42 protein-coding genes, 2 tRNA genes and 1 pseudogene are annotated in these 47844 nt (G+C 46.0%); 24 read left to right on the top strand and 21 right to left on the bottom strand.

What is annotated here, in order from left to right; all coding sequences use genetic code 11:
* Nucleotides 1–404: 404 nt before the first annotated feature.
* Nucleotides 405–1466, bottom strand: coding sequence for an asparaginase (locus tag HMPREF3179_RS00790; RefSeq protein ID WP_070469288.1), 1062 nt, complete (start codon nucleotides 1464–1466; stop codon nucleotides 405–407).
* A gap of 168 nt (nucleotides 1467–1634) precedes the next feature.
* On the bottom strand, nucleotides 1635–1814 hold the full coding sequence (locus HMPREF3179_RS12620; RefSeq protein WP_070469289.1) for a toxin-antitoxin system HicB family antitoxin: 180 nt from the start codon (nucleotides 1812–1814) through the stop codon (nucleotides 1635–1637).
* A gap of 124 nt (nucleotides 1815–1938) precedes the next feature.
* Here HMPREF3179_RS12620 and HMPREF3179_RS00800 point away from each other — a divergent pair, with 124 nt between their 5' ends.
* From HMPREF3179_RS00800 to HMPREF3179_RS00830, 8 genes and pseudogenes are all read left to right on the top strand, one after another.
* On the top strand, nucleotides 1939–2517 hold the full coding sequence (locus HMPREF3179_RS00800) for a uracil-DNA glycosylase family protein (protein ID WP_070469290.1): 579 nt from the start codon (nucleotides 1939–1941) through the stop codon (nucleotides 2515–2517).
* Between the two features lie 123 nt (nucleotides 2518–2640).
* Entirely contained in the window at nucleotides 2641–2940 is a 300-nt protein-coding gene (locus HMPREF3179_RS00805; protein WP_070469291.1) for a type II toxin-antitoxin system RelE/ParE family toxin, read from the top strand.
* Nucleotide 2941: 1 nt separating this feature from the next.
* Nucleotides 2942–3226 (top strand): addiction module antidote protein, encoded by a 285-nt coding sequence (locus HMPREF3179_RS00810; RefSeq protein WP_070469292.1) that lies wholly within the window; start codon nucleotides 2942–2944, stop codon nucleotides 3224–3226.
* Nucleotides 3227–3477: 251 nt separating this feature from the next.
* On the top strand, nucleotides 3478–3612 hold the full coding sequence (locus HMPREF3179_RS12570) for a hypothetical protein (RefSeq protein WP_256388368.1): 135 nt from the start codon (nucleotides 3478–3480) through the stop codon (nucleotides 3610–3612).
* Nucleotides 3613–3847: 235 nt separating this feature from the next.
* Complete coding sequence (locus HMPREF3179_RS00815) at nucleotides 3848–4861, top strand: DctP family TRAP transporter solute-binding subunit (RefSeq protein WP_070469293.1); 1014 nt, start codon at nucleotides 3848–3850, stop codon at nucleotides 4859–4861.
* Between the two features lie 72 nt (nucleotides 4862–4933).
* Nucleotides 4934–5416, top strand: coding sequence for a TRAP transporter small permease (locus tag HMPREF3179_RS00820; RefSeq protein WP_083290452.1), 483 nt, complete (start codon nucleotides 4934–4936; stop codon nucleotides 5414–5416).
* A pseudogene (locus HMPREF3179_RS00825) lies at nucleotides 5413–6713 on the top strand (TRAP transporter large permease). Before HMPREF3179_RS00820 ends, HMPREF3179_RS00825 begins: the two are co-directional and overlap by 4 nt.
* 507 nt (nucleotides 6714–7220) lie before the next feature.
* Nucleotides 7221–7463, top strand: coding sequence for an EamA family transporter (locus HMPREF3179_RS00830; RefSeq protein ID WP_246823972.1), 243 nt, complete (start codon nucleotides 7221–7223; stop codon nucleotides 7461–7463).
* Nucleotides 7464–7639: 176 nt separating this feature from the next.
* Here HMPREF3179_RS00830 and HMPREF3179_RS00835 read toward each other — a convergent pair whose 3' ends face one another.
* Nucleotides 7640–8104, bottom strand: coding sequence for an Lrp/AsnC family transcriptional regulator (locus tag HMPREF3179_RS00835; protein ID WP_018025754.1), 465 nt, complete (start codon nucleotides 8102–8104; stop codon nucleotides 7640–7642).
* Nucleotides 8105–8304: 200 nt separating this feature from the next.
* Here HMPREF3179_RS00835 and glmS point away from each other — a divergent pair, with 200 nt between their 5' ends.
* Nucleotides 8305–10137, top strand: a complete 1833-nt coding sequence (gene glmS, locus HMPREF3179_RS00840; protein WP_036558583.1) for a glutamine--fructose-6-phosphate transaminase (isomerizing) — start codon at nucleotides 8305–8307, stop codon at nucleotides 10135–10137.
* Nucleotides 10138–10256: 119 nt separating this feature from the next.
* Here the strand turns inward: glmS and HMPREF3179_RS00845 are convergent, their stop codons facing one another.
* From HMPREF3179_RS00845 to HMPREF3179_RS00855, 3 genes are all read right to left on the bottom strand, one after another.
* Complete coding sequence (locus HMPREF3179_RS00845; RefSeq protein ID WP_048768972.1) at nucleotides 10257–10847, bottom strand: hypothetical protein; 591 nt, start codon at nucleotides 10845–10847, stop codon at nucleotides 10257–10259.
* A 125-nt stretch (nucleotides 10848–10972) separates the two neighbouring features.
* The gene (locus HMPREF3179_RS00850) at nucleotides 10973–11563 is read right to left on the bottom strand and encodes a hypothetical protein (RefSeq protein WP_036558589.1); all 591 of its coding nucleotides are present in this window, start codon (nucleotides 11561–11563) and stop codon (nucleotides 10973–10975) included.
* Nucleotides 11564–11832: 269 nt separating this feature from the next.
* Nucleotides 11833–12423 (bottom strand): hypothetical protein, encoded by a 591-nt coding sequence (locus HMPREF3179_RS00855; RefSeq protein ID WP_141743409.1) that lies wholly within the window; start codon nucleotides 12421–12423, stop codon nucleotides 11833–11835.
* Nucleotides 12424–12666: 243 nt separating this feature from the next.
* Here HMPREF3179_RS00855 and rng point away from each other — a divergent pair, with 243 nt between their 5' ends.
* Nucleotides 12667–14130 (top strand): ribonuclease G, encoded by a 1464-nt coding sequence (rng, locus tag HMPREF3179_RS00860; protein WP_018025751.1) that lies wholly within the window; start codon nucleotides 12667–12669, stop codon nucleotides 14128–14130.
* A gap of 61 nt (nucleotides 14131–14191) precedes the next feature.
* Here rng and HMPREF3179_RS00865 read toward each other — a convergent pair whose 3' ends face one another.
* The gene (locus tag HMPREF3179_RS00865) at nucleotides 14192–14554 is read right to left on the bottom strand and encodes a hypothetical protein (RefSeq protein WP_018025750.1); all 363 of its coding nucleotides are present in this window, start codon (nucleotides 14552–14554) and stop codon (nucleotides 14192–14194) included.
* 85 nt (nucleotides 14555–14639) lie between these two features.
* Nucleotides 14640–16412, bottom strand: coding sequence for a lipid A export permease/ATP-binding protein MsbA (msbA, locus tag HMPREF3179_RS00870; RefSeq protein WP_048768978.1), 1773 nt, complete (start codon nucleotides 16410–16412; stop codon nucleotides 14640–14642).
* A 98-nt stretch (nucleotides 16413–16510) separates the two neighbouring features.
* On the opposite strand from msbA, the gene HMPREF3179_RS00875 reads away from it, so the two are divergent.
* Nucleotides 16511–17482 carry a glycosyltransferase family 9 protein gene (locus tag HMPREF3179_RS00875; RefSeq protein ID WP_168160338.1) on the top strand — a complete coding sequence of 324 codons (972 nt, stop codon included), beginning with the start codon at nucleotides 16511–16513 and terminating at the stop codon, nucleotides 17480–17482.
* Between the two features lie 23 nt (nucleotides 17483–17505).
* Here HMPREF3179_RS00875 and HMPREF3179_RS00880 read toward each other — a convergent pair whose 3' ends face one another.
* The 3 genes from HMPREF3179_RS00880 to hrpA all read right to left on the bottom strand — a co-directional run bounded on the left by HMPREF3179_RS00880 (nucleotide 17506) and on the right by hrpA (nucleotide 25743).
* Nucleotides 17506–18291: a YdcF family protein gene (locus HMPREF3179_RS00880; RefSeq protein WP_070469298.1), complete on the bottom strand. Its 786-nt coding sequence runs from the start codon at nucleotides 18289–18291 to the stop codon at nucleotides 17506–17508.
* A 63-nt stretch (nucleotides 18292–18354) separates the two neighbouring features.
* A complete protein-coding gene (dnaE, locus tag HMPREF3179_RS00885; RefSeq protein WP_070469301.1) occupies nucleotides 18355–21897 on the bottom strand; it encodes a DNA polymerase III subunit alpha in 3543 nt (1180 codons plus the stop codon).
* A 24-nt stretch (nucleotides 21898–21921) separates the two neighbouring features.
* Entirely contained in the window at nucleotides 21922–25743 is a 3822-nt protein-coding gene (gene hrpA / locus HMPREF3179_RS00890; protein ID WP_018025745.1) for an ATP-dependent RNA helicase HrpA, read from the bottom strand.
* A gap of 139 nt (nucleotides 25744–25882) precedes the next feature.
* On the opposite strand from hrpA, the gene argA reads away from it, so the two are divergent.
* Both argA and HMPREF3179_RS00900 read left to right on the top strand, forming a co-directional pair.
* Nucleotides 25883–27256: an amino-acid N-acetyltransferase gene (gene argA / locus HMPREF3179_RS00895; RefSeq protein WP_018025744.1), complete on the top strand. Its 1374-nt coding sequence runs from the start codon at nucleotides 25883–25885 to the stop codon at nucleotides 27254–27256.
* Nucleotide 27257: 1 nt separating this feature from the next.
* Entirely contained in the window at nucleotides 27258–27530 is a 273-nt protein-coding gene (locus HMPREF3179_RS00900; protein ID WP_018025743.1) for an oxidative damage protection protein, read from the top strand.
* Between the two features lie 132 nt (nucleotides 27531–27662).
* On the opposite strand, the gene HMPREF3179_RS00905 is transcribed toward HMPREF3179_RS00900, so the two are convergent.
* From HMPREF3179_RS00905 to purN, 4 genes are all read right to left on the bottom strand, one after another.
* Complete coding sequence (locus HMPREF3179_RS00905) at nucleotides 27663–27971, bottom strand: hypothetical protein (RefSeq protein WP_018025742.1); 309 nt, start codon at nucleotides 27969–27971, stop codon at nucleotides 27663–27665.
* A gap of 23 nt (nucleotides 27972–27994) precedes the next feature.
* The gene (locus HMPREF3179_RS00910; RefSeq protein ID WP_018025741.1) at nucleotides 27995–30283 is read right to left on the bottom strand and encodes a UvrD-helicase domain-containing protein; all 2289 of its coding nucleotides are present in this window, start codon (nucleotides 30281–30283) and stop codon (nucleotides 27995–27997) included.
* Between the two features lie 61 nt (nucleotides 30284–30344).
* Nucleotides 30345–31709, bottom strand: a complete 1365-nt coding sequence (locus tag HMPREF3179_RS00915; protein ID WP_018025740.1) for an RsmB/NOP family class I SAM-dependent RNA methyltransferase — start codon at nucleotides 31707–31709, stop codon at nucleotides 30345–30347.
* 1 nt (nucleotide 31710) lies between these two features.
* Entirely contained in the window at nucleotides 31711–32424 is a 714-nt protein-coding gene (gene purN, locus HMPREF3179_RS00920; protein WP_070469303.1) for a phosphoribosylglycinamide formyltransferase, read from the bottom strand.
* Between the two features lie 73 nt (nucleotides 32425–32497).
* Here purN and ribF point away from each other — a divergent pair, with 73 nt between their 5' ends.
* The 7 genes from ribF to HMPREF3179_RS00955 are packed head-to-tail and all read left to right on the top strand — an operon-like array spanning nucleotide 32498 to nucleotide 40201.
* Nucleotides 32498–33541 carry a riboflavin biosynthesis protein RibF gene (gene ribF / locus HMPREF3179_RS00925; protein WP_018025738.1) on the top strand — a complete coding sequence of 348 codons (1044 nt, stop codon included), beginning with the start codon at nucleotides 32498–32500 and terminating at the stop codon, nucleotides 33539–33541.
* Nucleotides 33531–36401, top strand: a complete 2871-nt coding sequence (gene ileS / locus HMPREF3179_RS00930) for an isoleucine--tRNA ligase (RefSeq protein ID WP_070469323.1) — start codon at nucleotides 33531–33533, stop codon at nucleotides 36399–36401. The genes ribF and ileS overlap by 11 nt, the downstream gene beginning before the upstream one ends.
* Nucleotides 36394–36948 carry a signal peptidase II gene (gene lspA / locus HMPREF3179_RS00935; RefSeq protein WP_018025736.1) on the top strand — a complete coding sequence of 185 codons (555 nt, stop codon included), beginning with the start codon at nucleotides 36394–36396 and terminating at the stop codon, nucleotides 36946–36948. The genes ileS and lspA overlap by 8 nt, the downstream gene beginning before the upstream one ends.
* Before the next feature lie 20 nt (nucleotides 36949–36968).
* Nucleotides 36969–38171: a bifunctional phosphopantothenoylcysteine decarboxylase/phosphopantothenate--cysteine ligase CoaBC gene (gene coaBC / locus HMPREF3179_RS00940; protein WP_070469305.1), complete on the top strand. Its 1203-nt coding sequence runs from the start codon at nucleotides 36969–36971 to the stop codon at nucleotides 38169–38171.
* A 3-nt stretch (nucleotides 38172–38174) separates the two neighbouring features.
* A complete protein-coding gene (locus tag HMPREF3179_RS00945) occupies nucleotides 38175–38675 on the top strand; it encodes a DedA family protein (RefSeq protein WP_018025734.1) in 501 nt (166 codons plus the stop codon).
* Between the two features lie 40 nt (nucleotides 38676–38715).
* Nucleotides 38716–39162 (top strand): dUTP diphosphatase, encoded by a 447-nt coding sequence (gene dut, locus HMPREF3179_RS00950; RefSeq protein WP_018025733.1) that lies wholly within the window; start codon nucleotides 38716–38718, stop codon nucleotides 39160–39162.
* Nucleotides 39163–39187: 25 nt separating this feature from the next.
* Nucleotides 39188–40201: a Bug family tripartite tricarboxylate transporter substrate binding protein gene (locus HMPREF3179_RS00955; protein WP_070469307.1), complete on the top strand. Its 1014-nt coding sequence runs from the start codon at nucleotides 39188–39190 to the stop codon at nucleotides 40199–40201.
* Nucleotides 40202–40338: 137 nt separating this feature from the next.
* Here HMPREF3179_RS00955 and HMPREF3179_RS00960 read toward each other — a convergent pair.
* Nucleotides 40339–40416, bottom strand: a tRNA-Arg gene (locus HMPREF3179_RS00960).
* 12 nt (nucleotides 40417–40428) lie between these two features.
* Nucleotides 40429–40505, bottom strand: a tRNA-Met gene (locus HMPREF3179_RS00965).
* 350 nt (nucleotides 40506–40855) lie between these two features.
* On the opposite strand from HMPREF3179_RS00965, the gene HMPREF3179_RS00970 reads away from it, so the two are divergent.
* The 3 genes from HMPREF3179_RS00970 (at nucleotide 40856) to dctM (ending at nucleotide 43957) form a co-directional block, all read left to right on the top strand.
* The gene (locus HMPREF3179_RS00970; protein WP_141743410.1) at nucleotides 40856–41854 is read left to right on the top strand and encodes a TRAP transporter substrate-binding protein; all 999 of its coding nucleotides are present in this window, start codon (nucleotides 40856–40858) and stop codon (nucleotides 41852–41854) included.
* A gap of 139 nt (nucleotides 41855–41993) precedes the next feature.
* Complete coding sequence (locus tag HMPREF3179_RS00975) at nucleotides 41994–42674, top strand: TRAP transporter small permease (RefSeq protein ID WP_070469310.1); 681 nt, start codon at nucleotides 41994–41996, stop codon at nucleotides 42672–42674.
* Nucleotides 42674–43957 carry a C4-dicarboxylate TRAP transporter large permease protein DctM gene (dctM, locus tag HMPREF3179_RS00980; RefSeq protein WP_018025729.1) on the top strand — a complete coding sequence of 428 codons (1284 nt, stop codon included), beginning with the start codon at nucleotides 42674–42676 and terminating at the stop codon, nucleotides 43955–43957. Before HMPREF3179_RS00975 ends, dctM begins: the two co-directional genes overlap by 1 nt.
* A 98-nt stretch (nucleotides 43958–44055) precedes the next feature.
* Here the strand turns inward: dctM and HMPREF3179_RS00985 are convergent, their stop codons facing one another.
* The 3 genes from HMPREF3179_RS00985 to HMPREF3179_RS00995 all read right to left on the bottom strand — a co-directional run bounded on the left by HMPREF3179_RS00985 (nucleotide 44056) and on the right by HMPREF3179_RS00995 (nucleotide 46799).
* Entirely contained in the window at nucleotides 44056–44394 is a 339-nt protein-coding gene (locus HMPREF3179_RS00985; protein ID WP_070469313.1) for a carboxymuconolactone decarboxylase family protein, read from the bottom strand.
* Between the two features lie 148 nt (nucleotides 44395–44542).
* Entirely contained in the window at nucleotides 44543–44803 is a 261-nt protein-coding gene (locus HMPREF3179_RS12055; RefSeq protein WP_141742780.1) for a hypothetical protein, read from the bottom strand.
* Nucleotides 44804–44948: 145 nt separating this feature from the next.
* On the bottom strand, nucleotides 44949–46799 hold the full coding sequence (locus HMPREF3179_RS00995) for a Na/Pi cotransporter family protein (RefSeq protein ID WP_070469317.1): 1851 nt from the start codon (nucleotides 46797–46799) through the stop codon (nucleotides 44949–44951).
* 224 nt (nucleotides 46800–47023) lie between these two features.
* Between HMPREF3179_RS00995 and HMPREF3179_RS01000 the strand changes: the two genes are divergently transcribed.
* Nucleotides 47024–47302 (top strand): DUF2798 domain-containing protein, encoded by a 279-nt coding sequence (locus tag HMPREF3179_RS01000; protein WP_070469319.1) that lies wholly within the window; start codon nucleotides 47024–47026, stop codon nucleotides 47300–47302.
* 89 nt (nucleotides 47303–47391) lie between these two features.
* Here HMPREF3179_RS01000 and HMPREF3179_RS01005 read toward each other — a convergent pair.
* A partial coding sequence (locus HMPREF3179_RS01005) for a GNAT family N-acetyltransferase (RefSeq protein WP_070469321.1) occupies nucleotides 47392–47844 on the bottom strand: 453 nt, incomplete at its 5' end.

Consider the following 47844-nt stretch of genomic DNA (forward strand, 5'->3'; position numbering starts at 1 on the left):
GGTTTGCCAACCTCGCTGGGCAAACACAAAAACCCCGCTAAAACAAAGACTTAGCGGGGTTTTTGTATTTAAGACTAATATGGTATGGATATTTTGGGCACGTTGAAGTGTCAATATGGCCATATCTACCTCAATTGAAGAAGTTGCCTGCGAAAGGCTTTTATATTTTCATCCGGTCAAGACACAGAAGCCGAAGTTATTCGCAACAGTTTGACTAAGACTCTCAAAGAGCTAAAATCTGACAATTATGCACATACTCGTAAAACTGAAGTTGTTCTTCCTACTTTCCTACCAACAGTCGAATGACTGTTATCATCACCCACATAATTAAGGGCACAGCATCACTCTATACCTAGAGAATACTGTGCCCTTCCTTTTAAATATATAAACTCAGCTACTTAAAACTAGAGGTCAAAAGCTGGCTGCAATTCGTCCTTGGTCTTTTTACCCTGTTGCAATAAGAGCATCAATAAAATACGGGCTTTTTGTGGACTGAGATCACCCCCCATAATAGCTCCAGCTGCATCGGTTGTCTGGCCACCACCTTCAAAACCGTAGTTAGCCATGACACGACCATTATGCACGCGCGTAGAGATGACGACAGGAACATCTTTTGATAAGGCATACTGTACAGCCTCAAACATCGGTAGATTCATATTACCCATACCGAGTGCCTGAACCACGATCCCCTTAGCGCCGCTATCAACCGCATGACGTAAAAGCTGCCCATCTGCGCCACCGTACATCGCCACAATATCAACTCGTGGCATCTCATCAGTAACTAGCGGAATATGTTGGCGGCGAGTTGGAGTGCGGTCAATTACTACACGGTCAGGATAGACCTCACCTAAAACACCATAATCACCCGACTTAAATGACTCAACGTTTGCAGTATGTGTTTTAGTCACATAGCGTGCTGCATTAATTTGATTGTTCATCGCTAACATAGCACCTTTGTTTTGGGCGACTTCATCGGTCGCAATACGCACGGCATTTAACAAATTACGTGGACCATCAAAGTCAGATGACGATGCATTACGCTGCGCCCCAATCAACACGATTGGCTTTTCTGAGTCTACGGTGGTATCTAGCCAAAAAGCAGTCTCTTCAAGTGTGTCCGTACCATGAGAAACGATTACACCTGATACCTCTGGACGTGATAGCGCCTCCTCAACTGCTTTAGTCAGACCTACCCAACGTGGTGGGTCCATGTAGTCTGAAGGGACATTAGATAAATTATTAACTTCAATCGTGGCATAGTCGCCAACCTCTGGTACGATGGCTAATAAGTCCTCACCTGAGATGGCAGGTACGGGTGCATTTTTTTCAGGGTCGATTTTCATGGCAATGGTTCCACCCGTTGCCAGCAACTGTACCGTGGGTTTATCTTGAGCAAAAGCAGCATGAGATACTAGGAAGCTTGTGCATAAAACAAAAGCAGATAACTTTTTCAATTGAGTCTCCATTTTGTAGATTATTAAATTTAAATTGAAAATAAAGTCTAGTCTAAAGCATAGTTAAAAGCCATCCTAAAATTGTAATAATCGACTAACAACTTAAAGCTTAAAATATTATCTAACGATAACAAAAAGGCATCAATAAACACCTCTTAGCCAAGCCAATTTGCCCGAAGTTCAAGCGATGACTTTATCTTGTTCACGCTCTAACTTTTCTTTGATTGCTTCGCCAACAAATGCATTTAAGGAAAAATTAGAGACTATGGCAGCCTGCCGATGAAGCGCTGGACTAATTCGAACAATAAAAGTATCTTTAAATGGTATATAAGGCTTTTTCCCTAACTCACCACACAACAACTTAAGGTTAAGCTCTTAGTATATGTAGTCACGATATAACTAAACATCACACCAAACACCTACAAAAAGTCCTCATTTCTTTACAATGACATTTGCTTCAATCAAATGTAATGATTTACCCCCTATGCAACCCATAGAAACTCATCCCCTACCACCTTTTGCACCACCACATGCCGCCTTATTGATGTTGGGTTCCTTTCCACCACCACGTCATCGCCGGAAAATGGATTTTTATTATCCGAATTTGCAAAATGAAATGTGGCGAATTTTTGGGTTGATATTTTTTGAGGATAAGAACTATTTTCTTGAAGCGGATGGCAAGTCTTTTAATGAAGAGCTACTCCGAGACTTTCTATATAATAAAGGCATTGCCATCAGTGATACCGCCCATCAAGTCATCCGATTGGCTGGCAATGCTGCTGATAAGTCATTACAGATTGTTGAACCGCTTAATCTAAGTAAATTACTAGCGCAACTGCCTCAATGCCACACCATCATGACAACCGGTGACTTGGCCACGACGACGCTAATGTCATTACTGCCACCAAGCACGGACAAACCGAAAATTGGTGAACCGAGCAGAACATTATTTGAGAACAGAGAACTAAATTTATACCGCTTACCCTCCTCCTCCCGTGCCTATCCATTGGCTTTGGAGAAAAAAGCGGATGCTTATCGGGTGCTTTTTGAAGGGCTGCGTTAAGAATGGGGTAGGTTCAATATATTAGATTTAAATTTAGTTAAATGTACTTTTATTCACAAAAATTGTGGATAAATGGATTAAATTTTGTTTTCTTTATGTAGCCTATAGGCTACAATGTGCGTAATGAAATATCAAATTAAAAGAACTGATGTTTTTGACAAATGGCTAAGCACCTTGAAAGATAAACAAGCAGTCAAAGCAATTAATATACGTATTATTCGTTTTATTAATGGGAATTTTGGAGACTCAAAACAACTGTCTGAACGTCTATATGAAATGCGAATATTTATTGGTAAAGGCTATAGGGTCTATTACACGATACATCAGCAACAAGTAATTATTTTACTTTGTGGTGGTCATAAAGGAACACAAAGAAAAGATATTGAAAATGCTAAACAAATTTTAAAATCTTTGGAAAATTGAAATGAGCGAAAAATTAAAAGATTTCAACCCCTTTGATTACATGGAAACCCAAGAAGACATTCAACTGTTTTTAGAAGAATGCTTGTCTGATGACGATCCAAATACATTTATCGAAGCCCTTGGCTTTCTCATTAAAAAACATGGAGTTAGCGAAATAGCAAGAGAATCTGGCTTAAATCGAGAGAGTTTATATAAAGTAATCAATGGAAAGAGTAAGCCTCAATGGGAAACTGTTTTTAAGGTTTTCAGGGCGTTACATTTTAAATTTCATCCACAATCTTTATAAGCCTCGGTATTTGTTAAATTTAAAAGAATTTGTCATGCGCAGAAAACAATTAACCGAACGGTATAAATCACGGTATATTTCGCATTAAAGCTTTTATTGTTAATTTATACCGTAATAAATACGCTTACTGCTAACAAAAAAAACAGCAATGCAGTTTCACGCTCCAAGCAATCTGCTTCTCGAAATGAAGATACTAAAGATAGTGTGATATTGACATTTTGATCTAAGCAGAGAGAGGAGTCACTCTCTTCATGATGTCACGATTAAAAAACGAGCTATCAGAATTATTAGGCACTGACGTCCATGCATACTACAATATCGATCAAGCGATTGTTTGGGAGTCTGTGAACAAAGACATTCGACTGGTCTTAGCGTCAATGCCCTAACTTAAAGAAGGCATAAGTCATTTCACTCCATAAAAAGAAGACGATTTAGAATATTACCCCCTTGTTGAGATGGTTCGACAAGGAGTTTTGCTTTTGGAAAGTTGTTTTAATATATAACGCATTCCTAATCAAGCAATTTTATAAATTAATTCTAAATGGGCACTTTTATCACATCTTCATTTACTTTTAGGTCAAAATAAAAAGTAAATTTAAATTCTTATTTTTGGAGGAGCTCATGAATTTTAAACAACGTCTATCAATCAGTCTCGCATCGCTTGCCATGTCCTCGATGCTCTGTGCAAGCGCCTTTGCGCAAGAAGTAAAGGAATACTCAGTATCAACCGTGCTGGGCAATGCCTATCCATGGGGTCAAACAGCTGAGAAATGGGCGGAGCTAGTCGAAGAGCGTTCAGAGGGACGTATTAAGCTTAAGGTCTACCCAAATGCTCAATTAGTTTCGGGTGACCAGACCAAAGAATTCTCCGCCTTGCGTAGTGGTTTGATTGATATGGCTTTAGGCTCCACCATTAACTGGTCACCACAGGTGCCCGAAGTTAACTTATTTTCACTGCCATTTTTAATGCCTGACAATGCAGCGGTTGATGCGATTACACAGGGCGAAGCAGGTAAGATGGTCTTTGATGCCATCGCCAAGCGTGGGGTTGTTCCTTTAGCCTGGGGTGAAAATGGCTTCCGTGAAATCTCTAATTCAAAGCATACTATCACTGCTCCTGAGGATTTACGCGGATTAAAGATTCGGGTTGTGGGTTCACCCCTCTTCTTAGATACGTTTAACGCCCTCGGTGCTAATCCTACGCAAATGAGTTGGGCCGATGCCTTACCTGCCCTAACGACCGGAGCAGTCGATGGTCAAGAGAACCCCTTATCCGTATTTTCAGCAGCTCGTGCCGATAGAGCCAGTCAGAAATACCTTACACTCTGGCATTACATGAATGACCCATTAATTTTTGGCGTGAGTGAGCGTGTATGGAAGACCATCGCCGAAGAAGATCAGGCCCTGCTCAAGCAGGCAGCCTATGATGCTGGCCAATGGGGTATCGAGAAGTCCCGCACTGAACTAGAAGCTACCTTAAATGACATTCGCGAGCGTGGTGTTGAAGTGACTGAGCTTAGCCAAGAGCAGCATCAATCCTTTGTTGAAGCGACACAAAGCGTGTACGACAAATGGACCAAGCGCATTGGCGCAGAACTAGTTGAAACGGCTCAAAAAGCAATTTCAGAACGTTAATCTTGTTTTAACTGATGATGGCGCAGTCTATTATTAGCTGCGCCTTTTGTTTTACATTGTTTACTAGCTATTATGTCAAAAGCGAAAAAAATACGTATTGAATCGTGGATAGCAATCATTGCACTGGCTGCGATTTGTATCATCAGTTTAGCCAATGTCTTAGTCCGCTATGCCACGGATATTTCTTTTGCCTTTACCGAAGAGTATTCGGTATTCCTAATGGTGGTACTGGCCTTTGCTGGAGCTGCTGTAGCAGCTCGTTCTAATGACCATATCCGTATCACTTTCCTAGAACAGCGTCTAGGCGCTAGCGGTAGACGCCTTTTATACACCCTACAATGGCTTGGCACTGTCGTCGTCCTGGGTTTAGTTGCTTGGTATAGTGGCGTCTTAACATGGGAAGAATACATTTATGATTCCCTTTCACCTGGCCTTGGCTATCCCACCTGGATATATTTGATTTGGATGCCAATTTTATCAGCAGTGATTATGCTGAGAACCACCCAAAATTGGATGGCTAGAATGCGGCTTGGCACAGAGGAGAATGTATCATGAGTGCTGACTTATGGATGTTACTTTCCTTTTTGCTAGCGATGCTAATCGGTATGCCGGTTGCCTATGCACTTGGTATAGGTGTGGTGCGATAGGTATTGTGATGGGCTTATCACCCGATATGCTAGCAACACTCGGCACCAATACCTATAATAGTATCGCTAAATACCCTTTAATTGCTATTCCACTTTTTATTTTAACGGGCTTAATTTTTGAGCGCGCAGGGGTGGCGGCTAGCTTAGTTACCTTTGCTCAATCGATCATTGGACAACGTCCTGGCGGCCTAACCTTGGTAGCAGTCATCGTTTGCTTAATTATGGGTGGCATGAGCGGCTCGGGCCCTGCGGATGCAGCGGCTGTCGCAATGGTGATGTTACCTAGCATGACCAAAGCGGGCTATCCGCGCCCTTTCTCCGCATCAATGATTGCGGCTGCGGCTTCTACGGCTATTTTAATCCCACCATCCATTGCTTTAATTTTGTATTCGGTGATGATGCCAGGGCTAGACTTACGCGCACTGTTTGCCGCTGGTTTGATTCCAGGTGTATTAGCAGGTGTTGCGCTGTTGGTGCCGAGTTACATTTTGGCTCGACTTCGCGGTTGGGAGAGTAGCAAAACCGAAGAAAGGCCACCTTTTAAACAAAGCTTTATCAAGGCCTTACCTGCCTTATTTGCGCCCGTCATTATCTTAGGCGGTTTGCGTTCTGGGCTCTTCACACCGACTGAGGCAGCCGTTGTAGCGGTAAGTTATGGTTTGTTTTTAGGTGCGTTTGTGTATCGACAACTCACCTGGCGTGGCTTACTTGAGATGTTTAACGAAGCCGCAAAACTCTCTGGTATCGTGCTGTTAATCATCGCCTTAGCAGGCATTTTTGCCTGGTCAGGCACCACGCTTGGGACTTTTACACACCTAGCGGATATCATCTTGAGCTTGTCTGATAATGGCTTAGTACTATTATTCCTCATTATGATTTTAGTGCTCTTTGCCGGAATGCTACTTGATGCGATTTCGATTTACCTAATTCTGACCCCAGTCTTAATCCCATTAATCAATCATTTTGAATGGAATCCCGTCTGGTTCGGCATTTTACTAGCGATGAATATTGCGATTGGGCAGTTCACGCCGCCTGTAGCAGTGAACTTAATGGTCACTACCAAGATCTCAAATATTCGCTTAGAACACACCTTTGGTTGGGCCATGCTCTTTATGTTGACGATGTTCTGCGCCCTATTGCTCGTGATGTTCTTCCCGGCTATTGCGCTATGGCTGCCTGAATATTTGGGCTTCTCAGTCAATTAAATTTAAAGCGCCTAAACTAGGCGCTTTTTCTTTTAATCTAAACAAATGTCTTGCTGCTGGTATATTAGATGATTTAAATATGTAACGCTTAATGAGCCCCGATCATAATGAGTTAATTATTTATCGGGGCTTTGGTTTATGGTCTATCAGCTCTGATTCAATGCATATATAAAGCAAACAATATTTAACCTTTAAAACCAGGATCTCTTAGCACCCCCATAGGGCTAATGGTGACTTTTCGAGCTTTATTTGAATATAAGGAGCTGGCTCCGAAGCTTGAAAACACCAAATCATCGCAAAGATCTTCACTATCAAAATTCTCCCCCGCCTTCTCCGCTTTTTGGGCTTTCAGCATTCGCCTATAGCGGTCATCAGCATTTGCATCATAATGACGTGTTAAGGTTATACTTTTTTGTGCCCCATTAATTTTCTGTACTCTATATATTTCTTTTTTATCATTACTCTTGGAACAACGCCACGGTAGGCATCTACATGGCGCTGGTGCCGATGTTCCTAGGCTACCTCTGTTTTGGTTATGGTCTGGCACGGATCCAGGCCAGCACAGCGACCACCATCACCTTACTGGAGCCAGTTGTCGCAGCCGCACTTGCAGCCGTCATTGTGGGCGAGCGACTCCCCAAGATGGGTTGGATCAGCGTTGCCCTTATTTTCGTGTGCCTAGTATGCATCACACTGCCCGCACACACACGCAAACAAAGCCCTGCAAAGCCTTCGCCCACCTCTGCCTAAGAAACAGCGTAATTGCGCATGGGTTGCAGCACCAAGGCCGAGTCAATGCTTGATGCCTGCAAAACGTTTTACAAACTGGTGTTGAAACGTCTGAGCCTTCGCACAGCCCGCTCTGTACTGCAACGCCGACTGAGCACTGTGGCTCCCCTAGACTAACAGCGATTAACCACAGCCACCTACGCTAGCGTGACTGTGGTATCAAACTTACTACGATACGTAGAGAAAAAGGTCCGTACATTTCTGACGTGGTTCGTTGCCGTAAATAACTTACCCACTAATTCATGATAAGCATTCATATCCGGTACTTGTAAAATCACAATAAAGTCAGGCCCACTCGTGACACGGTAGCATTGTTTTACAGAGCTTTCTGACACAACTAAGGCTTCAAAGGCATCAAACACTTCGGCCGATTGTTGGGTTAGATTGATCTCAACAATCGCAGTTAAATCGCTTCCTAGTGCTTGGGCATCTAACAAGGTGACGCGTTTTTGAATAATCCCCGTTTTTTCCAATCGCTTAACACGGCGTAAGCAGGTAGGAGGCGAGGAAAAGACTTTTTCAGCCAAGGCTTGATTACTGATAGAGGCATCCTCTTGTAAGACGTTCAAAATCCGTTTATCTAAATCATCTAATAACACCATCCTCACCCCGCTTTCTCTCAGTAAATATGAACAATCAAACACAGGATTTGAAATTTAATTTCAAAAATTACCTAATAATTTATTATACTTTAAACAAAACTATTCAATAAAATAATTATACATATTTTCATACAATTTTGATTTTTAATTTCAAGCATTTTATAGCAAAATAGCGAAATTACTTTTTTGGAGATAAGCTCATGTGTGGAATTGTAGGTGCTGTAGCGCAACGCGATATTACCCCTATTTTGGTAGAAGGTCTTAAACGTCTTGAGTATCGCGGTTATGACTCTTGCGGTGTTGCCGTTTATATGAATGGTGAATTAAACCGCGCTCGCAGTACACAACGGGTAGCAGAGTTAGCGCAGCAAATCAAAGCCGATGGCATCCAAGGTTTTACAGGCATTGCGCATACGCGCTGGGCAACCCATGGCGCACCCGCAACTCATAATGCGCATCCCCATTTTTCTGGTCAAGACAAGGGTTCACCCCGCATTGCGCTAGTGCATAACGGAATTATTGAAAACTACGAGGAATTACGTGAAGAGCTGATCGCCCAGGGCTACACCTTTGAAAGCCAAACAGATACTGAGGTGATTGCGCATTTGATGGATCACCTGTATCACGGCGATTTATTTGAAACACTCCAACAAACTGTCGCTCGTTTGAGCGGTGCCTATGCTATTGCCGTCTTTTGTCGTGATGAACCGCATCGTATTGTGGCTGCTCGCCAAGGTTCTCCGCTTGTCATTGGGCTAGGTGATAATGAACACTTTCTTGCCTCTGATGCCTTAGCACTCGCCGGCACCACAGATCAAATTATCTACTTAGAAGACGGTGATATGGCCGATCTTCAAATTTCAAACATATGGATAGTAGATGCGAACTTAGCCCCTGTTGAGCACAAAGTACATACGGTGTCAGCGTATACGGCAGCGGCTGACTTAGGCCCATACCGTCATTACATGCAAAAAGAAATTTTTGAACAACCACGTGCGGTAGCCGATACTTTACAAGATATTGAAAGCATTGATCCTCCGTTATTTGGTGAGGAGGCTGAAGCTATCTTTAAGCGCATTGATAATATTCTCATCCTAGGCTGCGGTACTTCTTATTATGCCGGTATGACTGCTCGTTATTGGATTGAAGCGATTGCTAAAGTCCCGGTCAATGTAGAAATCGCTAGCGAATATCGCTATCGTGAAAGCGTGCCCAACCCTAACACCTTAGTTGTGACGATTTCCCAATCAGGTGAAACAGCAGATACGCTAGCAGCACTCAAACACGCACGCGCTTTAGGCATGGACAACACATTAACCATTTGTAATGTCGCTAGCAGCGCCATGGTTCGTGAGTGTAAGCTAAATTACATTACCCGTGCAGGGGTCGAGATCGGTGTAGCTTCTACCAAAGCATTTACTACCCAATTAGTTGCGCTGTTCTTATTAACCGTTGCCTTAGCCAAAGCCAAAGGTAGGATGGCTCCAGAACTGGAGGCAAGCTATTTAAAACAGCTGCGCCACTTACCAGTTGCACTTAGCTCGATCCTTGCACTAGAACCTCAAGTAATGGCATGGGCTGATCGCTTTGCTAGCAAGGAAAATGCCTTATTTCTAGGCCGCGGCTTACACTATCCTATCGCCTTAGAGGGCGCATTAAAACTAAAAGAAATCAGTTATATCCATGCTGAAGCCTACCCAGCGGGTGAGCTCAAACATGGCCCCCTAGCCTTAGTAACGGAAGCGATGCCTGTGGTGGTGATCGCACCTAATGACGAATTACTTGAAAAGCTCAAGTCTAATATGCAAGAAGTACGTGCGCGTGGCGGTGAGCTTTATGTGTTCGTTGATGCGGATACAAATATTAGCAGTAGCCCTGGTATGCACGTCATTCGTATGCCGGAGCATTATGGCAAATTATCACCTATCCTACATACGGTGACCTTGCAGTTACTGTCTTATCACACAGCAGTAGCACGTGGCACCGACGTAGATAAACCACGCAATTTAGCAAAAAGTGTGACCGTAGAGTAAAGCCTATCTAAGCAGCTTTACTGCCTGAACAAATAACCCAACGAGCCGGCCACTGCGCTGCAAGCTCCTACACTCCTTGCATCAGCAAAATCGCCGGCTCGTTGACAAATAACAGCTAATTAAATTCCTTCATACTCAGAAAACCTATCGAACACAGTCTTCACAAAACCATCGGATCTTGAGAACACCGCTTCACCTCGATCCTCATCATCTAAAGCCCAAGGCAAACTTGCTTGCACATAATAGTGATCAAACACCAAGATGCACAATGATTCACTGCGCTCTTCTTTTTCATTAATGTATCCGAGACACTGCACCTCATGCCCCTTATCCGTCTTAAACTGTCGATCAACCAAGCTTTCTTTACCATCACCGAGCGCTGCCCTCGCACCTCTCAGCAAATTGCTCGTCGCTTTTTCATGCGTTGCATTAGCCCGGAGCCTTTTCGCTGACACCAAAGTCGAGCGACTTTTCTCATCATTGTTATACCGAAGGCTTACCGAACCAACGTCTGGTCTACTAGTCATTTCTGTAATCCAGAGGTCCTCATATTCCGGTACAATATAAGCCAAAATTGGATTTTCTTTAATATCTTCACTGATCGATTTAACCGTGTTAGCACTGCTTTTTTCAGCCATCGCACTGCTAACACTCAGTGAACAGATACCCACCACAGTAAGCATTTGAATTAAGCACTTTTTGAACTTCATAATATCTCCTTAATAAAAAGCCACGGCCCCATTAATCAACATATCAACGAGCCGGCCACTGCTCTGCCAGCTCCTACACTCCTTGCATCAGCAAAATCGCCGGCTCGTTGACAAATAACAGCTAATTAAATTCCTTCATACTCAGAAAACTTATCGAACACAGCCTTCACAAAGTCATCGGATCGTGAGAACACTTCTTCACCTCGCTCTTCATCATCTAAAGCCCAAGCTAAACTTGCTTGCACATAATAGTGCTCAAACACCGAGACGCACATTGATTGACTGCGCTTTTCATTCTCATTAATGAATCCGAGGCACTCGACCTCATGTCCCTTATCCGTCTTAAACTGCCTCTCAACCAAGGTTTCTTTGCCATCGCCAAGTGCCTGCCTCACCCCCTTATCAAGATGCTCCATCGCATCTTCCGCTTTCATATTGTCTGGCAGCTTTTTCGCTGACACCAAACTCGTGCGAGTCTTCTCATTATTGTTATAGCGAAGACTGACCGAACCATCGTCCGGATTACTATTCAGTTCTGACACCCAGATGTCCTCGTATACTGGGACCACATAAGCCATAATTGGATTATCTTTAATCCCCTCACTGATCGTTTTGTTCGTATTAATACTTCTTTTTTCAGCCATCACAGTACTGACACTCAATGAACAGATACCCACCACAGTAAGCATTTGGATTAAGCATTTTTTGAACTTCATAATATCTCCTTGATTAACAGCTACATCAGCCACAGTGTAATCAATGAAAAAATTAGCTTTCGGGACATTTTGTAATTTTTTATTAACCACATAGGCTTGCTGAGCCACTGATAAAAAGCCACGACCCCATTAATCAACATGTTCATGAAGTAAAGCCTCGCTAAGCAGCTTGACTTCCTGATTTACTCAAGGAGCCAACAACAACGTTACACGCTCCTACGCCCCATACATCAGCAAGATTACGGGCACCTTGAGAATCAAAAACAAATTTAAATCCCTTCATACTCAGAAAACTTGTCGAAAACTGCCGTAACAAAGTCATCTGACCTTGAAAACACCTCATCACCACGCCGCTCATCATCTAAATCCCAAGCTAAATTTGCTTGCACATAATAGTGTTCAAACACCGTGACACATAATGAATGGCTGCGTTTTGCTTTCTCACTAATAAATCCGAGGCACTCCACCTCATGCCCCTTATCCGTCTTGAACCGTCTATCAATTAAGGTTTTTTTACCATCATCTAGCACCTCCCTTGCAGCCTTGAGAAAACCGTCCATCGCATCCTCATGCTTTACATGGCTCGGCAGTTTTTTTGCTAACACAAAGCTCGCTCGCGTCTTCTCGTCATTGTTATAGTCAAGCCTTAAGGAGCCCTCACGCGGAAAGCTTTCCACTTCTGAAACCCAGATATGATCATAGGAAGGTACCGCATAAGCCAGAATTGGATTTTTCTTCATCATCTCAGTTAAGCTTTGCTCATTCTCAACACTTCTTTTTTCTGCCATTGCGCTACTGACACTCAGTGAACAGATACCCACCACAGTGAACATTTGAATTACGCACTTTTTGAACTTCATAATAACTCCTTGATTAATAGCCTTATCAGCGGCAGTGTAGCTAATGAGATAATTAGCTTTCTGGACATTTTGTAATTTTTTATTAACCGTATAGGCTTGCTGAGCCAAGCATAAAATGGTCCAAAGGCATAGGGCAGGGTCTTGTTTCAATTTGATACGTGCTTAAAAAGTCGCTGCACAGCAAAGCGCTGCGACATACGCTAAGATAATGTGATAGAAAAACTTACATATTTTTAATTTTTAATGAATGAGCAGATTTTAATTAATGTCACGCCGTTTGAAACGCGCGTGGCGATTGTTGAGCAAGGCACGGTGCAAGAGATTCAACTTGAGCGAAGCAATCAGCGCGGCAAGGTGGGTAATATCTACTTGGGCAAGGTCACTCGCGTCTTGCCTGGCATGCAGAGCGCCTTTATTGATATTGGCTTAGAGCGAGCGGCCTTTATGCATATTGCCGACCTCAGAGAGAATCGAGAGAGTCGACTCAATGACAATGTACAGGTACACATTGAAAAGGTCTTGTTTGAGGGACAAACATTATTAGTGCAGGTCATCAAGGATCCAGTCGGCACCAAAGGCGCACGTGTTTCTAATCAAATCAGTATTGCGGGACGCGCCCTTGTTTATTTGCCTCACGATCCGCATATCGGTATTTCCCAAAAAATCGAATCCGAAGAGGAGCGTGAAGCGCTTAAAGCGCGTGTACAAAAGCTGATGGACCCTCAGGAAAAAGGCGGTTATATCATTCGCACCCAAGCAAGTTGGGCGACTGACGAGGAGCTAAAAAACGATCAGGAGTATTTGCGACTACGCTGGCAAAAAACCATTGATGAGATGAAAAAAAAGGGGGCACCTGCCCTACTCTATGAAGACTTAAGTCTGGCACAACGTGTGTTACGTGATTTTGCAACCGCCGATACAGAAAGTATTGAAATCGATTCACGCACCATCAGTCAACAACTACAAGCATGGGCACAGGTTTATACCCCAGCGATAGCAGATAAAATTCGTCACTATACTGGACCACGCCCCTTATTTGATTTGGCCAATGTGGACGAAGAGATTAAGACTGCCCTCTCGCGTCGCGTCGATTTAAAATCTGGCGGCTACTTAATTTTTGACCACAATGAGGCCTTAACCAGTATTGATGTAAATACCGGTGGTTACATAGGGTTTAGAAATTTCCATGACACCATTTTTAAAACCAATTTAGAAGCTAGTCTTGCCATTGCCCGTCAATTGCGCCTGCGCAATACCGGCGGGATCATTATTATCGACTTTATTGATATGGATAATGTCGAACACCAAGAAGCGGTCCTAGATGAACTGAGAAAAGCACTGGCCCATGATCGTACTCACACCACGGTCAATGGCTTTTCCAGCTTGGGCTTAGTGGAAATGACGCGTAAACGTACCCGCGACTCGCTTTTAAGCTTACTCTGTGAGCCTTGCCCCACTTGTGAAACCCGTGGCCAAATCCTGACGGCACGAACAGTCTGCTACAACATCATGCGCGAGATTTTACGTGAAGCAAAGCAGTTTAACCCTAAAGAATTTAGACTGATTGTGTCGCCACATGTGATTGATTTGTTTTTAGATGAGGAAAGCAGCTTTCTCAGCATGCTAGATGAGTTTATTGGTAAACCCATTAGTCTGGAAGTTGATAATAACTACACGCAGGAAATGTACGATATCGTACTGATGTAAGATCACAACGCCGTTGGGAACTAAAGCTCACAGCGGCGTCATTTCACTCGATTCAAATCAATTAACTGTGACCGGGTTGGATCCGAGCCTGCATTGCAATAATTTTTGCTTCAAGCTCCGGTGAGGTCTCTAGCGCAATTAAGGCGCTGTTAGAGTCCGGTCTTTGTTCAATCGTCAGATTAATATACTGCCCCTCAAACACTTGGGGATCGGCACCGATTTCAACATAACGACTTAACAAGCGATCAACCGAGGCCTGTGCTTGCTGCACGTAGGCCTCAAGATTGCTTTCATCGGCATCTTGAAAGGCATTTTCAATGGTCTTGGATAGATCCCAAGTAAAAAACATAAGTGCATTGGGACCTTTGACGTCCGGATGCTCATAGCCCCAATTTTCAATGGTGTGGTTCTTCACTTGATTCATAATATTTCTCCGAATAAATTACCCTATTGCCTTTATCATAGCAATAGGGTTTATGAGGTGTGCTGTAGCAAGGCTAAATGCTGAATTATGCCTCTTTAAACTGCATTTCGTATAGAGATTGGTACAGTCCGCTATTTTTCAAGAGCGCTTCATGACTGCCATCCTCAATAATCACCCCACCATCCAACACTAAAATACGATCTGCATTTTTAACTGTCGACAGGCGATGTGCAATCACAAAGGTGGTGCGTCCCTTCATCAAACGCTCTAAGGAGTCCTGCACCAACTTTTCAGATTCATTGTCCAAAGCCGATGTTGCCTCATCCAAAATCAATATTGGTGCATCTTTTAATAAAGCTCGGGCAATGGCTAAGCGCTGTCGCTGACCGCCGGATAACCACGAACCACTTTCGCCGATTTGGGTATTCAACCCCTCCGGCAACGATTGTACAAAGTCCCATAAATTCGCTGCTTCCAGCACCACTCGCAATTGCTCATCACTCGCGGCGTGATTAGAACCGTAGCGAATATTATCAGCAATGCTACCTTCAAATAAAACCACATGCTGACTCACCAGCGATAAATTATGACGCAAAGAAGCTAAAGTAAATTCATGGATTGGCGTACCATCAATCACAATTTGCCCAGCACTAGGCTCCACAAAACGCGGCAACATATTAACCAAGGTCGTCTTACCACTACCAGAACGACCAACTAAAGCAATGGTTTGACCTGCCTTGACACGAAAGGACAGATGCTTAAGGACCTCAGCACTTTCCTCATTAAATTGAAAGGTAATGTCCTGAAACTCAATCAATGAGTCTGCCCGTACTGTGCAAATTTGCGTGCCCTCATCTCGTTCTTGCGGCGTATCAATCAGTTTGAAAACACTTTCAGCGGCAGCCATCATTTTTTGAGATTTACTGGCTAGATTGGTTAAACGACGCACCGGGTCAAAAATCTGCCCTAAGGCGGTGATAAAGGCAATAAAATCACCCGGCGTTAAACCACGTTCCGCCTGATGCAAGGCGACACTCACCACTGCTGCCACCGAAAAAGAGATCACCCACTGAGTCAGCGGTGACATTGCCGCATCCGCTGTGGCGGCACGCATCGCAAAAGCTCTTAAGCCTTGATTCACCCTTTCGAAGCGTGTTGTTTCACGCTCAAACCCGTCAAACAGCTTAATCACACGTTGCGCCTCAATCCCCTCCTTGACCGTAGAGGTTAAGACAGCATTCATATCTAAGGTACGACGGTTAATAGTACGTAGACGCTTTGCAAAATAGCCACCCACCAGCACAGAAAAGGGAAAGATGACGAGAATAATTAAGGTTAATTCCCACGATAGGTAGAGTAACAACGCTAGCATTGCGAGCACCACAAAGACTTCGCGCACTAAATTCGTCACCACCTCAGCCGCATGCTGAGTGACATTACCCGCATCAACGGTAAAGCGATTTAATAAGCGCCCACTATCACCCTTTTGAAACTCGGTATCTGGCATATGTAGCAGGCTGTCAAACATCTCTTTACGCATCCTAAAGAGCACTTTATTGGCCACCCAAGCCATCAAGTATTCGCCAAAAAAGTTAAAGACGCCACGAATAAACATCAGCCCAATAATGGCCAAGGGAATCAACCAAACAAAGTCGGGACGTGTGCCGGCAAAACCCTCGTCTAACAAAGGCTTCATCAAATAGGCCAAGGCCGGCTGCGTAGCAGAGGCGATCATAGTACATAGCACGGAAATGGCTAAGAACTTCCAGAACGAACCGACACGTTCAAAAATTCGACGCCATAAATTGCGCCGAACCGCCTTTTGCTGCGCTTTACTCAAATGCTCAATATCACTCACTCATGAACCTTATTATTAATAATTCACTGTGATTTTAACGGTTACGGCTAAAAAAGTGTAAAGTTTCAATAGTTGATTGAACTACATGCGCTTTAGCTATGAAAAAAATCTCACGAATTTTTATCCGTCTACCGAATTGGATTGGCGATGTCTGTATGAGCCTCTCCTCACTGAATGCCGTAATTGCTAGTGCTGATAAAGTCGTTATCTGCGCCAAACCATGGGCTCAAGATTTATTGGCTGGTTATTTACAAAGCACCCAAGTAAGCTTTTTAGCGATGAGTGGTAAGTGGCGCGAGGATGCTCGCACCATTAAACAATTTCGTAAAGCACATCCAGTGGCGGATGGGGAGGTCGGTTTATTACTGCCCGACTCACTAACTAGCGCACTTTGCTTTAAATTTGCCGGTTTAAGTAGCGCCGGTTATAAAGATGACGGACGCTCATTATTATTAAATTGGCCAATCAAAAAGCCTACACCCAAACCACATGCGGTTGAATCTTGGTTTTACTTAACTCGTAGTGCGCTCACTGAATGGGGCTTTAGTTGCCTAGCAGAGCCTAAAGAGACGGTTTTACTGCCACTCACCGATGAGCAATTAGCAGAAAAGGCAATGTATCAATCCCAGCATGGCTTAGAAAAAGGCGAGTTTATTCTTATTGCCCCCACCGCCGTCGGTCTACATAAGGGTAAAAATAAGGTTTGGCAAGGCTATGAGCAATTAACCCGCAGTTTACAAGCGCAGGGCTATCAAGTGCTGATGTGCCCACCACCAAATGAAGTTAAGCAAGCAACAGCTAACGCGCCTTCTGCCACCCTACTACCAGCCTTGGGTCTGGGTGCCTTTGCCGCCTTACTAAAAGATGCTGCCCTGGTTATCTGTAACGACTCTGGGGTCTCACATCTTGCGGCTGCGGTCAATGCACGCCAAATGACCTTAATCGGCGTCACGGATATGCGCAATACCGCACCTTGGTCACCCCGGGCCCTAATTTTAGGCGAAAACGGTCGCTGGCCTGAACAGCAAGAAGTGCTAGATGCCGCCCTCCAATACCTTAAAGCAAGTTAGCAAAGCAGCCTCGTCCGTGCTACTTAAACCCACCCTCTAAAGCGATAAACCCAATAGCCAAGACATTCTTTAATAATTGAGCGACTAGCAACAAGGGCACGCATATTAGGGAAATAGGGATTAAAGTCCGGTTCATCCTTAGGTAAGACGATTTGCGGTGGATTAGGCGCTGCATAGGACTCAATGCCCAAATGATGAAATACGGCCATGGCCCGCGGCATATGTAAGGCGGAGGTTACCACCAGCAGTGAATTAATGTGGTGCTTAGCCATGGTGCGCTGGGTAAATAAGGCATTTTCACGGGTGGTACGGCTAAAATCCTCACGAATAATCGCATCCGCCGGTACGCCTAAATAACGTAGGGCGGACTCCATGCCACGCGCTTCACTGATATCGCCCTCATTAGCCCCGCCGGAAACGATAATTTTAGGCGCTTTACCCAGCTGATATAGGGCCTCGGCCGTATCCACGCGACGATGGGTGGAACTGCTATCTAACTCGGGTTCAAACCAATTCTGTCGATTACCACCGGTATTACCACCTAGCACCACAATAGCATCCGCCATGGGCAAATCATCCATGCTCCTGACCGCATACTGTTCTTCTAAAAAAGAACCGACCTTGATTGAGGTGATGGGCAAAGACCATGCGCCCAGCCAAAACGCCCCTGTGAGGACCAGTAAAAGTGCAAAACGTCTTAAACGTATCAGATAAAAAACAATCCCTAAACCCAACAAAAATAAGGCAAGGTTTAGCGGAACTATCATTAAAACAAGAAAACTGCTGATTTGACTGGTGACTTCGCTCATGTTCCGGGGCTGCTCTGCTTAAAAAATATCATCGGATAACCATCAATGGCACGGTAGAACTGATTAATAATTAACCTCAATGCTTGAAATTTCTTCACGCGCCGACAATCCCTCCAACAATTGCGGATTTAATCGCACACGCCATTCCTCCCCAAGCATAATCTCACATTGTGTTGCCGGATCGGGTTGATATTGGATTTTTACCGCCACACCGGGAAAACCGTTTTCAGGCTCGGCCCTAAAAGGATTCATTAATACATGCAATTGCTTCGGACTAATGGCTTCATTTAACACCAAGGTGAGATCCGTTGCAACTGACTCTCTAGCCGATTGTAAATTATATAAAGCAGTCGCATTAATACGAATCGTATTATTAAAGCTGCTACGTGATACGCGTGCCTGCACCAACAATAAATCATCCGTATTAATTAAATGCCTACAACTTTCATATAAATGAGCATCACAGGTAACCTCAATTTGGGCACTGCCATCATCAATTAATAAAAAGTATAAACGCTCATCCTTATCCTTTAATTGAAAGGCGCGGCTAGCGGTTAATACGCCTGCCACCCATTGTGATGAACGTGACTCCTTTAAACTTGCCAAGGGTGTCGGCGCAAAGCGTCGCACCTCATCGCGCCACACATCAAATAAATGATGACTAAAGTAAAAGCCCAAGGCCCTTTTTTCCTCCAATAAGGCCTCGTAAAGGCTCCAGGGCTTAATGCCTTGAATTTCGTGGGCGACGATATCACCACTATCATCACCGAATAAAGACACCTGATCGGCATTGAGCGCCTTTTGCTCAGCTGCCTCAATCGCTTTAGCGAGACTACCTAATAAGGCACGACGATTAGGCTCCAAGGCATCAAAGGCACCGGCACGAATTAAGGCTTCAATCGCACGTTTATTCACCGTATGACGATCGATGCGCGAGCAAAAATCATATAAATCCTTAAACTCGCCCCCAAGCTCGCGGGCCTTGAGAATATTCTCAATTGCACTCTCACCCACGCCCTTCACACCGCCCATGCCGTAGCGAATGGTACGAATAGTGCCTGATTCCTTTTGATGTTGATCAGGAACTGGCTCAAAACGGTACTGTGAGTGATTAATATCTACCGGCAAAATGCTTAAGCCATTATCCAAGGCATCGCGCCAGAAAATTTCGATTTTTGCCGTATCATCCATATCTGAAGATAAGGTGGCGGCCATAAATTCTGCTGGATAGTAATGCTTTAACCAAGCCGTTTGATAGGAAATTAAGGCATAAGCGGCAGAGTGTGATTTGTTAAAACCATAACCCGCAAATTTTTCCATCAGGTCGAACAGGTTTTTGGCCATCTCGCCGTCATAGCCTTTTTGAATCGCACCCTCTTCGAAGATTTTGCGATGTCGTGCCATTTCTTCAGGCTTCTTTTTACCCATGGCACGGCGCAACAAGTCCGCACCACCCAAGCTATAGCCACCAATAATCTGCGAAATCAGCATCACCTGTTCCTGATACACAATGACGCCGTAGGTACTTTCAAGGGTAGAAGTTAAGTCAGGATGGAAATAATCCACCTCGGCTCGACCATGCTTACGATTAACGAAATCATCTACCATCCCAGAGTCAAGCGGTCCCGGACGGAATAAGGCCAGTACCGCAATCACATCCTCAAAGGTGGAAGGCACGAGCTTGCGTAACAGCTCCTTCATGCCGCGAGACTCTAATTGAAAGACGGCGGTGGTATTGCCCTCGGACAGTAATTGGTATGTTGCCGGATCATCTAAGGGCACCGCCATAATATCAAAGGCCTCTTGGCCCTGATTAAAGCGTTGCACATAACGCACCGCCCAATCAAGAATGGTCAGGTTACGTAAGCCCAGGAAGTCAAACTTTACCAGCCCGGCCTGCTCCACATCGTCTTTATCATATTGCGAGACCACACTCCCACTATGTCCCGGCTGGCAATAGAGAGGACAGAAATCGGTCAGCTTACCCGGTGCAATTAACACACCCCCAGCGTGCATACCGACGTTACGCACCAGGCCCTCAAGTGGCAACGAGGCATCAACAATGGACTTAACCTCCTCGTCTTGCTCATAACGTCGCCTAAACTCCGGCTCACCCTCCATGGCATCACTAAGACTCCATGGCTTTGCTGGGTTAAACGGAATTAATTTAGACAGTCCATCACATAGGGAATATGGCATTTCCAATACGCGACCAACATCTCGCACTACCGCCTTGGCTCCCAGGGTACCAAAAGTAGCAATCTGACTAACCGCATCACGCCCGTACTTTTCCTTAACATAATCAATGACTTTTTCACGCTGATCCTGACAGAAGTCAATATCAAAGTCAGGCATGGAAACCCGTTCCGGATTAAGGAAGCGCTCAAATAGTAAGTCATAACGAATCGGGTCTAAATCGGTAATGCCCAGTGAATAAGCGACCAGTGAGCCCGCCCCCGAACCTCGACCGGGACCTACCGGCACGCCATTGGACTTACCCCAGTTAATAAAATCCTGTACGATCAGGAAATAGCCTGGAAAGCCCATATCAATGATGATTTTACACTCTAGCGCCAAGCGTTCTCGATAGGCTGGTTCTTGCTTAGCCCGTTCCTCAGCATCGGGAAATAAAAACTCCAGTCGCTTATCCAGACCTTGATGTGATAGGCTGATTAAATACTCGTCCAGCGTCATCCCCTCAGGGGTCTCAAAATCTGGTAAATTCGGCTTGCCGAGTTGAATCGTGAGATTACAGCGCTTGGCGATTTCCACGGCATTCATCGTGGCTGAAGGAATATCGCTGAACTTATTCAGCATTTCCTCTGAACTAGGAAAATATTGCTGCGAATTAAAGCGTTTGCTTCTATTGGCATTGGCTAATACCTCACCCTCAGCAATACACACCCGCACCTCATGCACATCAAAATCATCGGCTTTTAAAAACTGGATGGGATGGGTGGCTACCACCGGTAAGTGAGCCTCTTGAGCTAGCTTTAAAGCTTCTTGCACATAGCGCTCATCGCCCTCAAATCCCGCTCTTTGCAATTCAATATAAAAGCGATTAGGAAATAACTTAGCCCAATGCTCTGCCAAACTCAGCGCCTGCTCAAAACGACCGACCTCAAGCGCTTGACCGATATCGCCTGCGCGCGCCCCCGATAATAAAATCAAACCATCGGTTTCAGCAGGATCTGCCAACCATTCTGGCTTTAACTGACCCCGATCAATTTGTGGATTATCAATCCAGGAGCGGGAAATCAAGCGGCATAGTTGTAAATAACCGGCATGGTTACGAGCGATTAGCAAACAACGATAAGGCTTTTTTTCATCCTGCGGATTATCAATCCAAAAATCACAAGCGGCTATCGGCTTAATACCGGCTTGACGAGCTGCCTTATAAAACTTGATATAACCAAATAAATTACCCAAATCGGACAAAGCCAAGGCCGGTTGATTAAATGCCTTGGCCTGCTTAATCATATCGCCGATACGGATGGTACCGTCCACCACCGAATACTCGGAATGGGTACGTAAATGCACAAACGCTGGGGTGGCTGACAGCTCAGCCGCACCAGACTCAGCGGTGGCGAGCAAGGTATCACTCATAATCTACTCTCTAATACTACTATGTTAGTGTGACATACTATGCCACGCTTTTTCCAAACGCTTGACGGAAACCGGCATGGGCGTACGCAACTCCTGCGCAAATAAAGCCACCCGTAATTCTTGCAATAAATAAGCAAACTCATCCATCTGCGGATCAGGTACTCCCTTAAGCTGGGATAAGCGACGCTGATACTTCGATTGCAACAGCTGCACATCATGCATCAAATGCTGATCGCGGCTCGGGTCATTTTTTAATTTATCAATACGCAATTGTACCGCTCTTAGGTAACGTGGGTAATGCTGTAGGATATTATAGTCAACACGACTTACAAAGCCCTTATAAATCAGCGTATTAAGCTGCTGTGAAATATCTTCATAGGCCTTTTTATGCGCTTTAATGAGGTTCAATTTTTTTAAAGCCGTGGCCCATTCATTCATAATTTGTTGCAATAAGCGGATGACTTCCTGCAATAACAGACCAAAGCGCCCTTTGGCATCCCTCACCCGTTCATTAAAGCTTGCTTCATCACTCGGCCATGGCGTAGCTAAACACGATTGAATCAGCGCACAATCAATAATTTCTTCTTGTAACTCCTCTTGCGTCCCTAGACTCAGATAGAGCATGCCTAACTGTGGCAGCGCCTTGAGATTTTTTGAAAGGTAGCGAATTTGCTCCTTTAGGGCGATTTTAAAGAGGCGGATCAAACCCTGGCGATGCGCTGCGGTCGCCTCATGCAGCTCATCAAATACATCAATGCGACAATCATTACCCTGATCCACGAGAGCGGGGTAACCGACCACGGTTTGTCGTCCACGCTTAAGCTCCAGTAATTCTGGTAATTCACCAAAATCCCAGCTGCTAATATGCTGATGGTCTTCTAGGGTGGCTTGCGTACCCCTATCCTCTCCCAGCAATTCTTTAAAGCTTTGTTCAGCGGCTGGCGCATGCTCAGCCTTTAATAAAGCCAAATTACGACTAGAACTCAACATCCGCCCATGCTCATCGACCACTTTATAAATCATCGAGAGATGCGGCGGAATCGTTTCCTCTTTAAAATCTGTGCTCTGTACCCGCACCCTTGTTTGCTGCCAAATATCATCAATCAAGACGGATAAGAGCGGCTTTTCTTTTAAGGCCGGTGCAGCGGACACGGCCTCGACAAATTGTTCGGCATAGTCTGGAATCGGCACACAATGGCGCCGTAAGCGCTGCGGCAATGAGCGTAACAACAGGGCGACCTTTTCCTTAAGCATGCCCGGCACTAACCATTGCGTGTGGATTGGATTGATCTGCTTTAAAGCATACACCGGCACCTCCATGGTCACCCCGTCTTTAGGTGAACCAGGCTCAAAATGATAAGTTAATTTTAAGCTTAAACCATCTAACTCTAAATACTTAGGAAACTGCTCGGTACTGATACCGGCAGCCTCATGCCGCATTAACTCATCTTTATTCAGTTTTAGTTGTGCCTGCTCTGCGCTTGAGAGATTTTTATACCAATGCTCCAACGTCGCCACTTGGTGCATATCCTGAGGAATATATTGATCATAGAAGCGATAAATTAACTCATCATCCACCAAGATGTCTTGGCGACGTGACTTATGTTCTAAATGCTCAATCTCCTCAATCAAGCGCAAGTTATGCGTCAAAAAAGGCAAGTTTTGCCGTATTGCGCCCGCCACCAAGGCCTCACGAATAAATAACTCCCGTGCATGGGCAGGGTCCAGTCGCGCATAACTAATCTTGCGCCCCTGATAAAGCTGTAAACCATAGAGGGTCGCTCGCTCATACACCATCACCTGACCGCGACGCGGGTCAAAATGTGGTTCAGAATAGAGCTTTTTTAATAAATGGCGACCTGCTTGCTCTATCCATTGCGGCTCCACCCGGGCTACGGTGCGTGCAAAGAGGCGTGTGGTTTCTACTAACTCGGCTGCCATAATCCACTTTGCCGCCCGTCGCTGTAAATAGGAGCTCGGGTGCACCACAAAGCGAATACCGCGGGCGCCCTCATATTCACGCACGCTTTCACTGCGTAAACCGATATTACCCAATAAGCCGCTTAATAAGGCTCGATGCAATTCCTCATAGGTAGCGTCAACCTGATTAAAACGCCATTGTTGCTCCTCTACCAACTGCCTAATTTGCTGATGAATATCTTGCCACTCTCTTAGGCGTAGCGGGGATAAAAACTCCTTACGTAACTGGCGTTGCAATTTGCGATTTGACTCACGGCTCTCATATTGCTCTTGATACCAACTCCAGAGCTTTAAATAAGAAATAAACTCCGACTCTTTATCACGAAACTTCGCATGTGCTTGGGTACTGGCTTCCTGCGCTTCAAAGGGGCGTTCTCGTGGATCCTGAATGGATAAGGCCGCAGCGATAATGCACATTTCAGTCAAACAATGATGCTCTTTTGCAGCCAAAATCATGCGTGCAATTTTGGGATCTAAGGGTAGCCGCGACAGCATACGACCAGTCGAGGTCAAGCGATTATGCTCATTTAAGGCACCCAATTCCTGCAGTAAATGATAGCCATCGGCAATCGCTCGGCCGCTTGGTTTATCGACAAAGGGAAACGCCTCAATATCATGCAAGCGCAACGCCTTCATACGCAAAATCACAGAGGCTAATGAGGAACGCAGCACCTCGGGATCAGTATAATCCGGACGGCGCTTAAAATCCTCTTCAGAGTATAGACGAATACAGATACCCGGCCCCAAGCGACCACAACGGCCAGCACGCTGATTGGCTGCCGCCTTGGAGATCGGCTCAATCTGCAACTGCTCCACCTTATTACGCCACGAATAGCGCTTAACCCGTGCCAAACCGCTATCAACCACAAAACGAATCCCTGGTACCGTCAAAGACGTTTCGGCAACGTTGGTGGCGAGAATGACTCGACGAAGATTGGTGCTCGGCTTGAAAATACGCTCCTGATCAGCTTGCGACATGCGCGCAAACAGTGGTAACACCTCCAAACCTTGCTGATTAACTTGGCGCAACACCTCCGCCGCCTCGCGAATTTCTCGCTCTCCAGGCAAAAACACCAGAATATCACCTGGACCAGAGCGTATACATTCACTGACCGCATCGCTAATCATCTCACTCAAGTCAGGCTGCTCATTATCCTCATCCCCATCGTCGCTCACCGCGCCATAACTATCCTCACGTTGATAACGTATTTCCACTGGATACATGCGCCCGCTCACCTCAATCAATTGCGCGGGACGACCCTCGGCATCCTTAAAATGCTCAGCAAAACGCTCAGCATCAATGGTGGCCGAGGTAATGATCACTTTCAAATCAGGTCGCTTAGGGAGTAGATTTTTTAAAAAGCCCAACAGAAAATCAATATTTAAACTGCGTTCATGCGCCTCATCAATAATAATGGTGTCATAACGTTTTAATAGCGGATCACGTTGGGTTTCGGCCAATAAAATACCATCTGTCATCAGCTTAATCTGCGAACGAGGTCCGCTACGCTCATTAAAGCGCACCTGATAAGCCACTAATTGCCCAACCTCAGTCTTTAGTTCTTGCGCAATACGCTTGGCGACAGACACAGCAGCAATGCGCCGTGGTTGAGTATGGGCAATCATTTTATCTTGACCGCGCCCCATGGCTAAGCAAATTTTCGGCAATTGCGTTGTTTTACCCGAACCGGTTTCACCCGCCACAATAATCACTTGGTGTTGCGCTAGTGCGTTTTGAATTTCCGCTCTGCACTCGCTCACCGGTAAATCTTCAGGAAAGTCGATAAACGGTGGCAGTTGTTTAGTCTGCGATAGGGCTACTTTAGATGAAAGATCTGAGCTGTCTCGATCTTGTGATTTTTGCATAGCTAATTGTAGTAGTAATAATTTTATAAATTTTTTAAGGCTTAGTAGATTGTGCCTGATTAGGATTATACAAGACTGCGATTTAGGCTAAAATCAAAGGTTTACTCATTATATTATTAGCAAAGAGGTTTAAGCAGCCATGTCAAACCCACAGGAAATTGAGACCGTTTCAGCGCTTGAAGCCGCTGAATTTGCACCGACCCAATTCGTGCGATGGTTTAGGGAGGTGGCGCCTTATGTGCGTGAGGTACGAGGTAAAACCTTTGTGATTGCCTTTGGGGGTGAGTTAATTGAGGAATCCAAGCTGAATAACTTGGTTATCGATCTCTCCCTCCTCAGTGCGCTCGGCGTGCAGCTGGTGGTGGTGTATGGGTCTCACCCTCAAGTAAATCAGCAGCTTAAACTTAAAGGCATTGACACTCAGCTACAACGTGGCGTGATTGAGCCCACCGCGGTGGATGTACTCGAATGCTGTAAAGAGGTAGCCGGTGAAATTCGTTTAGATATTGAGGCCGCCTTTAGTCAGGGGCTGCCTAACACCCCCATGTCCAATTCACAAATCCATATCATTTCCGGTAACTTTGTGATTGCACAACCCGTCGGTGTGGTTGATGGGGTTGATTATAAGCACACGGGCAAGGTACGTAAATTTGACTTAGACTCAATCCGCAAAGCACTCGCACTCAATGCCATTGTGCTCCTCTCTCCCATCGGCTTTTCACCGACAGGTGAGGCTTTTAATCTGGCCATGGAGGAATTAGCGACCAGCATTGCAGGTGCCTTGCAGGCGGACAAGCTGCTTTTTGTCACGCAGGACAATCGTGTGCGAGATGCAGAAGGCACCTTGATTACCGAGTTAGCTCGTGCCGAAGCCGAGCGCTTAATTGCCTCAAAGCTGCTAGAACCACAGACGCAGTCCTATCTTAAATGGGCCACCGAAGCAGTACGTCGCGGGGTCAAGCGCGCACACTTAATACCTTTTGAAATTGACGGCTCCTTGTTACTTGAGTATTTTACCCACGATGGGGTCGGTACGATGGTGGTGGAAGACTCACTGGATGACCTACGCCCCGCTACCGTGGATGATATTGGGGCGATTTTAAGCTTAATTCAACCACTAGAAGCCGATGGCACCTTAGTGCCGCGTGACCGTGGCATCATTGAACGTGATGTAGAAAAGTTCTCCGTGCTAGAGCATGACGGGGTTATTTACGGTTGTGTTGCCATCTTCCCCTACCCAGAGGAGAAAATGGCTGAGATGGCTTGTTTGATTGTCCATCCCGATTGGCAAAATGCCGGTGATGGCGAGACCTTATTGCGCCACGCTGAACAACGCGTCAAGGCCTTAGGCTATAAGCGCATGTTCGTTCTCACCACACGGACCTCCCATTGGTTTATTAAACGTGGCTTTATTCAGGGCTCCGTCAGCGATTTGCCCAAGTCAAAGCAATTGAATTACAATCGTAATCGCAACAGTTTGATTTTTTTCAAAAATTTTAAATCAGGAATCTAGTATGAGTCGTTTAGTTTACTGTGCTAAATACAAAGAAGAGAAAGAGGGTCTAGACTTCCCTCCCTACCCAGGTGAGTTGGGCAAAAAGATTTGGGAAAATATTTCTAAGCAAGCGTGGCAGGATTGGATCAATATTCAAACGCGCTTAGTTAACGAAAATCGCCTAAATCTAGCCGATGCGCGTGCGCGTAAATACCTCACCGGGCAAATGGAAAGCTATTTATTCGAGGATCAGGATGTTGAAGCCCATGGCTTCGTACCTCCAAGCCAATAAAGCGCCTCGTTTGATAGCCAATATAAAGTTAAAAGCTGCTTGTAAACTCAAGCAGCTTTTATACTTTTAAAGCTTAAATTAAATCTTGCGCAGACTGAGCCATCGCGACCATCGGCACAGCAAAAGAAGCCACTAGCGCCCAACACTCTGTAAGCCGCTATGACTAGAACGCATGGTGCTGCGACTGCCATCGGGACGTGTGACCGTTGTTTTGCTTGAAGAATAGCCGTAACCAGCATCAATCGTGCCGTAAATCTGCACGCCAGAACCACTACGCCACGCCCCCTGACTACTACGAGACTGAGCGCTTTGCTTGCCATCTAGGTTACTGACCGGACGCTGTAGCTCCTGTGAGGAGCTACAAGCCGATATGAGGCTGACACAAAGCAGCATGCCCATACCGCTTAAGGATAATCTTAAGAAAGATTTTTGACTCACCATAAACTCCTATCTCGCTGACTGATTTAAGCCTTCACTATTTCAAGCTTCGCAATACCGAGGGCTAAATTCTTTTCCCCGTGTTCGGAGAAATAAATTCTAGCAGTGGCATCCGAACCTTGTCCTTGCAACTGCATAATCACACCCTCGCCAAATCGTGAATGACGCACGCTTAAACCTATTTTAAACAGCTGCTCACCGACGCGTACACCTGAGCTCATCGGCGCTTGCGCTTGTGTGGCGCGGCCTGCCCCAATCGTCCCACCTGGAAAAGCAGCTCCGCCCGTGTTCGCACGACCACCAAAAGAAGAACCGCTCCACGCACTCTGCCCTCGTGCTGCAGCATAATAGCTCACGTCCTTAGGCGAGAGCCACTTCTGCGCTGCTTCAGGCATTTCATCCAGAAAACTGGAACGCAAGGCATATCGTGACTGCCCATATAACATACGACTACGTGCCATCGTGATATACAGCCGCTCCCGTGCCCGCGTGATGGCCACATACATTAAGCGGCGCTCCTCCTCCAGACCGCCCTCTTCGAGCAGACTATTTTCATGAGGAAATAACCCCTCCTCCAAGCCGGTTAAGAAGACCACCTGAAACTCCAAACCCTTGGCCGCATGAATCGTCATCAGCTGAACCGCATCCTCACCCCGCTCGGCCTGATTATCACCAGACTCTAATGAAGCATGCGATAAAAACTCGGCTAAGGCACTACTTTCCTCAACCGCAAACTCCACATCAGTCGCCACCTGCTTAACTAACTCTACGGCCTTTTTGCCCTCGAAGTTTTCTTCATAGCTAAAGACCTGAGCAGCGTTAACAAGTTCCTCTAAGTTATCTAAACGCTCCTGTCCCTCGCGCTCATTTTCATAATAGGTCTTCAGGCCGGCATGCACTATCACATGTTGGATTAATTCAGCTAAACTCACTGTTTCAGCAACACGACGCATCGCCTGAATCAGCTCAATAAAGGCGCTTAAGGCCGTGCCACCACGACCGCTAACGGCCCCCACGGCCATCGCTAAACTACAACCGATGGCGCGCGCATAATCACCCAAGGTCTCCAAGGTGCGTGCACCAATACCACGGGCCGGAAAATTGACTACGCGCAAAAAAGCCGTATCATCGTTCAAACTCTGGATTAAGCGTAAATAAGCCATCACATGCTTAATCTCCTGACGCTCATAGAAACGGGTACCACCATACACTCGATACGGTATCGCAGCGCTAAATAAGGCATGTTCAAGGGCGCGCGATTGTGCATTACTACGATACAGAATTGCGATTTCCTGACGTGCTGTACCCTCGCGACACAGTGAACGAATCTCATCCACCACCCAGCGTGCTTCCTCCTGCTCATTATCAAGCTCCATAATACGCACCGGTTCGCCCTCACCACGCTCCGTCCATAAGGCCTTACCTAAGCGCTTAGGATTATGCTTAATAAGTGCATTAGCACTATTTAAGATATGACCGTAAGATCGATAATTCTGCTCCAAGCGGATGATACTGCCGCGCGCATAGTCACGTTCAAACGCCATCATATTATCGACATTTGCCCCTCTAAAGGCGTAAATCGACTGATCATCATCACCCACAGCAAATAAGCTGGCGCCACCACCCGCTAACAGACATAACCAACGATATTGCAAATCGTTCGTATCTTGGAATTCATCAATCAAAATATGCTGAAAGCGCCGCTGATAATGCTCTCGGATCAATTGATTACGGCTTAGCAACTCATAGCAGCGTAGCAACAGCTCGGTAAAGTCCACCACCCCCTCGCGCTGACATTGCTCATCATAAAGCTGAAATAACTCAATTAATTTCGCGCTGTGTGGATCCCAAGCCTGCAAATCACTCGCACGCTCGCCCTTTTCCTTATGAGCATTAATAAAGCGTTGCACATCACGCACAGGAAACTTTTCAACATCAATTGAATGCGTTTTTAAAAGACGCTTAATCGCCGATTGCTGATCCGAGCTATCAAGAATATGAAACTGCTGCGCTAAGCCAGCATCACGATAATGCGCGCGCAACATTCGATTACATAGCCCGTGGAAGGTACCAATCCACATACTGCGGGTATTGAGAGGGGTAATCGAGGCCAAGCGTGACAGCATCTCTTTAGCAGCCTTATTCGTAAAAGTCACTGCTAATAAAGAAGCAGGACTTAAGCCCTGCTGAATTAACCACGCCATACGACTGGTTAAGACCTTAGTCTTGCCACTGCCGGCCCCCGCTAACACCAGCACATGCTGTTGATCGGTGGTCACTGCACTACGTTGCTCAGGGTTTAATTGCTCAAGCATCTTTGAATTCGAGTTCCTTTAATTAAAAACATGCGACTGTATCAAATCACCGTGTCGTCGATTAGGCTGAGCGCCGTTCTAGTACGGCAGCAAAAAAACCATCGGTGCCGTGCACATCTGGTCTTAAGCGCAAATAATCATCCTCGCTAGTCAGACCCTGAATGCGATCACCTAAGGTAGTCACAGCATTTAACAAACGAAAGTCAGAGTGCTTCGCCAAAAACTGCTGGATTTGCGCTTCATTTTCCTCGGGCAAAACACTGCAGGTCGAGTAAACCAAACGCCCGCCTGGTGCAACGCAACGCGCTGCACTCTGCAAGATGCGCTGTTGCAAGTCACATAACTCGGCGAGTGCCGCCGGACTTTGACGCCACTTCATATCTGGATTACGGCGTAAGGTACCAAAGCCGCTACAAGGCGCATCCACCAAGACCCGTTCAGCTTTGCCTGCTAAGCGCTTAACCCGTGGATCATTTTCATTCGCAATCACCACTGGGGTGACATTAGACAAACCACTGCGTGACAGACGCGGACGTGCTCTGGCTAAACGCGCCTCGGACACATCAAAGGCGTATAATCGACCGGCTGAACGCATCATCGCCCCGAGTAATAAAGTCTTGCCACCGGCACCGGCACAAAAATCAATCACCATATCGCTACGCCGCGGCCCCACCAAGGCACAGAGAATTTGGCTACCCTCGTCCTGCACCTCCAAACTGCCATTCTTAAATAAAGGCCAGTGGTTAATCGCCGGTTTATTTGCCAGACGAATACCCCAAGGGGAAAATTTACTTGGCTCCGGCTCCGCTGCCGCATAGGGCGCCGCTTGCATCAACTGAAGTGCCTCATCACGCTGAATTTTTAAGGGATTAACGCGCAAATCCAAAGGCGCCTTGTTGTTTAAAGCCTCTACTAAACGGTCTGCAGCCGGTAAATCACGAAACTTTGCAGCCAACCAGTCAGGCAGGCTATGACGCACCTCCCACGCCATCCCCTCTAAGGGCAAGGCCTTAACATGCGCCAACCACTCGGCCTCGAAGGGTGTCAACAGCCCAGCAACATAGTCCTCACCATTGGTTGCAGCGAGCCCCAAGATAGCCAAACGACGATACTCACTGCCCTCACCGCTTTGAGCAAAATGACGATAAAGGCGCAAGTGTCGCAAAATATCAAACACCGTCTCTGCAATCTCAGCACGGTCACGCAAACCCAGTGAACGATGCTCTCGAAACCACTGGGATAAAACCGCATCAGCAGGATGCTTAAACTTCAAAATCTCAGTCAGCACCCGCTGTAATTGCTGGAGGCGTACCGTTGCAAAATCGGCCGGACTTCGCGCTTTATGGTGCGCTGTAACGCTGCCTTTAGTGCCACCGGCAATATGACGAACACGGCCTGAGGTGGGCTTTTTTCTCTGTTTGACCATCTTAATTACTCAAAAAATCCTTTAACCCAGGGTGAGCAAATAATCGCTGCGCTGGCTTAGTCCACTGCACCTGTTCTTGCTCATCTAAATAACAAACACCACTGACTAAATAATCAATAACCGCCGGGTACAACTGATGCTCGATCGCTAGTACGCGCGACGTCAAACTCGCTTCATCATCACTCGGCAACACGGGCACCAATGACTGCGCAATGGTAGGACCTGCATCTAACTCGGGGGTCACAAAATGCACCGTGCTACCATGTACGGTACAACCGGCCTCCAACGCTCGCTGATGTGTATCCAAACCGGGAAATAAGGGTAATAATGAAGGATGAATATTAATGAGTTTAGCCATGTAGTGGCTGACAAAAACATCCGTTAGAATACGCATAAATCCGGCCAAAATCACCCAATCTGGCTGATAGCTATCAATACACGCCATCAAGGCGCGATCAAAAGCCAAACGATCGGGGTAGTCACGGTGCGCAACTAACTGCGTGCTAATCCCCTGCTCCTTGGCCCACAGCAAACCAGCGCTATCAGCACGATTAGCGATCACGGCCACCACCTCCATATCCTGGCGCGCTTGGGCCATCCGCACGATTGACTGCATATTAGAACCGCGACCAGAAATTAAAATCACGATGCGTTGCGTTTTAGTCGCTGCTGCTTGCGAACGGGTAGAAAGCGTCGTCTCAATGCTTGAACTCATAAATAATCACTAGTAATGTTGTGCGGAAAAACCTTCATTATAGCAAGCCAGTGGGGCGGTTCATGTTAAACTGATGCCCGTGAAAAATACCATTATTCCCGACTCATTTAGCCTAGATGCGGTGGACTATCCCGGCACCGCCCTGACCATTGGCAATTTTGACGGCGTCCATTGCGGCCACGCCAGCCTCCTCTATCGTCTTAAAAAAGCAGCGACTCAACGAGGCTTGGCGATGGGGGTGATGACCTTTACACCGCATCCACGAGAGTATTTTGCGCTTCTGAATAAGCGTCCTGAGCTAATACCAACACGCATTAGCACCCTTAGAGACAAAATCTGCAGCTTACGCCTTTTGGGTGCTGACTTTGTTTCGCTCAGTCATTTTAATGAGGCATTAGCACATACCTCACCGACTGCTTATATTGAAGAAATTCTCGTCAAGCAGCTTAAACTACGCTATTTACTCGTGGGGCAAGATTTTCGTTTCGGTCATAAACGTGAGGGCGATCTCGCCTTACTCCGCACTTACGGTCAGCGCCATGGCTTTGAAGTGGAAACCATTGAGGATGTAAATGACTCTCACGGTATCCGCTATTCCAGTACCGAGTTACGTAATGCCTTATCCTTTGGCGATATCGCAGCGGCCAATCGTTTTTTAGGACGTCCTTACAGTATCAGCGGTCGTGTCACGCACGGCAAAAAACTGGGGCGTACCTTGGGCTATCCGACCTTAAATATTAAGCTGATGCCCCACTGTGCTATTCGTTCTGGGGTGTATGTGGTCAAAGTCAGAGGTCTGATTCCGCCTACGACAATTCAGGCGCCGTCCAGCACCTCAGCGCATGAGTCACCGCTACACCAATTAAGCGCTCATTACCCTGCCATGGCTGGCATTGCCAGTTTAGGCGTCAGACCGACGGTCACTGCCAATGGCGAAGTGCTACTTGAAGTGCACCTGATAGATACAAACATCGATGCTTACGGTAAACTAGTAACAGTCGAGTTCCTACAGCATGTACGGGACGAAGAAAAATTTCCTAATTTAGAAACCCTAGTCAGTGCCATGAATCAAGACTTGGACACTGCTCGTGAATATTTTAATCAGCATGGACTATAAAGATACATTAAACCTCCCGGGAACCCAATTCCCCATGCGAGGTAATTTAGCAAAGCGCGAACCCGTTTGGGTTAAAGAATGGCAAGAAAAAAAGGTCTACGAAGCAATTCGTGAAGCCTCAAAAGGTCGACCTAAGTTTATTTTGCATGATGGCCCTCCCTATGCTAATGGTAGTATCCACATCGGTCACGCTGTTAATAAAATTCTCAAGGATATTATTCTCAAAAGCCGCAATATGTCAGGCTTTGATGCACCGTTTGTGCCAGGCTGGGACTGTCACGGTATGCCGATTGAAATTCAAATCGAAAAGCAGTACGGCAAAAACCTAGCCACGAAAGAGATGATGGCTAAAGCACGTGCCTATGCTATGGAGCAAATCGCTAACCAACGCGAGGACTTTATTCGCCTTGGTGTCTTAGGTCAGTGGGATAATCCTTATCTCACCCTGAACTATCAAAACGAAGCCGATGAGATTCGTGCCCTCGCTAAAATGATCGAAAAGGGCTACGTCTTCCGTGGCTTAAAACCGGTCAATTGGTGTTTTGATTGCGGTTCAGCCCTGGCTGAAGCCGAGGTAGAGTATCAGGATCGCATGGATCCGGCAGTTGATGTGGCCTTCCCCTTTGCTGAAAAAGACAAAGTGGCCAAGGCCTTTGGACTTGACAGCATTGCCGATGGCGCCGTGGCTATCTGGACCACCACCCCCTGGACCCTGGTTGCTAACCAAGCGCTTAACGTACACCCTGAGTTAGACTATGTGTTAGTCAAGGTCAGCCCGCGCCCTGCCAGTGGTGAGCTATTAATCTTGGCCAAGGATCGCTATGAAGATTGTCTTGCAGCTTATGGTTTAAGCGGCGAAGTGATAGCAACGTGTACAGGCGCAGCGCTTGAAGGTATTGGCTTTTACCATCCATTAGCAAAAATGGATCCGGGCTACAACCGCTTATCAAAGATTAATTTAGCCGATTATGTCACGGTTGATGCCGGTACCGGTATTGTGCACTCCTCACCAGCGTATGGTGTGGAGGACTTTATTAGTTGTAAGCAATACGGTATGCAGGATGATGAGATCCTAAACCCGGTTATGGGTAATGGTGTTTACGCCGATAGCTTAGCCCTGTTTGGCGGCATGAAAATCTGGGATGCCAATCCTAAAATTGTTGAGGCCTTAAAGGCTGCCGGCAATTTGCTTAAGTTCGAAAAGCTTAACCACAGCTACATGCACTGCTGGCGTCATAAGACACCAGTGATTTATCGTGCTACTAGCCAATGGTTCGCTGGCATGGACAGAACGGCCCATGACGACACTCGCAGCTTACGTGAAATCGCCTTAGAGGGCGTGGAAAATACTAACTTCTATCCTGCCTGGGGTCGTGCCCGCTTGCACAATATGATTGCCAACCGCCCAGACTGGACCCTCTCGCGTCAACGTCAGTGGGGTGTACCGATGGCATTCTTTGTGCATAAGGAAACAGGAGAATTACACCCTCGCACCATTGAGCTGTTAGAGGACATTGCTAAACTCGTCGAAAAAGAAGGTATCGAGATCTGGCAGTCGGTTAGGGTTTCGGATTTCCTCGGTGATGAGGCCGATCAGTATGAGAAAAACCAAGACACCTTAGATGTCTGGTTTGATTCAGGCACCACGCATGTGCATGTGATGGGCGGTCAAAACCACGAATTCAAGGGTTCCCATGCCGATGATTTACGCTGGCCTGCCGATCTTTACTTAGAGGGCTCGGATCAGCATCGCGGCTGGTTCCACTCTTCTCTCTTGACCTCGTCCATGCTCTATGGTCGTCCACCCTACAACGGTTTATTGACACACGGCTTTGTGGTGGACGGCAATGGTCGCAAAATGAGTAAGTCCCTGGGTAATGTCATTGCGCCCCAGCAGGTGTCTGATACCCTCGGTGCAGAGATTATTCGTCTATGGACGGCGGCTACCGACTACTCGGGTGAGTTATCGATTTCCGATCAGATCTTAAAACGTGTGGTTGAGAGCTATCGCCGGATTCGTAATACCCTGTGCTTCCTCCTAGGTAATCTCAGCGATTTTGATGTGACTAAGGATTTAGTTGCCCTTGATGAGCTACTGGAAGTGGATCGTTTTGCCATTGCCTCAGCGGCCACGATGCAGGACTATATCCAAAAACTCTATGACAAGTATGAGTTCCACCCAGCAGTGCATCGCTTGCAGATCTATTGCTCAGAGGACTTAGGCGCTTTCTATTTGGATATTTTAAAGGACCGCCTCTACACCACGGCTAAGGAAAGCCTTGCGCGTCGTTCAGCGCAAACAGCCCTTTATTACATCACCATGACCTTGGTCAAACTGATGGCCCCCATCCTCTCATTTACATGTGAGGAGGCGTGGACTGAGATGCGCCGCACTTTCCTTAAAAACACGGCACTAGCAGATGGCTTAACTATTTTTACCGAGGTCTTTGAAACCCTACCTGCGATTGAGGATGCTGACGTATTACTGGCGAAATGGGCACGCATACTTGAAATTCGTGCACGACTCAATAAAGACTTAGAGGAGGTGCGCAGCGCAGGTAAAATCGGTTCTGCCCTACAGGCTGAGGTCGATATTTATGCGACTGGCGAGGATTATGAGTTGCTTAAGAGCTTAGCGGATGATTTACGCTTTGTCTTTATCGTATCGCGCGCCACACTTCATCAAGCCGCTGCCGACAGTACCGAGCCGCGCTTTGAAATTACAGCCTCTAACCATGAGAAATGTGAACGTTGTTGGCATTATCGTGAGGATGTTAATGAGGATCCTGAGCACCCAGGCATTTGCGGTCGCTGCATTGAAAATCTGACCACGCACGGCGAGGAACGTCACTATGCCTAAGCCGGCAGAGTCTCAAGCGCAAACCCTGTCGGCTCATAAAAAGCCGACAGCAACGCTTGCTCAGAGCCACTGGCCCCTGAGTCGATGGTTAGTGATTGCAGCCGTCTTGATTGTGTTAGATCAACTCAGTAAATGGTATTTTGAACTAAATTTCCAGTTTGCTGAGCGCCTGAATATACTGCCATTTTTTGATTTTATTTTGGTCTATAACACCGGGGCGGCCTTTAGTTTTCTAGCCAATCACGGAGGTTGGCAGCGTTGGTTTTTTGCTGCCCTCAGTCTCATTGCTAGCGCCGTGATTATTTATTTGCTGCGACGCAATCCTGCTAAATCATTATTTAATTTGGCGCTGACCTTAATTCTAGCGGGGGCTTTAGGCAATTTGATCGATCGTTTGCTACTCGGTCATGTGATTGATTTTTTACTGTTTTACTGGGGCGATCGTTACTTCCCCGCCTTTAACTTAGCCGACTGCTTTATTACCGTGGGCGCTGGCTTATTAATACTGGACGAATTACTTAGAATTCGACGACAGAAGCAAGTCTAAACGACAGAGGAGAATGCATCATGAGCCAGCTGCTTAGTGAAAAGCGTATCGTGCTCGGACTAACCGGCGGTATTGCTTGCTATAAAAGTGCAGAGTTATGCCGACGTTTGCAGGATCAGGGGGCCAGCATTCAGGTCGTGATGACGGATGCCGCCTGCGCCTTTATTACACCAACCACCATGCAAGCCCTATCCGGTAAGCATGTATATAGCGAAACCCTCGATCCCACCATGGCTAATAGCATGGCGCATATCAATTTAAGTCGTGAGGCCGATGCGATCTTGATTGCCCCATGCAGCGCTGATTTTATTGCAAAATTAGCCCATGGCTTGGCTGATGATTTACTATCAACCCTTTGTTTAGCCCGTGGAGCTTGCCCATTAATCCTTGCACCCGCCATGAATCGAGAGATGTGGGCTAACCCCGCCACACAACGTAATATTCAACGCTTAATTGATGATGGTATTAGCGTGTGGGGGCCTGCCGCAGGTGAGCAGGCTTGTGGCGAGATTGGTTCAGGACGCATGTTGGAGGTGCCAGACTTAGTTGAAGAGATGATTAGCTTCTTCAGTCCTAAACTACTGCAAGGCATAAAAATCTTAATGACTGCTGGCCCCACCGAAGAAGCCATTGACCCAGTGCGAGTTATCACCAACCGCTCCTCCGGTAAAACGGGTTATGCCATTGCCACGGCAGCACGTCGCGCAGGCGCCAAGGTCACCTTAATTTCTGGTCCCACAGCCCTGCCCCGTCCTTATGGTGTTGATTTTATAAGTGTGCGCTCGGCGCGTGAGATGTATGAAGTCGTGATGACAATGGCAGCGGCACACGATATTTTTATCTCCGTCGCCGCCGTGGCTGATTGGTATATTAAAAATAGCACCACTAGCAAAATTAAAAAAACAGCAGATGGTGGTTTTCCAGCACTGGAGTTTGCCCCTAATCCAGACATTATCGCTAGCGTTGCCACCATGGAAAACGGCCCATGGCCCATCGGCTTTGCTGCCGAAACGGATAATTTATACGAATACGCCGAAGCCAAGCGTCAACGTAAAAAGCTACCTCTGGTGGTCGGTAATCTAGCGCAAGACGTCATGGATAGGGATAGCACTCGCTTTGTGCTGTTTGCTGATAGTGGCGTCAGCGAGATGCAGCCAGCGTCAAAACCAGCTGCTGCCGCTGCCTTGGTTGCAGAAATCGCCCGGCGCTATCGCTCAAGGTAACTAATGCAAGCATATGTTGATTTATTCTTGAATTTTATTGCTCAAAATAAGGCCTGGGCACCACCCCTTATTGGCATGGTGGCTTTGCTAGAATCCATTTTTGTGATTGGTCTGCTGATGCCTGCAACAGTCATCCTGGTAGCGACCGGTGCCCTCATCGGGGCGGATGCACTACCCTTTTGGCCAATTAGTGTGGCTGCCTCCATCGGCTGCTTTTTGGGTGATAATATCTCCTACACCATTGGTCGTAAAGTGCGTCCTGGGCTGCTTCATGCCAGGATTTATCAACGCTACCGCAATGTGATTTTACGTTCTCATCTACTATTTCGTAAATTCGGTATTTATGCGGTTTTTTTTGGACGCTTTTTAGGTCCCTTACGTTCAAGTGTACCCACAGTAGCGGGCGTGTTACGGGTACCATTTTACAAATTTCAACTCGCTAATTTTTGCTCTGCTGTGATTTGGCCGCCACTGTATATGCTGCCAGGTATAGCGATTTTTTAAATATAAAGCAATTAGTTAAACTTAACATAGGTATTAAAGCATGTTAGTCAATCTGAAGATTCTCGATAAACGCATGGAGCAGCAACTGCCTCAATATGCCACCGCTGGCTCTGCCGGTCTCGATTTACGAGCTTGTATTGATGAAGCCATAGTCCTAGCACCAGGCCAAACCGAGCTTATCCCCACTGGCTTAGCCATCCATTTAGATAATCCGGGCTATGCGGCGATGATTTTACCGCGCTCCGGTTTAGGTCATAAGCATGGGATTGTTTTAGGTAATTTGGTCGGTTTAATCGACTCTGACTACCAGGGTGAGCTGATGGTCTCCGTGTGGAATCGCAGTCAGCAAAGCTTTAGGCTTGAACCGATGGAACGTTTAGCACAATTGGTGGTGGTGCCAGTGCATCAAGTACAATTCCGTGTGGTCGATGAATTCAATCAAAGCGATCGCGGCAGCGGCGGCTTTGGTAGCACCGGTAAAAACTAATCAGACAGAATCTAGGAAGCTCTATATGAACAATCACAAACGTAATTTCTTAAAACGCTTAACACTCACAGCGCTTGGCTTAGCTTTATGCCTAACAAATGCCCCTGCCCTAGCCGATGAAGCTAGCAATTATCCTAATAAAGTCATTCATTTTGTGGTGCCCTACGCTGCGGGTGGCCCATTAGATGCAGCCGCCCGTCAATTAGGTGAGCGAGTCCAAGAAACGCTTGGCCAAAATGTGATCGTTGAAAATAAAGCCGGCGCCGGTGGCAATGTGGGTTTAGCAAGTGTTGCTCAAGCCAAAGCCGATGGCTATACCCTAGGCATGGGAGCGGTTGCAACCATGGCGATTAATCCTTGGCTCTATCAAAAAATGCCCTTTGACCCGAGCAAAGACTTTGCGCCGGTGATACTTTTATCCAATGTGCCAAATGTGCTCATTCTAAATAAAAAGTTTGCTACTGAAAATGGCATCAACGATGTCCAGACCTTAGTTGATTATCTAAAACAACATGGTGATAAAGTTAACTACGCTTCGGGTGGTAATGGCAGTGCTGGTCATTTGGCTGGCGAATTATTTAAACAGCGTGCGGCGGTGGATATGCTGCATATCCCCTACCAAGGTGCAAACCCCGCCAAAATGGCGCTATTAGCTAATCAAACGCAACTCATGTTTGATAATCTAGCATCGTCACTCCCACAAATTAAAGCAGATGAAGTCGTCGCCTTGGCCGTTACGACCGCCGAACGCAGTAGTTTTTTAAGTGAGGTACCGACACTTGAAGAAAGTGGCATTGCGAATTTCGATATCTCCACCTGGTTTGGTGTGGTCGCGCCGGCCGGCACACCGGAAGCTATTATCGAAAAACTCAACCAAGCCTACGCAGAAGGTATGAAAGATGAGCGTGTACAACAGCAGATGCGCAATATGGCCTCTGACTTAGAACCTGGTAGCGCCCAAGATTTCACTAATTATGCGAAAGAGGAATTAGCAAAATACCAAGAAATGATTAAAGCTGCAGCCATCAAACTAGATTAAGACAGCACAAAGAGTAACGGTCCTGAGTGAATACTGGGACCGTTAATCGTTAATCGGTTCTAAAAGCGGATAAGCACTTATTATCCTAAAACATAATGAAAAAGCCCTCACAACAAATGCTATGAGGGCTTATAATCTGGCGCGCCCGGCAGGAATTGAACCCACGACCTCTTGGTTCGTAGCCAAGCACTCTAATCCAACTGAGCTACGGGCGCATATGAGGTGTTTGGTGGCTCTTCCCCGACTCGAACGGGGGACCTGCGGATTATGATTCCGTCGCTCTAACCAACTGAGCTAAAGAGCCTCTAACAACCTAAGAAAAAGATTATATTATCAATAAAACAAGATGTCAAGCCTCAATCAGACTAATTTAACAATTAAGAATTTCTTAGCTATAAAACACACACTTTATTGGATATTACTACAAAAAACTGCAAGACCGACTTTGATAATACGAAACTCAGGGAAAATTTTAGCGTGTATATTCTTGATTTGCCCTGAATCCTTGAGCAAGATCAGCAGATTAAGAAAATTTTGAAAACTACAGCTAGAATCAGTTATGATTAAGGTTTCAAGTCGTAATCAAATGTACATCTTGCAATGTTTCATTGAGTTTGCGACTTTTATTTACACTAAGGATGGAGTATTAAACACATGAAAAAAAATTTTAAAGCGCTCGTGTTGCCTGTTGCATTATCAATGGCAGGCTTTATGGGGACAGCACAAGCACAATCACCCGTTGTGATTAAATTCGCTCACGTTGTAGCCGACTCAACCCCTAAGGGTAAAGGCGCCTTATTATTTAAGCAAAAAGCAGAGGAGCGCCTAGGCGATAAGGTCAAAGTGGAGGTCTACTCTAACTCTTCCTTATATGGTGACGGTCAGGAGATGGATGCCCTACTCTCTGGTGACGTACAGTTATTAGCACCTTCTTTAGCTAAGTTTGAGCATTTCCAGAAGAAAATCCAGATTTTCGATTTACCCTTCTTATTTGAAGATATTGATGCCCTTGACCGTTTCCAACAAAGTGAAGCGGGTCAAAGCCTCTTAAAAAGCATGGAAGATAAGAACATCACCGGTTTAACCTACTGGCACAATGGTATGAAGCAGTTATCTGCTAACCAGCCGCTACGTGTACCGCGTGATGCGCGTGGTCTACGCTTCCGTGTACAGGCTTCTAATGTCCTTGAAGAGCAGTTTAAAGCATTGCGCGCTAATCCTCGTAAAATCGCTTTCGCTGAGGTTTATCAATCACTACAAACAGGTGTAGTTAACGGCGCTGAGAATCCCTATTCCAATATCTATTCTCAAAAAATGCATGAGGTGCAGAAGTACATTACTGAGTCAAATCACGGTTTGATTGACTACATGGTTATCACCAATACTAAGTTCTGGAACGGCTTAGACAGCGATGTTCGTACTGCCCTTGAAGATGTATTAAAGGAAGTCACTGTTGAGGTTAACAAAATGGCTAAAGAGCTAAACGACGGTGATAAGCAAAATATCCTTAATGCAGGCACAACCGAAATCATCACGCTAACGCCTGAAGAGCGTGAGCAATGGCGTGAAGCTGTACAACCGGTATGGAAGAAGTTCGAGGGTGAAATCGGCGCTGATTTAATTCAAGCAGCCGTAGACGCTAACAAAAAATAAGCACTCGATCACGTGGTGAATGAATGCCCCCTAAGCTATCAAACAACTCAGGGGGCATTTTTTATACAACTCATAACGCATATCAATCGCTGCAACAGCAGCATCACAAATTTCCAGCTATTAGGTAAAGGAAAACTTTATGTTTAGTCATACCTACCGCAAAATGGATTTATTATGGCAGAAAACTGAAAAATTTCTGATCGTATTTATTCTTTCTGCGATGACACTTGTGACTTTTTTCTACACCATGTTTAATAACCTCTACGTACCTTTTTATGGGCTAGGCGGTTGGTTTGTAGATACGGCGGCAGGTGATTTTTTTGATGCGATTGGCGACTTCATTATGGACACCGCCACATTTTTTAACTGGGCCAATGAGTTCACTGCCATCTGCTTTGCCTGGCTCATCTTTTTCTGCATGTCCTATGGCGTTCGCGTCGGTGGTCACTTGGGCGTAGATGCACTGATCAAATTATTCGATACACGCACACGACGTATTCTGGCCTTTATTGGCTTAAGCGCCTGCTTACTCTATGGCGGCATCATGTTTGAAGCCAGCTTAGAGTGGGTTTATACCTTTTATAAATATGGCACCCTAACCAATGGTCTTGACCGCTTCGGCGTCGCTCGTTGGCATGTCACGATCATTGTGCCGATTGGTTTTTTACTATTTATTATCCGCTATTTAGAAATCGGCTACCGCTTGATTACCGGTCAGCAAGATGATCTGGGGCTGGCGGATGAAGCTAGAGACGCGGTCGAGGAACTCTCCACACAGCGTCACGCGAACCACACGGATGTCGTCATGGAGAAGAAGTAATGACAGTACTAGTTTTATTTGCTTTGCTTTTCGGCTTGATGCTAATCGGTGTGCCCATTGCTATTTCACTAGGTCTGTCTAGTGCCATTACCATCATGTTCTTTAGTCCTGACACCGTGCGTGGATTAGTGATCAAGATGTTTGAAACCTCTGAACACTATACCCTACTGGCGATTCCCTTCTTTTTAATTGCGGGCGCCTTTATGACGACCGGTGGGGTGGCTCGACGCTTAATTGACTTTGCTAATGCATGTGTAGGTCATGTGCGCGGTGGTTTAGCCATCGGTTCGGTGCTCGCATGTATGCTTTTTGCTGCGCTATCAGGCTCCAGCCCAGCCACGGTAGCTGCCGTGGGTTCTATTGCGATCGCCGGTATGGTACGCTCCGGCTATCCAATTGAGTTCGGTGCAGGGATTATTTGTAACGCCGGTACACTAGGTATTTTGATTCCACCCTCCATCGTGATGGTGGTCTATGCGGCTGCTACTGAGCAATCCGTGGGTAAAATGTTTATTGCGGGTGTGGTACCAGGACTGTTACTGGGGGCTGCACTGATGGTAGCCATTTACATCGTAGCGCGCGTTAAAAACCTCCCAGCACAACCTCGTGCCAGCCTCCGCGAATGGCTCGTGGCCTTAAGAAAATCCCTGTGGGGCTTGTTGCTGATTGTGATTATTCTGGGCGGTATTTACTCCGGTATGTATACCCCGACTGAGGCAGCAGCTGTGGCGGCAGTTTATTCAGCCTTTATTGCTCTCTTTGTGTACAAGGATATGGGCTTTAAAGACTTACCACGCGTGATGCTAGACTCAGGCAAAATGACCGTGATGCTGATGTTCATCATCGCTAACGCCATGCTTTTTGCCCATGTACTGACCACTGAGCAAATCCCTCAACTCATCTCGCAATGGGTATTAGGACTTGGCTTAGAGCCCTGGATGTTCTTGATTGTCGTGAACTTGGTGCTCTTGGTTGCTGGTAACTTTATGGAGCCATCAGCGATTATTTTAATTATGGCGCCGATTTTCTTCCCTATTGCAGTGGAACTAGGCATTGATCCGATTCACTTCGGTATCATCATGGTCGTCAATATGGAAATCGGTCTCATTACCCCACCGGTCGGTCTGAACTTATTTGTCAGCTCTGCCGTCACCGGTATGCCAGTAACTAAAACAATCAAGGCTGCCATGCCATGGTTGCTGATTTTATTGACATTCCTAATGGTCATTACCTATGTGCCGATCGTTTCACTCGGTTTACCTGAGTTACTCGGTGCACAGTAGTTTCTGGTGCTAGGAAGTGTTTTGAATCGGGTGAGGTCTAAACCTCACCCCTTTTAGTGTCTGTGGTAGGTACAAAGCCCGTAACAGCTCATTGCTAATTACGCTGCGGAGAACTTCTTAAAAGCAGCAATTGCATGGCTGCCGTACATGAGCGATGGGCCACCACCCATCATGACAGCTACCCCAACCAACTCCTCTAACTCTTCTTTACTCATACCTAAGCGAATACAAGCTTGCGTATGGAAAGCGATACAGTCATCGCAACGAATCGCAATAGCAATGGCTAAGGCTAATAACTCCTTGGTTTTCTCATCTAGTGCACCTGCTTTGGTCGCGGCAGATGATAGGGCAGCAAAGCCTTTCATAAGCTCAGGATTGCCCTGCTTTAAATCGCGTAAATTACCAGAAACGACCTGGGTTAATTCCTTATAACTCATACTGCACTCCTTGAAGCATTGTTAGTAAAATCGAACTAGAATAACTCAGTTAAACTGAGTTATATTAGCATATGCTAATGTAGTTATAAGTAATTTAACACGCTATTTTTTTACTGTCAAGCTGACTTCATTCCTGCACACGCGGTAACTACCAATCAATGCCCACACCCGCATTGGTATTTTTCGTGGGTTTGACAGACACACCTGTTGACACTCGGATCTTACGCCCGCTAGACCATGGATAAAACCTAATGGCGTTAGTGATCCAAGCAGGTGTATCAGAACCCACAGTAAACGGCACTGAATGGCTCGCCCCCGCAGACACCCTAGGCTTGCCCGAATTACTCGTACAAGCCGTCAGACTAATGAGTGCAATCATAGCAAAGAAAAGACTAAGGATTTTTTTCATAAGGAATTTAACTTATGGCTGAGTAAAACAATACAAACTAAGCTTAACATAGCTAGCAGCCACTTTGACTGACTAGGCAAGCATATACACGCTATCACCCACCTACCACACTATCAGTCCCTCGTAGATAAGCTCACCCTATTTTTTAATCATCGTGATTAACGCTATTCATCAGCTCGGCTTTCCTGCCCTGCTCCTTGCGCGCGTTAAGTGTCATTTCCTCCTCAGCGACAGCTGGTGGTGCATTTAAGGGCATTTGCAGAATTTCCATCAAACCATTGCCAATGTCTCTGGCATAGCGACTATCATTCATCAAGGAAGAAGTTTGCCAACCATCTAATTCATTGTGACGCAATTTTTGCATGGCACGTGCGCGAAATTCGTCAAGTTTTTGAATCTGCCGCTGTAACTCATTCATCATATTAGGCCAGGCCTCTGTATCTGCTTTAGTCATAATCATGTGCTGAGCTAAGCATAAAACCTTGAACAGGTATTGTCTTAATTTGATGTACTCATGATGGGGAGCAGCGTCGTGGTTTTGTAAATAGATTTGCATGTTTTTTTGTAGATGCTTTGCATCTTTGATGATATCGACCATGCGCAACATCACGATGTTAGCTTCTTTTAATCGCTCTTGATGAAGCTCACTATCAATATCCATTTTGCTCATAAAGTCCAGCAAATCACTATAAATAGGCTTGATTTGAGCTTCATAGAGTGCTCGGGCATTTAACTTAAATGGACCGACTGGCTCACTCACCGTATGAGCACATACCGCACCCTTGCCAGCGTTACGGCGCAGATCGGCTGGCGGAATAAATAACACATGACAAATCACCTCTAAGCATAAGGAGCTAAAATGTTGTAGCTCTTGGAACACAGCACGATAAGCCGTCTCACCTGAACGTAACATATTCGCTTGAAGGTAAATTGCGCCCACCGTTTTAAATTCATTGTCAGCTAAAATCGGCTCAGTCTTATCCGGTAACAGTCGGTAGAGAAAATGCGCAAAATGATCCTGCCACGGCCAAAACACTAATAGCCCTACAAAGTTAACTAAGGTATGAAAAAACGCCAATTGCAGCAAATGATTCATCCCCGTTTTCTCGCTGATATAGCTTACTACACTAACTATCGGCACCCATAATAACAGTCCTAGCATCACCGTGACGATATTAAAAATCAAATGTGCCAGGGCTAGGCGCCGCCCCTTGCGATCGTTACCCAACATGCCGACCAAGCTGGTTGTCACACTACTCCCTAAGTTGGAGCCAAGGGCAATCGCAAAGGCCTGCATCAAAGCAATTTGCTCACTGCCTAATAAGGCCAAGGTTAAAATTAAGGTCGCATGAGAGGATTGCAAAGCCATCGTGACAAGCAAACCCACCCCACTAAACAACAAAATTTGCGCAATACCGCTCACCTTAATCGATTGCATTAACAACTGATTGTCGATATTATCAAAACTCAACTTGATGGCATCAATCCCAAAAAATATCAGGGCAATACCAACTAAAACACGACCGAAAAACTTATACTTACCCTCAAGCAAACTAAAGAAAACCCCAAACACAAGCATAGGCATCGCCACGGTACCTAGACTCACATTGTGACCAATCAAGGCTAGCAGCCAAATCCCACTCGTGGCCCCGATATTAGTCCCTAAGTTAATAGCAATACCACTCACCAAGCCAATCATGCCGGTACTTAAAAATGCCATGGTCAGCAAGGAGACGAGCGTACTGGATTGCAAGAAAAAAGTGGATACAACGCCGAAAGCAAAGCCTTTTAATTTAGTCGCTGTACTATACACCAAAAACCTTTCAAAAGCGCCACCCACACTATTTTGTAAACCCTCTTTGATGCATTGCAAGCCAAAAATAAACAGGGCTAAGCCATAGCTCAATACTAACCATGGCTCACTTTGCGAAAAAGAATAAGCCATCGCAGCTAAGAATAAAGCTATCAACATTGGTCTTACTAAGCTTTTAGTCATGCTACCCCTGTGATTCACTGTTTAAATTCCCTATAGTTTAGCAATGTAAGCCTATCAACATTAGTCAAGTCTAATAAATAACTGAAATTCTCACTAACAAGGATTAAAATACCTAGTATAGAGCGGTGTATGAGCACGAAGAATTTGTCATTATCCTATGATCGTTCATAGGCATAGTCGGTCTACGCTTTATCCGTTTAATTAATTTTTAACTTATATTTTCTATGAAGAAACACACGCATTTCTTTTTTGGCTTGTTGCCAAAATTACCTGCAAGCAGCATCCATTGGTTAATGCCGCTATTATTATCAGGCATTATGAGTGGGGTTGTTTCAGCTTACAACACCATTAAAAATTTGAGCTTGGTAGATGGCATTTTTCCAATCTGGCTCAGTAACTGGCTTCAGTCTTGGTTAATCGCCTTTCCATTAGTTCTAGTCATTCTGCCAATCTTGCGGCGCGTAGTCGGCACGATGATTTATACGCCGACTAAAAAGCAATAAGCCCCACGTTGCATTGGATTTGAAACAATCACTCAGAAGCACGCACTACCCTAGCCTTGACCGCTAGCTACCGCTGCGAGCTGTCAGGGCTAACGTTGCTCGACGCTGTTAAATCTAAGCATCAACCAGCTTTGAGTGCCTAAAATCCGTGGGCTGTCTAACGTATAAAAACCAATACGTTTATAATAGCGTACATTTTCTGGTTTATCAGTTTCTAAATAGAGGGGAGCACTTGGTGCCCGCAGCTCGGCCTGCTCAAAAGCCCGCGTCAATAATTGTCGAGCAATACCCTGCCCTTGCCAAGCTGGATCAACAGCCAGGGGACCCAAGTGCCAATGCGGGCTACGGGGGTTTAGTTTAGCCCAACTGCCTAGCCAGATAGCCAGGCGCAACTGCCCTAACAAGCTATTTGAAAGCACCATCGAAGGTAGTAGCCGCATCATATCCATAAGTGAGGGGCTACAATGCCCAGGGACCAAAACCCCAAGTACCCCGACTAAACGCTGCTCAATCGAGTAGGGTGAGGTTTGCACCTCATCCCT

The organism is Oligella sp. HMSC09E12 (genome assembly GCF_001808505.1).
GTDB lineage: Bacteria > Pseudomonadota > Gammaproteobacteria > Burkholderiales > Burkholderiaceae_B > Oligella > Oligella urethralis.

Coding starts and splice junctions, on each gene's coding strand:
- HMPREF3179_RS00845 (WP_048768972.1), bottom strand. CDS start 10,847: ATGAAGTTCAAAAAGTGCTTAATTCAAATGCTTACTGTGGTGGGTATC.
- purN (WP_070469303.1), bottom strand. CDS start 32,424: ATGAGTTCAAGCATTGAGACGACGCTTTCTACCCGTTCGCAAGCAGCA.
- dctM (WP_018025729.1), top strand. CDS start 42,674: ATGACAGTACTAGTTTTATTTGCTTTGCTTTTCGGCTTGATGCTAATC.
- HMPREF3179_RS00850 (WP_036558589.1), bottom strand. CDS start 11,563: ATGAAGTTCAAAAAATGCTTAATCCAAATGCTTACTGTGGTGGGTATC.
- HMPREF3179_RS00855 (WP_141743409.1), bottom strand. CDS start 12,423: ATGAAGTTCAAAAAGTGCGTAATTCAAATGTTCACTGTGGTGGGTATC.
- HMPREF3179_RS00865 (WP_018025750.1), bottom strand. CDS start 14,554: ATGAATCAAGTGAAGAACCACACCATTGAAAATTGGGGCTATGAGCAT.
- HMPREF3179_RS00820 (WP_083290452.1), top strand. CDS start 4,934: ATGTCAAAAGCGAAAAAAATACGTATTGAATCGTGGATAGCAATCATT.
- ileS (WP_070469323.1), top strand. CDS start 33,531: ATGGACTATAAAGATACATTAAACCTCCCGGGAACCCAATTCCCCATG.
- HMPREF3179_RS00905 (WP_018025742.1), bottom strand. CDS start 27,971: ATGGTGAGTCAAAAATCTTTCTTAAGATTATCCTTAAGCGGTATGGGC.
- HMPREF3179_RS00800 (WP_070469290.1), top strand. CDS start 1,939: ATGCAACCCATAGAAACTCATCCCCTACCACCTTTTGCACCACCACAT.
- HMPREF3179_RS00955 (WP_070469307.1), top strand. CDS start 39,188: ATGAACAATCACAAACGTAATTTCTTAAAACGCTTAACACTCACAGCG.
- HMPREF3179_RS00880 (WP_070469298.1), bottom strand. CDS start 18,291: ATGAGCGAAGTCACCAGTCAAATCAGCAGTTTTCTTGTTTTAATGATA.
- HMPREF3179_RS00900 (WP_018025743.1), top strand. CDS start 27,258: ATGAGTCGTTTAGTTTACTGTGCTAAATACAAAGAAGAGAAAGAGGGT.
- dut (WP_018025733.1), top strand. CDS start 38,716: ATGTTAGTCAATCTGAAGATTCTCGATAAACGCATGGAGCAGCAACTG.
- argA (WP_018025744.1), top strand. CDS start 25,883: ATGTCAAACCCACAGGAAATTGAGACCGTTTCAGCGCTTGAAGCCGCT.
- HMPREF3179_RS00985 (WP_070469313.1), bottom strand. CDS start 44,394: ATGAGTTATAAGGAATTAACCCAGGTCGTTTCTGGTAATTTACGCGAT.
- rng (WP_018025751.1), top strand. CDS start 12,667: ATGAATGAGCAGATTTTAATTAATGTCACGCCGTTTGAAACGCGCGTG.
- HMPREF3179_RS00995 (WP_070469317.1), bottom strand. CDS start 46,799: ATGACTAAAAGCTTAGTAAGACCAATGTTGATAGCTTTATTCTTAGCT.
- ribF (WP_018025738.1), top strand. CDS start 32,498: ATGCCCGTGAAAAATACCATTATTCCCGACTCATTTAGCCTAGATGCG.
- HMPREF3179_RS01000 (WP_070469319.1), top strand. CDS start 47,024: ATGAAGAAACACACGCATTTCTTTTTTGGCTTGTTGCCAAAATTACCT.
- HMPREF3179_RS00830 (WP_246823972.1), top strand. CDS start 7,221: ATGTTCCTAGGCTACCTCTGTTTTGGTTATGGTCTGGCACGGATCCAG.
- HMPREF3179_RS00835 (WP_018025754.1), bottom strand. CDS start 8,104: ATGGTGTTATTAGATGATTTAGATAAACGGATTTTGAACGTCTTACAA.
- glmS (WP_036558583.1), top strand. CDS start 8,305: ATGTGTGGAATTGTAGGTGCTGTAGCGCAACGCGATATTACCCCTATT.
- dnaE (WP_070469301.1), bottom strand. CDS start 21,897: ATGAGTGATACCTTGCTCGCCACCGCTGAGTCTGGTGCGGCTGAGCTG.
- HMPREF3179_RS00910 (WP_018025741.1), bottom strand. CDS start 30,283: ATGCTTGAGCAATTAAACCCTGAGCAACGTAGTGCAGTGACCACCGAT.
- HMPREF3179_RS00975 (WP_070469310.1), top strand. CDS start 41,994: ATGTTTAGTCATACCTACCGCAAAATGGATTTATTATGGCAGAAAACT.
- HMPREF3179_RS00875 (WP_168160338.1), top strand. CDS start 16,511: ATGAAAAAAATCTCACGAATTTTTATCCGTCTACCGAATTGGATTGGC.
- lspA (WP_018025736.1), top strand. CDS start 36,394: ATGCCTAAGCCGGCAGAGTCTCAAGCGCAAACCCTGTCGGCTCATAAA.
- HMPREF3179_RS00915 (WP_018025740.1), bottom strand. CDS start 31,709: ATGGTCAAACAGAGAAAAAAGCCCACCTCAGGCCGTGTTCGTCATATT.
- HMPREF3179_RS12055 (WP_141742780.1), bottom strand. CDS start 44,803: ATGAAAAAAATCCTTAGTCTTTTCTTTGCTATGATTGCACTCATTAGT.
- HMPREF3179_RS00970 (WP_141743410.1), top strand. CDS start 40,856: ATGAAAAAAAATTTTAAAGCGCTCGTGTTGCCTGTTGCATTATCAATG.
- HMPREF3179_RS00805 (WP_070469291.1), top strand. CDS start 2,641: ATGAAATATCAAATTAAAAGAACTGATGTTTTTGACAAATGGCTAAGC.
- HMPREF3179_RS12570 (WP_256388368.1), top strand. CDS start 3,478: ATGATGTCACGATTAAAAAACGAGCTATCAGAATTATTAGGCACTGAC.
- HMPREF3179_RS00790 (WP_070469288.1), bottom strand. CDS start 1,466: ATGGAGACTCAATTGAAAAAGTTATCTGCTTTTGTTTTATGCACAAGC.
- hrpA (WP_018025745.1), bottom strand. CDS start 25,743: ATGCAAAAATCACAAGATCGAGACAGCTCAGATCTTTCATCTAAAGTA.
- HMPREF3179_RS00815 (WP_070469293.1), top strand. CDS start 3,848: ATGAATTTTAAACAACGTCTATCAATCAGTCTCGCATCGCTTGCCATG.
- HMPREF3179_RS00945 (WP_018025734.1), top strand. CDS start 38,175: ATGCAAGCATATGTTGATTTATTCTTGAATTTTATTGCTCAAAATAAG.
- coaBC (WP_070469305.1), top strand. CDS start 36,969: ATGAGCCAGCTGCTTAGTGAAAAGCGTATCGTGCTCGGACTAACCGGC.
- HMPREF3179_RS00810 (WP_070469292.1), top strand. CDS start 2,942: ATGAGCGAAAAATTAAAAGATTTCAACCCCTTTGATTACATGGAAACC.